50 protein-coding genes and 1 tRNA gene (1 of these 51 only partly in view) are annotated in these 57,363 nt (G+C 65.5%); 19 read left to right on the plus strand and 32 right to left on the minus strand.

Going from position 1 to position 57,363, the window contains the following annotated elements; genetic code table 11:
- Positions 1–45: 45 nt before the first annotated feature.
- From NX778_RS15065 to NX778_RS15075, 3 genes are all read right to left on the minus strand, one after another.
- Positions 46–3,096, minus strand: a complete 3,051-nt coding sequence (locus NX778_RS15065) for a TonB-dependent receptor (protein ID WP_258812582.1) — start codon at positions 3,094–3,096, stop codon at positions 46–48.
- Between the two features lie 340 nt (positions 3,097–3,436).
- Positions 3,437–6,439, minus strand: coding sequence for a TonB-dependent receptor (locus NX778_RS15070; RefSeq protein WP_258812583.1), 3,003 nt, complete (start codon positions 6,437–6,439; stop codon positions 3,437–3,439).
- Positions 6,440–6,924: 485 nt separating this feature from the next.
- Positions 6,925–9,768 (minus strand): TonB-dependent receptor, encoded by a 2,844-nt coding sequence (locus NX778_RS15075; protein WP_258812584.1) that lies wholly within the window; start codon positions 9,766–9,768, stop codon positions 6,925–6,927.
- A 299-nt stretch (positions 9,769–10,067) separates the two neighbouring features.
- On the opposite strand from NX778_RS15075, the gene NX778_RS15080 reads away from it, so the two are divergent.
- Genes NX778_RS15080 through NX778_RS15090 form a run of 3 tightly spaced genes read left to right on the plus strand, consistent with a single transcriptional unit; the run spans position 10,068 to position 13,622 of the window.
- On the plus strand, positions 10,068–11,687 hold the full coding sequence (locus tag NX778_RS15080; RefSeq protein WP_258812585.1) for an NAD(P)/FAD-dependent oxidoreductase: 1,620 nt from the start codon (positions 10,068–10,070) through the stop codon (positions 11,685–11,687).
- A 57-nt stretch (positions 11,688–11,744) separates the two neighbouring features.
- Positions 11,745–12,551: an EamA family transporter gene (locus tag NX778_RS15085; protein WP_258812900.1), complete on the plus strand. Its 807-nt coding sequence runs from the start codon at positions 11,745–11,747 to the stop codon at positions 12,549–12,551.
- Between the two features lie 60 nt (positions 12,552–12,611).
- Positions 12,612–13,622 (plus strand): acetamidase/formamidase family protein, encoded by a 1,011-nt coding sequence (locus NX778_RS15090; protein WP_258812586.1) that lies wholly within the window; start codon positions 12,612–12,614, stop codon positions 13,620–13,622.
- Positions 13,623–13,737: 115 nt separating this feature from the next.
- Here the strand turns inward: NX778_RS15090 and corA are convergent, their stop codons facing one another.
- From corA to glnA, 5 genes are all read right to left on the minus strand, one after another.
- Positions 13,738–14,703, minus strand: coding sequence for a magnesium/cobalt transporter CorA (gene corA / locus NX778_RS15095; protein WP_258812587.1), 966 nt, complete (start codon positions 14,701–14,703; stop codon positions 13,738–13,740).
- Positions 14,704–14,835: 132 nt separating this feature from the next.
- On the minus strand, positions 14,836–16,311 hold the full coding sequence (ntrC, locus tag NX778_RS15100; RefSeq protein WP_258812588.1) for a nitrogen regulation protein NR(I): 1,476 nt from the start codon (positions 16,309–16,311) through the stop codon (positions 14,836–14,838).
- Between the two features lie 57 nt (positions 16,312–16,368).
- On the minus strand, positions 16,369–17,442 hold the full coding sequence (glnL, locus tag NX778_RS15105) for a nitrogen regulation protein NR(II) (RefSeq protein ID WP_258812589.1): 1,074 nt from the start codon (positions 17,440–17,442) through the stop codon (positions 16,369–16,371).
- Positions 17,439–17,954 carry a DUF4124 domain-containing protein gene (locus NX778_RS15110; protein WP_258812590.1) on the minus strand — a complete coding sequence of 172 codons (516 nt, stop codon included), beginning with the start codon at positions 17,952–17,954 and terminating at the stop codon, positions 17,439–17,441. The genes glnL and NX778_RS15110 overlap by 4 nt, the downstream gene beginning before the upstream one ends.
- 118 nt (positions 17,955–18,072) lie before the next feature.
- Positions 18,073–19,488: a type I glutamate--ammonia ligase gene (gene glnA, locus NX778_RS15115; RefSeq protein ID WP_258812591.1), complete on the minus strand. Its 1,416-nt coding sequence runs from the start codon at positions 19,486–19,488 to the stop codon at positions 18,073–18,075.
- 299 nt (positions 19,489–19,787) lie between these two features.
- On the opposite strand from glnA, the gene NX778_RS15120 reads away from it, so the two are divergent.
- Entirely contained in the window at positions 19,788–20,246 is a 459-nt protein-coding gene (locus tag NX778_RS15120) for a rhodanese-like domain-containing protein (RefSeq protein WP_258812592.1), read from the plus strand.
- 191 nt (positions 20,247–20,437) lie between these two features.
- Here NX778_RS15120 and NX778_RS15125 read toward each other — a convergent pair whose 3' ends face one another.
- Positions 20,438–22,393 (minus strand): CocE/NonD family hydrolase, encoded by a 1,956-nt coding sequence (locus NX778_RS15125; RefSeq protein ID WP_258812593.1) that lies wholly within the window; start codon positions 22,391–22,393, stop codon positions 20,438–20,440.
- Between the two features lie 153 nt (positions 22,394–22,546).
- Here NX778_RS15125 and NX778_RS15130 point away from each other — a divergent pair, with 153 nt between their 5' ends.
- On the plus strand, positions 22,547–23,764 hold the full coding sequence (locus NX778_RS15130; protein WP_258812594.1) for an NAD(P)/FAD-dependent oxidoreductase: 1,218 nt from the start codon (positions 22,547–22,549) through the stop codon (positions 23,762–23,764).
- Between the two features lie 34 nt (positions 23,765–23,798).
- Complete coding sequence (locus NX778_RS15135) at positions 23,799–24,605, plus strand: helix-turn-helix domain-containing protein (protein ID WP_258812595.1); 807 nt, start codon at positions 23,799–23,801, stop codon at positions 24,603–24,605.
- A gap of 2 nt (positions 24,606–24,607) precedes the next feature.
- Here NX778_RS15135 and udk read toward each other — a convergent pair whose 3' ends face one another.
- The 11 genes from udk to NX778_RS15185 all read right to left on the minus strand — a co-directional run bounded on the left by udk (position 24,608) and on the right by NX778_RS15185 (position 37,073).
- Complete coding sequence (udk, locus tag NX778_RS15140; protein ID WP_258812596.1) at positions 24,608–25,249, minus strand: uridine kinase; 642 nt, start codon at positions 25,247–25,249, stop codon at positions 24,608–24,610.
- Positions 25,250–25,373: 124 nt separating this feature from the next.
- Complete coding sequence (locus tag NX778_RS24655; RefSeq protein WP_370661337.1) at positions 25,374–25,661, minus strand: antitoxin Xre-like helix-turn-helix domain-containing protein; 288 nt, start codon at positions 25,659–25,661, stop codon at positions 25,374–25,376.
- 72 nt (positions 25,662–25,733) lie between these two features.
- Positions 25,734–26,795, minus strand: coding sequence for a histidinol-phosphate transaminase (gene hisC, locus NX778_RS15145; RefSeq protein WP_258812597.1), 1,062 nt, complete (start codon positions 26,793–26,795; stop codon positions 25,734–25,736).
- A gap of 79 nt (positions 26,796–26,874) precedes the next feature.
- Positions 26,875–27,411: an NADPH-dependent FMN reductase gene (locus NX778_RS15150; RefSeq protein WP_258812598.1), complete on the minus strand. Its 537-nt coding sequence runs from the start codon at positions 27,409–27,411 to the stop codon at positions 26,875–26,877.
- 15 nt (positions 27,412–27,426) lie between these two features.
- On the minus strand, positions 27,427–28,764 hold the full coding sequence (locus NX778_RS15155; protein ID WP_258812599.1) for a TAXI family TRAP transporter solute-binding subunit: 1,338 nt from the start codon (positions 28,762–28,764) through the stop codon (positions 27,427–27,429).
- A 13-nt stretch (positions 28,765–28,777) separates the two neighbouring features.
- Complete coding sequence (locus NX778_RS15160; protein WP_258812600.1) at positions 28,778–32,395, minus strand: transglycosylase domain-containing protein; 3,618 nt, start codon at positions 32,393–32,395, stop codon at positions 28,778–28,780.
- 265 nt (positions 32,396–32,660) lie between these two features.
- Complete coding sequence (locus NX778_RS15165; RefSeq protein ID WP_258812601.1) at positions 32,661–33,446, minus strand: competence/damage-inducible protein A; 786 nt, start codon at positions 33,444–33,446, stop codon at positions 32,661–32,663.
- Positions 33,447–33,512: 66 nt separating this feature from the next.
- The gene (locus NX778_RS15170) at positions 33,513–34,325 is read right to left on the minus strand and encodes an EI24 domain-containing protein (protein WP_258812602.1); all 813 of its coding nucleotides are present in this window, start codon (positions 34,323–34,325) and stop codon (positions 33,513–33,515) included.
- Positions 34,326–34,327: 2 nt separating this feature from the next.
- Positions 34,328–35,323, minus strand: coding sequence for a sterol desaturase family protein (locus tag NX778_RS15175; protein ID WP_258812603.1), 996 nt, complete (start codon positions 35,321–35,323; stop codon positions 34,328–34,330).
- Complete coding sequence (locus tag NX778_RS15180; RefSeq protein WP_258812604.1) at positions 35,320–36,102, minus strand: polysaccharide deacetylase family protein; 783 nt, start codon at positions 36,100–36,102, stop codon at positions 35,320–35,322. The genes NX778_RS15175 and NX778_RS15180 overlap by 4 nt, the downstream gene beginning before the upstream one ends.
- Entirely contained in the window at positions 36,102–37,073 is a 972-nt protein-coding gene (locus NX778_RS15185) for a YVTN family beta-propeller repeat protein (protein WP_258812605.1), read from the minus strand. Before NX778_RS15185 ends, NX778_RS15180 begins: the two co-directional genes overlap by 1 nt.
- A 176-nt stretch (positions 37,074–37,249) precedes the next feature.
- Between NX778_RS15185 and NX778_RS15190 the strand changes: the two genes are divergently transcribed.
- The 3 genes from NX778_RS15190 (at position 37,250) to NX778_RS15200 (ending at position 38,293) form a co-directional block, all read left to right on the plus strand.
- Positions 37,250–37,606 carry an FKBP-type peptidyl-prolyl cis-trans isomerase gene (locus NX778_RS15190; RefSeq protein ID WP_258812606.1) on the plus strand — a complete coding sequence of 119 codons (357 nt, stop codon included), beginning with the start codon at positions 37,250–37,252 and terminating at the stop codon, positions 37,604–37,606.
- 2 nt (positions 37,607–37,608) lie between these two features.
- Positions 37,609–37,818, plus strand: a complete 210-nt coding sequence (locus NX778_RS15195) for a hypothetical protein (RefSeq protein ID WP_258812607.1) — start codon at positions 37,609–37,611, stop codon at positions 37,816–37,818.
- A 220-nt stretch (positions 37,819–38,038) separates the two neighbouring features.
- Positions 38,039–38,293: an acyl-CoA-binding protein gene (locus tag NX778_RS15200; protein ID WP_258812608.1), complete on the plus strand. Its 255-nt coding sequence runs from the start codon at positions 38,039–38,041 to the stop codon at positions 38,291–38,293.
- On the opposite strand, the gene NX778_RS15205 is transcribed toward NX778_RS15200, so the two are convergent.
- The gene (locus NX778_RS15205; RefSeq protein WP_258812609.1) at positions 38,294–38,575 is read right to left on the minus strand and encodes a polyhydroxyalkanoic acid system family protein; all 282 of its coding nucleotides are present in this window, start codon (positions 38,573–38,575) and stop codon (positions 38,294–38,296) included.
- Between the two features lie 127 nt (positions 38,576–38,702).
- Here NX778_RS15205 and NX778_RS15210 point away from each other — a divergent pair, with 127 nt between their 5' ends.
- From NX778_RS15210 to NX778_RS15230, 5 genes are all read left to right on the plus strand, one after another.
- Complete coding sequence (locus NX778_RS15210; protein WP_258812610.1) at positions 38,703–40,196, plus strand: gluzincin family metallopeptidase; 1,494 nt, start codon at positions 38,703–38,705, stop codon at positions 40,194–40,196.
- Positions 40,193–40,474 (plus strand): hypothetical protein, encoded by a 282-nt coding sequence (locus tag NX778_RS15215; RefSeq protein WP_258812611.1) that lies wholly within the window; start codon positions 40,193–40,195, stop codon positions 40,472–40,474. Before NX778_RS15210 ends, NX778_RS15215 begins: the two co-directional genes overlap by 4 nt.
- Positions 40,475–40,702: 228 nt before the next feature.
- On the plus strand, positions 40,703–41,026 hold the full coding sequence (fdxA, locus tag NX778_RS15220) for a ferredoxin FdxA (RefSeq protein ID WP_258812612.1): 324 nt from the start codon (positions 40,703–40,705) through the stop codon (positions 41,024–41,026).
- A 101-nt stretch (positions 41,027–41,127) separates the two neighbouring features.
- Positions 41,128–42,225, plus strand: coding sequence for an NAD(P)/FAD-dependent oxidoreductase (locus NX778_RS15225; protein ID WP_258812613.1), 1,098 nt, complete (start codon positions 41,128–41,130; stop codon positions 42,223–42,225).
- 341 nt (positions 42,226–42,566) lie between these two features.
- A complete protein-coding gene (locus tag NX778_RS15230) occupies positions 42,567–43,802 on the plus strand; it encodes a polyhydroxyalkanoate depolymerase (protein ID WP_258812614.1) in 1,236 nt (411 codons plus the stop codon).
- A 91-nt stretch (positions 43,803–43,893) separates the two neighbouring features.
- Here NX778_RS15230 and NX778_RS15235 read toward each other — a convergent pair whose 3' ends face one another.
- Positions 43,894–44,409 (minus strand): RcnB family protein, encoded by a 516-nt coding sequence (locus NX778_RS15235; RefSeq protein ID WP_258812615.1) that lies wholly within the window; start codon positions 44,407–44,409, stop codon positions 43,894–43,896.
- A 153-nt stretch (positions 44,410–44,562) separates the two neighbouring features.
- On the opposite strand from NX778_RS15235, the gene rsxB reads away from it, so the two are divergent.
- From rsxB to NX778_RS15250, 3 genes are all read left to right on the plus strand, one after another.
- Positions 44,563–45,249 (plus strand): electron transport complex subunit RsxB, encoded by a 687-nt coding sequence (rsxB, locus tag NX778_RS15240; RefSeq protein WP_258812616.1) that lies wholly within the window; start codon positions 44,563–44,565, stop codon positions 45,247–45,249.
- 70 nt (positions 45,250–45,319) lie between these two features.
- A complete protein-coding gene (nth, locus tag NX778_RS15245) occupies positions 45,320–45,985 on the plus strand; it encodes an endonuclease III (protein ID WP_258812617.1) in 666 nt (221 codons plus the stop codon).
- Positions 45,986–46,058: 73 nt separating this feature from the next.
- Positions 46,059–46,571: a GNAT family N-acetyltransferase gene (locus NX778_RS15250; RefSeq protein ID WP_258812618.1), complete on the plus strand. Its 513-nt coding sequence runs from the start codon at positions 46,059–46,061 to the stop codon at positions 46,569–46,571.
- 1 nt (position 46,572) lies between these two features.
- On the opposite strand, the gene NX778_RS15255 is transcribed toward NX778_RS15250, so the two are convergent.
- The 7 genes from NX778_RS15255 to rplU all read right to left on the minus strand — a co-directional run bounded on the left by NX778_RS15255 (position 46,573) and on the right by rplU (position 50,874).
- Complete coding sequence (locus tag NX778_RS15255; protein WP_258812619.1) at positions 46,573–47,013, minus strand: hypothetical protein; 441 nt, start codon at positions 47,011–47,013, stop codon at positions 46,573–46,575.
- A gap of 82 nt (positions 47,014–47,095) precedes the next feature.
- Positions 47,096–47,467 carry a nuclear transport factor 2 family protein gene (locus tag NX778_RS15260; RefSeq protein WP_258812620.1) on the minus strand — a complete coding sequence of 124 codons (372 nt, stop codon included), beginning with the start codon at positions 47,465–47,467 and terminating at the stop codon, positions 47,096–47,098.
- A 39-nt stretch (positions 47,468–47,506) separates the two neighbouring features.
- Entirely contained in the window at positions 47,507–48,625 is a 1,119-nt protein-coding gene (proB, locus tag NX778_RS15265; protein WP_258812621.1) for a glutamate 5-kinase, read from the minus strand.
- Positions 48,622–49,032 (minus strand): hypothetical protein, encoded by a 411-nt coding sequence (locus NX778_RS15270; protein WP_258812622.1) that lies wholly within the window; start codon positions 49,030–49,032, stop codon positions 48,622–48,624. The genes proB and NX778_RS15270 overlap by 4 nt, the downstream gene beginning before the upstream one ends.
- A gap of 4 nt (positions 49,033–49,036) precedes the next feature.
- On the minus strand, positions 49,037–50,149 hold the full coding sequence (gene cgtA / locus NX778_RS15275) for an Obg family GTPase CgtA (RefSeq protein ID WP_258812623.1): 1,113 nt from the start codon (positions 50,147–50,149) through the stop codon (positions 49,037–49,039).
- A 102-nt stretch (positions 50,150–50,251) separates the two neighbouring features.
- The gene (gene rpmA, locus NX778_RS15280; RefSeq protein ID WP_258812624.1) at positions 50,252–50,524 is read right to left on the minus strand and encodes a 50S ribosomal protein L27; all 273 of its coding nucleotides are present in this window, start codon (positions 50,522–50,524) and stop codon (positions 50,252–50,254) included.
- Positions 50,525–50,562: 38 nt separating this feature from the next.
- Positions 50,563–50,874, minus strand: coding sequence for a 50S ribosomal protein L21 (gene rplU, locus NX778_RS15285; protein ID WP_036230184.1), 312 nt, complete (start codon positions 50,872–50,874; stop codon positions 50,563–50,565).
- A 259-nt stretch (positions 50,875–51,133) separates the two neighbouring features.
- Here rplU and ispB point away from each other — a divergent pair, with 259 nt between their 5' ends.
- Positions 51,134–52,120, plus strand: a complete 987-nt coding sequence (ispB, locus tag NX778_RS15290) for an octaprenyl diphosphate synthase (RefSeq protein ID WP_258812625.1) — start codon at positions 51,134–51,136, stop codon at positions 52,118–52,120.
- A 55-nt stretch (positions 52,121–52,175) separates the two neighbouring features.
- Positions 52,176–52,252 (plus strand) — tRNA-Pro (locus tag NX778_RS15295).
- A gap of 59 nt (positions 52,253–52,311) precedes the next feature.
- Here the strand turns inward: NX778_RS15295 and NX778_RS15300 are convergent.
- The 3 genes from NX778_RS15300 to NX778_RS15310 form a co-directional block, all read right to left on the minus strand.
- On the minus strand, positions 52,312–53,478 hold the full coding sequence (locus NX778_RS15300) for a chromate transporter (RefSeq protein WP_258812626.1): 1,167 nt from the start codon (positions 53,476–53,478) through the stop codon (positions 52,312–52,314).
- A gap of 71 nt (positions 53,479–53,549) precedes the next feature.
- On the minus strand, positions 53,550–56,228 hold the full coding sequence (locus NX778_RS15305; RefSeq protein ID WP_441295319.1) for a molybdopterin-dependent oxidoreductase: 2,679 nt from the start codon (positions 56,226–56,228) through the stop codon (positions 53,550–53,552).
- A gap of 19 nt (positions 56,229–56,247) precedes the next feature.
- Positions 56,248–57,363, minus strand: the 3' portion of a protein-coding gene (locus NX778_RS15310) for an NAD(P)/FAD-dependent oxidoreductase (RefSeq protein ID WP_258812628.1). The gene runs 99 nt beyond the window's last position; 1,116 of the gene's 1,215 nt are visible here — the last part of the coding sequence; the start codon falls outside the window, past its right edge — the gene reads right to left on this strand; it ends in the stop codon at positions 56,248–56,250.

Raw genomic sequence — 57,363 nt, forward strand, 5'->3', positions numbered from 1 at the left:
AAAAAAAACCCCGGCAAGCCGGGGTTTTCTCATGCAAGCACCAGATTAGAACTTGTGGTTGTACTCTGCGGTCAGCTTGAAGCTGCGCGGATCTGCGTAGTACAGCACGCCGCCGTAGGTCGACGAACGGTTGGTACCCGAGTTGTACTGCTCCAGGCGCTTGATCATCGGCTGCGAGTTGGTCACGTTGAACGCGTCCAGCTTGATGCTCAGGCCCTTGAAGAAGGTCGGCTTGTACACGATGTTCATGTCCAGCGTCTTGGTCCAGCCGTAACGGCCGAGGCTGCCACGCGGGGTGAACACGTTGGTGGTGTAGTTGCCGGCGCCCAGGCAGTAGTGCTCGGCCGAGTAGTTCGGCGAGCCCGGGTTCGGGTTCGGGTTCTTGCCGATGCAACCCATCGGACGGCCGGACTCGATGTCCAGGTTGCCGCCAACGGTCCACTCGGTGGTCAGGTCATACCAGCCGTAGGCCTTGATCTGGTGGGTACGGTCGTTCGGCAGCAGGCCGTTCGCGCCCTTCATGATCTCCGGGTAGTCCCATGCCATCGTTGCCGACACGTCGGCCTGGCCGGTGTTGGTATCCGACAGGGTCTGGCCTTCGGTGTTGCCCTTGTCGCGGCTCCAGGTGTAGTTCACCTTGCCGTACCAGCCGTTGCGGTACGGGTGCTCCAGGAACAGGTCGAGCGCGGTGTACTTGCGCTCTGCCTTCTCGAAGCCCAGGTCCGCTGCGCTCAGGTGCACACGGGTGTAGTTCGACATCGTGCCGGCGTAGTCGACCAAGAAGTCGTTGTCCGTGCCCGGGTTGAACGAGGCGCAGTTGAAGCCGCCGTAGTTCGACTCGTTGATGTTGTGCGCGGCGGCGTACTTGTCGAACGGACGCTGGTCGCAGAAGTCGTCGATGGTCGACTTCAGGGTACGGTAGGTGAACTTCGCGCCGAAGTTCAGGTCAGGCGACCAGGCACGCTCGAAGCCCAGGGTGATCTCGTCCTGGTAGGACGGCTTCAGGTCGATTGCCGCCAGGGTCTTCGGATCCTTCGCCTGGCCGAACTCGTTGTTGGCCGACAGCGGATTGGTGATCTGGGTCAGGCCGGTCGGCTGGCCGTTGGCGTCGGTACCGGTGTACACGAAGTACTGGGTGGTGTTGAGCGAGCCGTTGGCGCCGCGCAGTGCCACCTGGGTCGGGATCGGCACCGAGTAGCGGCCGGCGCTACCGAAGACCTTGAAGCTGGAGTCGCCGTTCACGTCCCAGACCGCATTCGCGCGCGGCAGATAGCTGTGCTTCTGGTCGATGTACTTGGCGTGGTCCTGGTTGGCGTTGTAGAAACCTTCGTTACGAATGCCGATCGACACCAGGACGTTCTTGGTGGCTTGCCAGCGGTCTTCCAGGTACTGCGCGGTCTGGCCGGCGTAGGCGCTCGAGACGGTCGAGTAGATCGTCTTGCCGACGTAGAAGCCCTTGGCTGCCAGGCCACCGTAGCCGGCGATCGCCGGGATGGTGCCGCCTGCGACCGGGACTGCCTTGGTCGGGTCAGTGTTCAGGCCGTAGGTCCACAGCGCGCCGCCCGCATAGGCATCACCGGCGTTGAGCGATTCGATCTTGTTGTTGTCGATACCGCCGCGCAGGGTGTGCGAGCCGAGCTTGTACTCGAGGTCGAGACGGAAGGACTTGACCTGGTCGTTCGCGCCGCTGAACGGGATGGTGCCGGTCAGGGTCTGGCCGCTGTTGTAGTTCAGGCCAGGGGCCTGCGCTTCCTTCGGTGCGCTGATCAGGGCCAGTGCCGGGTTGTAGCCGGCCGGCTCATAGATGTGCTTGGACTTCATGACACCGTACTGGCCGCTGACGGTGAAGTCCTCGGTCAGGGTACCGGTATAGCGCAGCATCTGGACTTCGGCGCCGTTGGCAGCGTTGTTCTTGGTGTGGATGCTCGACGTCGGGGTGGTGCCGGTGGCGCGCGTCGTGTAGTTGTAGCTGTAGTACGACGTATTGGTGTCCGGCGTGTCACCGAACGAGGTGTACTCGAGGCGGTGGTCGTCGGTGATGTTCCAGTCGAACTTGGTGTAGTAGCGGTCCAGGTTGGTGTGATAGCGGCGGAAGCCGTTCACTGCCAGCGTGGTCGAGGTGCTGCCGCCGATCACGTCGGCGACGTCGGTCTTGGTGCGCTCGCCCGCCACGAACATGAACAGCTTGTCCTTGATGATCGGGCCGCCGACGTAGGCGCCATATTGCTGCTGGGAACGGGTGTTGTCTTCGTTGCGGATGCGCAGCTTGCCGTCGGTGGCGGCCGAGGTGGCCACGCCGATCACCGGGTAGTAGGCATCCTTGGGCTTCGAGCGCCACTTGGCCGGAATGGTCGAGTACAGGGCGCCGGCTTCCCAGTTGTTGGTACCGCTCTTGCCGGTGACGTTCACGACGCCGCCGATCGAACGGCCGAAGTCAACACCGTAGCCGCCGGTCTTGATCTCGGCGGTGGCGATGGCGCCGAACGGCAGCTCGGACGCGCCCAGCTGGGTCAGCGGGTTGGTGACCGGGAAACCGTTGATGTAGTAGGCGTTCTCCGACGGCGAGCCGCCGCCGATCGAGTGGCCGGCCGCATAGGTCGGGTCGCTGCGGGTGGTGTTCGGGGCCAGCTGGATGATCGCGTCGATGTTGTGGGCGACCGGCAGCTTTTCCAGTTCACGGGAGGTGAAGGTGGCGCCGTTGGTGGCGTTGGTGACGTCGATGCGGCTGCGGCGGCCCGACACTTCGACGCGTGCCACGGCTTGCTCGCCGAACACGAATTCCGAACCCTGGCCGGCGATGACGTCGGTATCCGAGGTGCGGCCGTTCAGGCTGCCGCCCTGCAGGGTGGCGCGGTAGTGGCCCGGCAGCAGCGCGGTCGCGGTGAACGCGCCCGATGCGTCAACCTGGACGGTACGCTGCTGGTTGGTGTCGGTGTTGCGGATTTGCACCGAAGTGGCGGCGCCGGGGGCAACCTTGCCGTACACGGTACCAGCCGCGTTCGACTGAGCGTGAGCCGGATGCATCACGGCGGCGGTCATTGCTGCCGTGGAGAAAGCGATCGACAAAGCACGTGCTACTACAGTTTTTCTTAACATGTGATTTCCTATTGTTTTGTTTATCCCGCGGCGGGCAGCACCACCCCGCCCCAGACCAGGTTCATGCTACTTGTTCACCTGTACTGCTCTCTTGGTCCCACTACTTTTTCTTCCTTTCACCCCAGCGGTGAAACATTCATTCTCTTTGCGAAATGTCAAAGAAATTGAATTCGGACATAAAACCATAGCGGGAAACAGAGTGTCAACTTTGCTAATTAATCGTATGCATAGATACAACACATGCTGAGAAGAACAAAATAATATTCGATAGAAACCCCAAAATTTCCCCAAAAAAAAGCCGCCCCGGAGGGCGGCTTCGACACACATCGGAGAGGTCCGATTAGAACGCGTGGTCGTATTGCACCGTGAACTTGACGGTACGCGGCGAGGTGTAGCCGACGAAGGCGCCCGGAGTGCCGTAGGTCGGCGAACGGGTACCGTCGTCGTTGTTGTACAGCTGGTCGATCTGCTGCACGGTCCGCTTGTTGAACACGTTGAACACGTCCGCCTTGAGCGACAGGCCCTTGACAGCGGCCGGACGGAAGGTGAGCGAGGCGTCGAACCGCACGTCCCATGGCAGGCGACCGGCCGAGCCGCCCGGCGACGGCGGGTTGGCGCCGTTCGGGCCGAAGCAGTAGTGGTAAGCCGCGCCGTAGTCGGGGAAGCCGGCGGTCTGCAGGGCGATCGGGTAGGTGCCCAGGCAGGTGATCGGTTCGCCCGACGCCGCCAGGAAGTTGCCACCCAGAATCCACTGCGGCACCACTTCCCAGTAGCCGAAGGCCTTGATCTGGTGCTGGCGGTCGTTCGGCAGCAGGCCGTTCGCGTACTGCATGATCTCGTAGTGGTCCCAGGTCTGGGTCGCCGCGACGTCGGTCTGCGCCACCGCCGACAGGGTCTGGCCCTCGGTATTACCCTTGTTCTTCGACCAGGTGTAGTTCACGCGGCCGTACCAGCCGTTGCGGTACGGGTGCTCGAGGTACAGGTCGAGCGCGGTGTAGGTACGCTTGGGCTTTTCGGTAAAGCCCATGTCGGCCATGGTGAACGAGACCGGGGTCAGGTTCTTGCCGGTGCCCGAGAAGTCGACCAGGAAGTTGTTGGTCCGGCCCGGGTTGATCGAGGCGCAGGCAAAGCCGCTCCAGTTGTCGGTGTTGATGTTGTGGGCCGCCGCGTACTTGTCGAACGGGCGCTCGTCGCACCAGTCGTCGATCGTCGTGCGCAGGGTACGATAGGTGAACTTACCGCCGAAGTTCATATCCGGCGAGTAGGCACGCTCGAAGCCCAGGGTCAGCTCATCCTGGTAGGACGGCTTCAGGTTCTGCGCGGCCACCGTCTGCGCCAGCTTGGGCTGCCCGAACTCGTTGTCCGGGGACACGATCGGGGTCAGCGCGGTCAGGCCGGTCGGCTGGCCGTCGGCGCCTACGCCGGTGTAGGTGTAGTACTGGCGGGTGTAGGTCGAGATCGAGGCGCCACGGATCGCGATGTGGGTCGGGATCTGGATCGAGTAGCGTCCGATCGAGCCGAACACCTTCAGGCTGGCGTCGCCGTAGGTATCCCAGACCGCCGACAGGCGCGGATTGATCTGGTTGTTCATGCTCAGGAAGGATTCGCCGTTACCGTTCTTGTTCTTGTACTGCTCGACGCGAATGCCCGGGGTAACCAGCAGGTCCTTGGTGACTTGCCACTTGTCCTCGATGTATTGCGCCGACTGGTCCGAGAACGCCGAGGTGATGTCGTTGAAGATCTGCTTGCGCACGTAGTAGCCCTGCGCGGCCAGCGGACCGGAACCATTGTTGATGGTGGTGTGGTAGCCGGTCAGCGAGCTGACGCCGTTCGGGTTGCTGGTCTTGTAGTAGGTCCAGGTGAAGCCGCCCGCGGTCTCGTCGCCGGCGCCATACGACGACAGCTTGTTGTCGTCGATACCGGCGCGCAGGGTGTGGTCGCCCAGCTTCCATTCGAGGTCGACGCGGCTCGACTTGACCTTGTCGGACGAATAGGCGGAATTGATGCGCTGGCCGGCGAATGGCTGCGGGTTGGTGTAGTTGATGCCGGGCGCCTGGGCGCTCGGATCCGAGAACGTGACGCCCGGGATCGCCGCGTTGTAGTTCAGGCGGTTGTTGATGTGGTCGGTCTTGTTCTCGCCGTGCAGGATCTGCAGCGTCAGGTTGTCGGTCAGGTTGCCGGTGTAGCGCAGCACATTGGTCTTGGCGCCGATGGTCGGGGTGACGTTGGCCACGCTCTCGAAGTGGCCGCCCGAGCTGACAATGCCGTTACGCGCGAAGGTGCTGTAGTTGAAGCCCGAGTACGCCAGGTCCGATTCCGGCTTGTCGCCGATCGAGGTCCACTCCAGGCGGTGGTTGTCGGTGATGTTCCAGTCGAACTTGGCCAGGTAGCGGGTGGTCTTGTCCTTGCGGTGCAGCCAGCCTGCCGGGTTGTCGCCCTTGCTGTCGGCCGAATCGGCGGTAGCGGCGGTGCCGTCGCGCTTCTTGTTGATCTGCTCGGCCGACACGAACATGAACAGCTTGTCCTGGATGATCGGACCGCCGACGTAGAAGCCGCCGCGGTTTTCCGATTCGGTGGTGGTGTCGTTCTTGGCGAACAGCTTGCCGTCGGTCGGGTAACCGTTGTTGGCGTAGTACACGTTGCGGGCCTTGGCGCGCATGCCCGACGGCTCGGTGCTGGCCTGGACGCCTGCTTCCCAGCGGTTGGTACCGGACTTGGTGGTGATGTTGACCACGCCGCCGATCGAACGGCCGAACTCGGCGCCGAAGCCGCCGGTCAGGATCTGGGCCTGCGAGATCGCGCCGAACGGCAGCTCGGAGGCGCCCAGCTGGGTCAGCGGGTTGGTGACCGGGAAGCCGTTGATGTAGTAGGCGTTCTCGGAAGCGCCGCCGCCGCCAAACGAGGCGCCGGCCGCGTAGCGCGGGTCGGCGCGGGTGGTATTCGGGGCCAGCTGGATGATCGAGTCCACGCTCTGCTGGATCGGCAGCTGGGCCAGCTCCTTGGCGGTGAAAGTCGCGCCGTTGTTGGCGTTGGACACGTCGATGCGGCTGTGGTGGCCGACGATGCGGACCTTGGTCACGCCGGCTTCGGCTTCGCTGATGAAGGATGCGTCCACGCCCTGGCCGACCAGCACATCCACCTCGGTGGTGTTGGCGACGGCGTTATTGCGCATCAGTTCGACTTTGTAGTGACCCGGCGGCAGTGCAGTCGCCGTGTAACGGCCCGACGCATCCGGGGTAACGGTGCGGCGCAGGCCGGTCTCGGTATTGCTGAGCACGATCGAAGCGCCGGCCGCATTGTCCACGCGGCCGAAGATATTACCGGAAGCATTCGACTGGGCCATCGCCGGCTGCACGACTGCAGCCGAGATAGCGGCCACTCCGAAGGCGATCGACAAAGCATGTACCAAAACTGTTTTTCTTAACATTTTAAGTCCTTTAGGTAATGCCCCACCCCGGATGGGATGGGCTTCGCGTCATTGGTTTTTCACCCGTCTATACAGGTCCAATGCGTGCACAAGATGGGAACATAGGAAAAATTAAAGGTCTATTAAGCAATTGTAATCCATGAAAGAAAACAACACTTTGTAAAATTGGCAGCTCCCACCGCCTTGTTTATGAAACATTTGTGTTAGAAAAAATTACAGTCATACAGATATGGATCTTGCATACCTGCAAGTCTCAGCGCGCTCTCCTGCCGCGCGCCAGCCCGCCATTTCAGCGCACCCTCCCCTGATCGAGATGACAACCCACAAAAGAATAGCGGAAAGCTTTCGCTTTCCGCTGTAATGTGTATGCGGGGCACAACGCCCCGCACGGTGGAGCTGGATCAGAACTGGTAGTTCAAGCCCATGCTGAAGAAGCGGCCGACAGCGCCCGACTGGTGCAGCGACGCGTTGTACGCCGTCAGTGCGCCCGAGTTGCCGTAGGTGGCCACGTCGATCGGCGGCTGCTTGTCGAACAGGTTCAGGATCGAACCACGCAGGGTCAGGTTCGGCGACAGCTTGTAGCTCAGGTTCAGGTCGGTGGTGGCGAACGACGAGATCCGGCAGAACTGCGGCGGGGTAACGCTACCGAAGAAGTAGTTGCGGTTGCCCACCACGCTGGCCGCGTGCGAGCAGTCCATCGCGGCCGCTCCCTGCGCCGGGTCCAGCGCCGAGTAGGAATCGACCCAGTTCACGGTCGCGGTCAGCGACATCGGGCCGCGGTCCCAGCCCAGCGTCAGGTTGGCGCGGTTCTTGGGGCTGCCCGTGTCGCCGCCGATCACTGCGGGACCGTGGGTACCGGCCAGTTCGACCGTGGTGCCGGCGTTGGTGATCTGGTAGCTGATCATGTGGGTCAGGACCAGTTCCGCACGGCCGGTGCCGAGGTCGCCGAAGCGATGACGCGCACGCAGGTCCAGCTCGGCGCCAGTGGTCATCGTGCGGCCGGCGTTCACGTAGCCCGAGGTGGCGTAAGCGATGGTGCCGACCGACGGGATGCCCTGCACGGTGCCGCCCTTGCCGTCCGCAATGTCAACCGGGAACGGCTGGTTGCGCACATAGCTCGGCACGAAGCCCGGCAGGCCGCTGGCGGTGTTGATCTGGTTGCGCACGTCGATCTTGTAGTAGTCCAGCGAGGCGTTGATATCGCGGCTCGGCTCCAGGATCGCGCCCAGGGTGTACGACTTCGAGGTCTCCGGCTGCAGGTCCTTGGTGGTCAGCTGCACGAAGGTCGGGGTGTAACCGCAAGCCGACGGCACGTTGCCGGCGGTCTTAGGATTGCCGTCCTTGCACAGGATCGGATCGTCGATGCCGTGGAACGAGAAGAAGGCGCTGGCGGTGCCGACTTCGGCCGCGTTCGGCGCGCGGAAGCCCTTGGCGAAGGTGCCGCGGATCGACAGCATCGGGGTGGCCGTCCACTTGAACTTGGCGCCCGGGGTGAACGAGTTGCCGTAGGTGTCGTAGTGGTCGTAGCGGGCCGAGACGCTGGTTTCCAGGTTCTTGACCGGCGATCCGGCCAGCTCGGCGAAGGCGGCGGTGTCGGTCTCCTTGCCGAAGGCATAGGCCGAGCCGTTGCCGACCACACCCTGCGACAGCAGGCTGGCCGGCGGCGCGTTCAGGTCCTTGTGGGTCCACGACAGGCCGGTCGCGATCGACAGCGGGCCGCCCGGCAGCTGCATCAGCTCGCGGGTGCCGTGCAGTTCGGCGAACTGCAGCTTGGACTCGGTCACGTTGACGAAGCGCGGCGAGATCACGGCCATGTCGGCCGGGCTGTTGCCGCCCAGCGGGTTGAACGGATTGGTGGCGCGGTTCAGGGCCTGGTACAGGGCGTAGCGGTTGACGTAGCCGCTGTAGCGGTCCTTCACCTCGACCTTGGTCAGGCCGCCGGCGGCGCCGATGTCCCAGCCCATCCAGCTGCCGGTCAGGTCGACCGCCAGGCGTTGCGCGGTGGAGGTGTTGTCCTGGGTACGGTCCGGGCCGATGTCGGGGATCTGGCCGTACAGGCGGGCCGGCGCGCCCAGCTTGTTCAGCGGGTAGGTCGCCGGGAACACGGTCGAGCCGTAGATGTTGACGATGTTCGGACCCTGGCCCGGGATCAGCGCGGTGTTGCCGGTGAAGCTGGAGGCCGAGAAGGTGGTCGGCAGTCCGCGCGCGTTGATGCCGGTGCGGCGGAACTGCGAGGCCTTCACCGCCAGCGTCCAGTCCTCGCCGAGCTTCTTGGTGAAGCCGGCCAGCAGGTTGACGTTCTGCGATTCCGGCTGCAGGTTGCTGACGGTGTCGCGCACCCAGCAGCCGCCGGCCATGTACTTGTCATAGTTGCAGCTCGGGTCGAGGAACTGGAAGTTGGCCGGGTTCTTCACGCCGCCGGTGCCGGTCGGGTTGTAGAAGAACGGGCTGCTGCCCGGCGCCAGGAAGCTGTTGAGCGCGCTCGGCACGCCGCGCTGCTGCGAGACGCCGCCCAGGGCGCGCCAGTCGCCGCTGGCCCAGAACTGGCTGTCGCGCTGGTAGACCTTGATCGCGTCCGCGTGGCGGAACTCGGCGCTGACGAAGGCGTTGTAGCCGTCCTCGACGAGGTCGCCGAAGCCGCTGATGATCCCCACCTTGTGGGTCTTGCCGCCGCCGTGCTGCGAGTTGCCCACGTCGGCCTTCACCGAGGTGCCCTTGTAGGTTTTCTTCAGGATCACGTTGACCACGCCGGCCACCGCGTCCGAACCGTAGATGTCCGATGCGCCATCCTTCAGCACCTCGATGCGCTCGACGGCGTCAAACGGGATCGAGGTGATGTCGACGAACTGGCGCTGGGCGTCGTCCGACAGCGGATACGGGGCCATGCGGTGGCCGTCGATCAGCACCAGGGTCAGGCCCACGGTCAGGCCGCGCAGCGACACGCCCGCGGCGCCGTTGGCGAAGGCGCCGGCGAAACCGGTGCCCAGCGTGCCCTGGCCGTTGGCCGACAGCGACGACAGCACTTCGGCCACCGAGGTGTGGCCGCTCTTGGCCAGGTCTTCGGCGGTCAGCACCTGCACCGGCGCCGGGGTTTCCTTGTCCGCACGGCTGATCAGGGAGCCGGTCACGACCACGCGCTGCACTGCCGGCTGGTTGGCGGTGGCATCCTGCGCCATGGCCGGCACTGCCAGCACCGTCAACGCACCGACCACCGCAAGCGGCAGCGATTTCATCTTGCATTGCATGTCTTTCTCCTCAGCGATAGGGGCTCGTCCCCTGTTGTTGTGCACCGCCCGCGCGACGCGCAGGATGGCGTTTTTCGGCGCTTGAACTTGTCTCTTGTCCTACCGAAACACGGCATCAGATCACGCGGTATTTACCCAGTCAACATATGTATTTACGTAATACAACATCTACAAAAAAATACTTGACCACGGGGCAAAAGTGCCGATGTCGCATGGCCCGGGCGCGCACTGCCGCGGCCGCGTGAACCGGGTAAAATAGCGGGTTGAATTGACCCGGCGCCGCGCGCGCCGCTCCCCCCATGCTACGAATCGCCGAACTAAAACTGCCCCTCGACCATCCGGAGTCCGCGCTGCGCGCTGCCTTGCTGGCGCGCCTGGAGGTGCCCGACGACGAGCTGGTCGATTTCACGGTCCACAAGCGCGCCTACGACGCCCGAAAGAAGAGCGCCATCGCGCTGATCTACACGATCGACGCCCAGGTGCGCAACGAAGCGCAGGTGCTGGCGCGCCTGAAGCGCGACCCGCACGTCGGGCCGGCGCCGGACATGGCCTACCGCTTCGTGGCCGGACCCGACGCGATCAAGCCCGGCGCCGAGCGCCCGGTGGTGATCGGCATGGGCCCCTGCGGCCTGTTCGCGGCCCTGATCCTGGCCCAGATGGGCATGCGCCCGATCGTGCTGGAACGCGGCAAGGTGGTGCGCGAGCGCACCGTCGACACCTTCGGCTTCTGGCGCCAGCGCAAGCTGAACACGGAGTCGAACGTGCAGTTCGGCGAAGGCGGGGCCGGCACCTTCTCGGACGGCAAGCTGCACACCCAGGTCAAGGACCCGAAACATTACGGCCGCAAGGTGCTGACCGAGTTCGTCGAAGCCGGCGCGCCGGAAGAGATCATGTACGTCAGCAAGCCGCACATCGGCACCTTCCGCCTCGTCAAGATGGTCGAGCACCTGCGCCAGAAGATCATCGACCTCGGCGGCGAGATCCGTTTCGAAACGCGGGTCGACGACATCCTGGTCGAGGGCGAAGGCGCGGCGCGCGAAGTGCGCGGCGTGGTGCTGGCCAGCGGCGAGACCATCCCGACCCGGCACCTGGTGGTGGCGGTCGGCCACAGTGCGCGCGACACCTTCCAGATGCTGTACGACCGCGGCGTCTACGTCGAGGCCAAGCCGTTCTCGATCGGCTTCCGGGTCGAGCACCCGCAGTCGCTGATCGACGTGTGCCGCTTCGGCCCCAACGCCGGCAACAAGATCCTCGGCGCCGCCGATTACAAGATCGTGCACCACGCCTCCAACGGCCGTTCGGTGTACAGCTTCTGCATGTGCCCGGGCGGCACCGTGGTGGCCGCGTCGTCGGAAGAAGGCCGGGTGGTCACCAACGGCATGAGCCAGTACTCGCGCGCCGAGCGCAACGCCAACAGCGCGATCGTGGTCGGCATCACGCCCGAGGACTATCCCGGCCACCCGCTGGCCGGCATCGATTTCCAGCGCGCGCTGGAGTCGCGCGCCTTCGTGCTGGGCGGCTCGACCTACGACGCGCCGGGCCAGCTGATGGGCGACTTCGTGCGCGGCGTGCCGTCCAAGGAATTCGGCTCGGTGAAGCCGTCGTTCCGCCCGGCCGTGCACCTGACCGACCTCGCCACCTCGCTGCCGGAATACGCGATCAGCGCGCTGCGCGAAGCCTTCGTCGCCTTCGACAAGCAGATCAAGGGTTACTTCCGCGAGGACGCGGTGCTGACCGGGGTCGAGACCCGCACTTCGTCGCCGATCCGCATCAAGCGCGACGACGACACCCTGCAAAGCCTGAACACGCGCGGCCTGTTCCCGGCCGGCGAAGGCGCGGGCTACGCGGGCGGCATCATGTCGGCCGCGATCGACGGCATCAAGGCCGCGGAGGCGGTAGCCCGCTCGATGGCCGCGTAAGCCGTGGCCGGCCAGCAGTCCAATCCATTCCTGCCCGCGCTGGCGATCGCCGCGGCCATGGTGTCGCAGTACGCCGGCGCGGCCTTCGCCAAGCAGCTGTTCCCGCTGGTCGGCAGCGACGGCGTCACCGCGCTGCGCGTGGGCCTGTCGGCGCTGCTGCTGCTCGGCTTCCTGCGGCCCTGGCGCACGCCGCCGGCGTGTGCGGACATCCGGCGCCTGCTGCTGTACGGCGTGACGATCGGCTGCATGAACCTGCTGATCTACCGCGCCTTCGCGCTGATCCCGATCGGCATCGCGGTCGCGATCGAAGTTACCGGCCCGCTGACGCTGGTGCTGCTGTCTTCGCACCGGCCGCGCGATTTCGGCTGGCTCGCCTGCGCGGTGCTCGGCCTGTGGCTGCTGCTGCCGCTGCACGCGAACGCCCCCGCGCTCGACCTCGTGGGCGTGGCCTGTGCCTTCGGCGCGGCGGCCTGCTGGGCGCTGTACATCGTGTTCGGCAAGCGCGCCTCGAACGCCAGCGGCGGCAATGTGGTCGCGTGGGGCATGCTGGCCGCCAGCGTGTTCGTGGTGCCGGTCGGCGCCGCGCATGCCGGGCGCGCGCTGCTGGCGCCGGCGCCGCTGCTGGGCGGCCTCGCGGTGGCGGCGCTGTCCTCGGCCCTGCCCTACACGCTGGAGATGATCGCGCTGCGCCGCTTGCCGCAGAAGGTGTTCGGCATCCTGGTCAGCGCCTCGCCGGCGGTCAGCGCGCTGGCCGGCTTCGTGGTGCTGGGCGAACGCCTCGCGGCGCTCCAGTGGCTCGCGATCGGACTGGTGATCGCCGCTTCCGCCGGCAGCGCATGGAACGCGGGACGGGGCCAGGCGTAGACACCGCTGCCGCCGCTGCGTAGACTAGGCCGTTTGCCAACCTGTCCACGAAAGCTCCGAATGCGCCGCCTGACCGCCCTCGCCTGCCTCGCCTTCGCTTCTTCCGCTTCCCTCGCCACCGACTACAGCCTGCCCGCCACGCCGTCGACGGTCGCGTGGGGCTACTACTCGGGCATGGCCAAGCCGGTGCTGACCGTGCGCTCGGGCGACACGGTGCGCATGCAGACCCTGTCGACCTGCGGCTCGCCCGAGCGCCTGATTGCGCGCGGCGTCAAGGCGGAGCAGATCCCGCCGTACACGCAGGCGATCTACGAGCAGGTGAAGGACAAGGGACCGGGTGGCCACATCCTCACCGGCCCGGTGGCGATCGCGGAAGCGGAACCGGGCGACGTGCTGGAGGTGCAGATCCTGAAGGTCGAACTGGACGCGGACTTCGCCTGCAACGGCTTCGGCGTCGGCAAGGGCTTCCTGCCGATGGACTATCCGTACAGCGGCTCCAAGATCATCCCGCTCGACCGCAAGAAGATGATCGGCCACTTCGGCCCGGGAATCGAGATCCCGCTGCGGCCCTTCTTCGGCAGCATGGGCGTGGCGCCCGCCGGCGGCAAGATCGACAGCGCGCCGCCCTTCGTCCACGCGGGTAACCTCGACAACAAGGAGCTGGTGGAAGGCACCACGCTGTACATTCCGGTCGCGGCCAAGGGAGCTCTGTTCGAGGCTGGCGACGGCCACGCGGCGCAGGGCAACGGCGAAGTGGACATCACGGCGCTGGAGACCTATTTGACCGGCACCTTCCGCTTCATCGTGCACAAGGACCGGCGCCTCGTGTGGCCGCGCGCGGAGACGCCGACGCATTACATCTCGATGGGCTTTTCAAAGGACCTGAAGGAAGCGACCGAGCTGGCGCTGAAGGACATGATCGCCTTCCTGGTGCAGGAGAAGCACCTCTCGCGTGACGACGCCTACATGCTGGCCAGCGTGGCGGTGGATATGGAGATCACCCAGCTGGTCGACGGCAACGTGGGCGTGCACGCGATGTGCCCGAAGAAGATCTTCATTACCAAGAACTAAAGCTACCGTCGTCCCCGCGCAGGCGGGGACCCATAGACCGCGTGACAGGGCGCTCAGCATGGATTCCCGCCTGCGCGGGAATGACGGTTCCGCTTCTTGTGGGGAAGTTCGGGCCCTACAGCCAGCCGGACTTGCGGAAGCGGTAGTAGAGGTAGCCGCACACCGCCACCATGACCAGCACCGCGATCGGGTAGCCGTACTTCCAGTGCAGCTCCGGCATGTCCTGGAAATTCATGCCCCACAACCCAGCGAAGGCGGTAAATACGGCGAAGATTGCCGCCCATGAGGCCAGCCGCTTGTTGACCTCGCCCTCGCTGATGGTGACCAGCGACAGGTTGACCTGGATCGCGGTGGCGATGGTGTCGCGGATGGTGTCGAGGCGGCCGTTGATGCGCAAGAGATGGTCCTCGACGTCGCGGAAGTAGTCCTGCACCTTGAGCGCCAGCGCCGGCACGCGCCCGCCGTGCAGCCGCCCGGTCGCTTCCAGCAGCGGCGTGACCGCGTGGCGCAGCCGCAGCGATTTGCGCTTGAGGTCATACAGCTGCTCGACCGCTTTGCGCTGTGCCCCGCCGCGGAAAATGCGCTCCTCGATTTCGTCCAGCTCCTCCTCCAGCTTTTCGATGACCGGGAAGTAGCGGTCGACCACCGCATCCATCAGCGCGTACAGCACGAAGCCGGCGCCTTTCTTGAGCAGCTGCGGCTCGCGCTCGGCGCGCGCGCGCACGTCGAGGAAACCCTGTTCGGTATCGCGCCGCACCGACAGCACATAGTTCGGGCCGAGGAACACCATGACCTCGCCGGTGCACAGCTGGCCGTCGCGTTGCTCGACGGTGTGCATCACGGCGAACAGGGAGTCGCCGTATTCCTCCATCTTGGGACGCTGGTGGCCGCGCATCGCGTCCTCGACGGCCAGTTCGTGCAGGCCGAATTCGTGCTGCATCTGGACCAGCTCGACCTCCTGCGGATCGCGCAGCGCGACCCAGACGAAGCAGCCGGCCCTGGCCAGGTAATCGCTGATGTTCTCGACCGGGATGTCGGCGAGTTTTTTTCCTTCCTGGTAGGCGACGCAGTTGATCAGCATGTGGGGACGGCAAAGACAATGATGGTGGTAGAGCTTACACCATCTGAGCGGCCTGTATCGTCACCATAGGAACGAACGTCGTTCCCGCCCGCGCGGGAACGACGATCTCTCTTAGCAAACGCTTGTGGCTGACTACTCGTCGCGCGCGCCGTCGATCCCCAGTTCTGCGATCTTGCGCGTGATCGTATTGCGCCCGATCCCCAACCGCTGCGCCGCATCGTTCTTGCGCCCGTGCGTGAACTTCAGCGCCGCCTTGATCAGCGCCGTTTCGAACTGCCGCCCCAGCACGTCCATCAGCTCGTGGCTGCCCGCGCTCAGCATGCTCGCGGCCTGCAGTTCCAGCAGTCCCGCCCAGCCGTCCGCCGCCGGCGGCGCCGTCATCGGGATATGCGCCGGCTCCGCCGCCAGCATCGCCGCGGCCGCCGTGCCCGGCGCCACCGATGCCGGCGCGGTTTCGCGCGACAGGTCGCGCGGCAGGTCCTTCACCTCGACCATCTGGCCGGGCGCCATCACGGTGATCCAGTTGCACAGGTTTTCAAGCTGGCGCACATTGCCCGGCAGGTCGAGCCGCGACAGGAAGGCCACCGCCTCGTCCGACAGCCGCTTGGGCTCCACCCCAAGCTGGTGCGCGCTCTGCACCAGGAAGTGGCGCGCCAGCAGCGGAATGTCCTCGCGCCGCTCACGCAGCGCCGGCAGGCGCAGGCGGATCACGTTCAGGCGATGGTACAAGTCTTCGCGGAACAGGCCGTCGCGCACGCGCTGCTCCAGGTTCTGGTGGGTGGCCGCGATCACGCGCACATTGGCCTTCACCGGCTGGTGCCCGCCGACCCGGTAGAAGTGGCCGTCCGACAGCACGCGCAACAGGCGGGTCTGCAGGTCGAACGGCATGTCGCCGATCTCGTCGAGGAACAGGGTGCCGCCTTCGGCCTGTTCGAAGCGGCCGCGCCGCATCGCCTGCGCTCCGGTGAAGGCGCCGCGCTCGTGGCCGAACAGTTCCGATTCCAGCAGGTCCTTCGGGATCGCCGCCGTGTTCAGCGCGATGAAAGGCTCGCTCGCACGCGGGCTATGCTTGTGCAGCGCGCGCGCCACCAGCTCCTTGCCGCTGCCCGATTCGCCGGTGATCAGCACCGTCACATTCGACTGCGACAGCCGCCCGATCGCGCGGAACACTTCCTGCATCGCCGGCGCATGACCGAGGATCTCGGGCGTCTCGGTCGGCGCGCTTTCCACGCTGGCTTCCTCGCGCAGGCTCTCCTCCAGCGCGCGCCGGATCAGCGCCACCGCCTGGTCGATGTCGAAGGGCTTGGCCAGGTAGTCGAAGGCGCCGCCCTGGAACGACGCGACCGCCGAGTCGAGGTCGGAGAACGCAGTGATCACGATGACTGGCAGGCCCGGATGGCGCGTCTTGACCGCCTGCAGCAGGTCGAGCCCCGATTCGCCCGGCATGCGGATATCCGACACCAGCACCTGTGGCGTGTCGCGCTCGAACGCGGCCAGGGCCTCGCGCGCGCTGGAGAAGCTGCGCGTCTCGAGCCCGTCGCGCGCCAGCGCCTTTTCCAGCACCCAGCGGATCGATGCGTCGTCGTCGACAATCCAGATTGGTTTCATGTGTTCGTGCTTCCCGCGTTGTGGTTCGACTTGAGCCCGCGGCCCGCACGCCCCCGCTTATGGAAGCGGCAGCAGGATGCGGAAATCCGTGAGCCCAGGCCGGCTCTCGCACTCGATCACGCCAAGGTGCTGCTGCACGAAAGTCTGCGCCAGCGTGAGTCCGAGCCCGCTGCCGCCCGCCCTGCCCGACACCAGCGGGTAGAACATGCGGTCGCGGATCTCGGGTGCGATGCCCGGTCCATTGTCAATGATATGCAAGTCTAATGCCAGCCCGTAGCGGACCTTGGCCAGGGTGACCTGGCGCGCCACGCGGGTGCGCAAAATGATCTCGGCGTCGCCCTGCGCGATGCGATCAAGCAGGGCCTGGGCCGCGTTGTGGGCGATGTTGAGCACAGTCTGGATCAGCTGCTCGCGGTCGCCGCGGAATTCGGGAATCGAGGCGTCGTAGTCGCGCCGGATGGTGAGCCCGACCGGGAATTCGGCCTGGATCAGGCTGCGCACCCGCTCGCACACCTCGTGGATGTTGACGTCCCCGACGATGTGCGGGCGCCGGTGCGGCGCCAGCAGGCGGTCGACCAGCACCTGCAGCCGGTCCGCCTCCTTGATGATGACCTGGGTGTACTCGGACAGGTCGGCCGCGTGCGCCGGCGGCAGCTCGCGTTCCAGCAGCTGGGCCGCGCCGCGGATGCCGCCCAGCGGATTCTTGATCTCGTGCGCCAGGTTACGGATCAGTTCCTTGTTGGCCTGGCTCTGGTCGAGCATGCGCTCCTCGCGGTCGAGCTTGAGCTGCTGGACGTTCTCGCGCAGCTCGACCACCACCTGGCCCTCGCCGGCGGCGGTGACGATGCTGTGCACATGCAGCGGCTCGCGCCCGTGGCGGCGCAGGGTCAGGTCCTGGCGGCGGTCGGACCAGCGCTGTGCCAGCGCCTCGGCGCACAGCTCGGCCAGTTCGCCGCCGTTGTCGAACAGCGCGGCCAGGGTCGAACGCCCGAGCTGCTTGACCGAGGTTTCGAGCAGGTTCTCGGCGGCCGGGTTCGCGTACAGGACGCTGCCGGCGGCGTCGACCACCAGCACGCTCGACGCCAGGAGCTCAAGGCCGGCGTAGCGCGCCGGGAGGGCAGATGCGGTCATTTGATGGTGGCCATCTCGCGCTTGAGCGCTTCGATATTCTGTTCGCTGCGGGCGATGTCGTCGCGCATCTGGGCCACGCGGGCCTGGTATTTGGCGTAGTTCTTTTCGCCGCCGACGCGTTCCGGCTCGCCGTTGTTGAAGGTGCGCTTGAGCTCATCGAGCTTGCCCTGTTCGCTGCGCAGCTCGTCGGCGAGGATGGCGCGGCGGTCGTCGTCGCGCGCGCGCTGCTCGGCCGGGGCGACCTTCGGGAAGCTGGCCGGGGCGACATTGGCGGCCGATGGCGCGCTGCCCTGGCGCGTGGCGGGCGCCGTGCGGTGCTGTGGCGGCGCGGCGATAAAGCCGGGCAGGTCGAGCGGCTTGCAGCCCGTTTTGGCGGTGTCGGTCAGCTCCACCCTGCCCTGCGCGTCGACGCATTTGTAGACCGTCGACTGCGCCTGGGCGTGAACGAGCGCCCCCAGCACCAGCAGCGGCGCGGCACGCAGGGAACGGCGGATCACAGTTGTCTTTCGCATCGTTGAGTAGCACGCAAAACCGTGCGGAATTCGGACCAGCCGACTATACCGCATCCACGAAAAAAAACGGGGAAAGCCCGCTTGGCTTCCCCCGTTTTCGCGTCGCTCCTGGCGCAGATTACGACGAATAGTACATATCGAACTCGACCGGGTGCGTGGTCATGCGCATGCGCTGCACTTCCTGCATCTTCAGTTCGATGTAGGCGTCGATCATCGAATCGCTGAACACGCCGCCGCGGGTCAGGAACTCGCGGTCCTTGTTCAGTGCGTCCAGTGCCTCTTCCAGCGACGAGCAGACGGTCGGGATCAGCTTGTCCTCTTCCGGCGGCAGGTGGTACAGGTCCTTGGTCGCGGCTTCGCCCGGGTGGATCTTGTTCTGGATGCCGTCCAGGCCTGCCATCAGCAGCGCGGCGAAGCACAGGTAGACGTTGGCCAGCGGGTCCGGGAAGCGGGTCTCGATGCGGCGGCCTTTCGGGTTCGCCACGTGCGGGATGCGGATCGACGCCGAACGGTTGCGGGCCGAGTAGGCCAGCTTGACCGGGGCTTCGTAGCCCGGCACCAGGCGCTTGTACGAGTTGGTGCCCGGGTTGGTGATCGCGTTCAGGGCGCGGGCGTGCTTGATGATGCCGCCGATGTAGAACAGCGCGTTTTCCGACAGGCCGGCATAGCCGTCGCCTGCGAACAGGTTCTTGCCGTCTTTCCAGATCGACTGGTGCACGTGCATGCCCGAGCCGTTGTCGCCGACGACCGGCTTCGGCATGAAGGTGGCGGTCTTGCCGTAGCTGTGGGCCACGTTCCAGATCACGTACTTCAGGTTCTGGGTCCAGTCGGCGCGCTCGACCAGGGTCGAGAACTTGGTGCCCAGCTCATTCTGGCCGGCGCCGGCCACTTCGTGGTGGTGCACTTCGACCGGGATGCCCATGGCTTCGAGGATCAGGCTCATTTCCGAGCGCATGTCCTGGAAGCTGTCGACCGGCGGAACCGGGAAATAGCCGCCCTTGACGGTCGGACGGTGGCCGCTGTTGCCGCCTTCGATTTCCTTGTCGGTAGCCCACGACGACTCGTCCGAGTCGATCTTGACGAAGCAGCCCGACATGTCGATCTTCCAGCGCACGCTGTCGAAGATGAAGAATTCCGGCTCCGGGCCGAAGTAGGCGGTGTCGCCGATGCCCGACGACTTCAGGTAAGCCTCGGCGCGCTTGGCGATCGAGCGCGGGTCACGGTCGTAGCCCTTGCCGTCCGACGGTTCGATCACGTCGCACTGCATGAACAGGGTGGTCTCTTCCATGAACGGGTCGATGTTGGCGGTGTTCGGGTCCGGCATCAGGAGCATGTCCGATGCTTCGATGCCCTTCCAGCCGGCGATCGACGAACCGTCGAAGGCGTGGCCCGACTCGAATTTGTCGAGGTCGAAGTGAGACACGGGCACGGTCACGTGCTGTTCTTTGCCACGGGTATCCGCGAAGCGGAAATCAATGAACTTCACTTCATTGTCTTTAACCAACTGCATTACGTCTGCGGCGGTCTTTGCCATTCGTATCTCTCCTAGTTGAAAACGGGTGTCGACCTCGATGGGCCTTGCGGTGCGACGGTGACGGTTGATTCAAAGCAGGTTCCGTGCCAGCCGCGCTGTATGTCCAAATGAACAATCTGTCTTTGGGAACCGTGCAGTTTACCCATAAAATCGATCGGTCTGCCGGCAAAGTGCGTTTCGTGCGTCAGCTTGGTGCATGCACCATTTTGGTGCATTTTGAGCAAGGAGCACCGTCGTGGTGCGCGATGCACCGCTTTGCAGCGAAAGCCGGCCAATTCAATTCCTGGAGGATAGAACAGATGAGCACGACTGAAGAGATCCTCGCCGAGGCGCGGAGCCGCGCGCCCGGGCAGCCCTACGCCGGGGCGGTGACGCCGGCGGAAGCGTTCAAGCTGCTGCAGTCCGATCCCAGGGTCAAGCTGGTTGACGTACGCACCACTGCGGAACGCGACTGGGTCGGGCGGCCGGCACTGCCGGAGGGGCAGCACGCGGCGGTGCAGTGGAGCCTGTATCCCGGTGGTGCGCCGAATCCCGACTTTGCCAGCCAGCTGGCCAGCGTGGCCGGGCGCGACGATGTGCTGTTGTTCCTGTGCCGTTCGGGAGTGCGCTCAAGGAACGCGGCGCGCGTTGCGACTGAGATCGGCTATCCGAATGCCTTCGATATCCTGGAAGGCTTCGAAGGTGATCGAGATGCCGAGGGGCACCGCAAGACGGTAAGTGGCTGGTGCAAGGCTGGCCTGCCCTGGGTCGGCGCCTGAAATACGACCGTCGGCACCACCTGGGGTCAGGTCGTCCAATGAATCAAGTTTGCGAAACAGGAACTCTTTTGCGACGGCGCCCTGGTTGGGATGCAATCTTGAGTCATTGGACGACCTGACCCCGAACCGCTCGTCGTCCCGGGCCTGCGCCGGGACGACGAGTTTTTGCTGCGTTTCTTATGCTGCAGGTTTTAATGCTGCGGCATCACCAGCACTTCCAGCCCCGATGGCGTCTGCGCCGCGTGGTAGACGCGCTGGGTCGCTTTCCTGAAGTCCTCCGCCTTGGCCTTCGGGATCGAGACGAAGGTCTGCGGATTCAAATCCACCAGCGGGAACCATGAACTCTGCACTTGCACCATGATGCGGTGGCCGCGGCGGAAGGTGTGGTTCACGTTGCCGATGTCGTAGCCGATCTCCTCCACCTTCCCGGGCGTGAACGGCTCGGGCTTCTCGAAGCTGTGGCGGAATTTGCCGCGCAGCGGATTGCCGCGCACCAGCTGCTGGTAGCCGCCCATTTCCAGTGACGGCGGCGGCACGTCGCGGCCGCGCGTGCGCTCCTCGCCGCCCGGGTAATCCTGCGGATACACGTCGATCAGCTTCACCACCCAGTCGGCGTCGGTGCCGGTGGTCGACACGAACAGCTTCGGCTTCACCGGGCCAGCGACGGTCACGTCCTCTTCCAGCACATCGCTCTGGTACACCAGCACGTCCGGACGCTTGGCCGCAAAGCGCTGGTCCGACACCATGAACTCCTGCGGCACGCCAGTGGTCGGGTAGCCGACGTAAGGCACCGGATGCTTCGGATCCGACACGTACTCGTCGTAAGCGCCGCCGCCGGCCGGCTGCTGCCATGACAGCTTGCCGTCCGCGCCGAAATACAGCGTGCGCGCCTTGGCCTGCACCGGTGGCCATGCGCTGTACTGGCGCCAGACGTTGGTGCCGGTCTCGAAGGCATTCACTTCGGCGATCTGCTTCGCCGGCTTCACGCCCTTCAGGTGCTCCTCGAAGAAGGGGAACTGGAGCTGCGTGCGGAAGTACTGCGAGGTCGCGCTGTCGAAGTTCACATAGCCCAGGCTCTTGCCGTCGCCGCGCGCCCAGCCGCCATGCACCCACGGCCCCATCACCAGGCCGCTGAAGGTCGCCGGGTTGTTCTTCTTGACCGCGTTGTAGATGCCGAACGGGCCTTGCGGATCCTCGGCGTCGAACCAGCCGCCCACGGTCAGCACCGCCGCCTTCACGTTCTTCATGTGCGCCGCCACGTTGCGCGACTGCCAGAACTGGTCATAGGTGTCGTGCTCGATGGTCGGCACCAGCAGCGTGCGCTGCTTGTCGGTCATCGTGGCGAGGATGTCCTGCATGGTCAGCTTCTGCAGGAAGAAGTCGTAGGCGTCGGTGGTGCCGTACTCGAAGCGCGACCAGGTCTTCGGCAGCGGCGTCGGATTCTCGGCCACCGTGAACGAGGCGTAAAAGCCGAAGTTCGCGGCCAGCATGAAGGCGCCGCCGTGGTAGGAGTCGTCGCCCATGAACAGGTCGGTCACCGGCGCCTGCGGGGAGGCGGCCTTGATCGCCGGGTGCGAGTCGATGATGCTGGCCGCGGTGTAGAAGCCCGGGTAGCTGATGCCGTAGATGCCGACCTTGCCGTTGTTGTTGGGGACGTGCTTGAGCAGCCACTCGACGGTGTCGTACATGTCCTGGCTCTCGATGCCCTCGCCTTTTTGCAGGTTCGCGTTCACGGCCGGCGTCGCCTCGATCCACTTCCCTTCCGACATGTAGCGGCCGCGCACGTCCTGCTGCACGAAGATGTAGCCGGCGTCCTCGAATTCCTTCGACGGTCCCAGCGAGGGCGGATACCAGTCTTCGCCGTAGCGCAGTTCGCCTTCCGCGTGCACGCCGGCGCTGTAGGGCGTGCGGCTCATCAGGAAGGGATAGGGCTTGCTGCTGTCCTTCGGCACGTAGACCACGGTGAACAGGCGCGTGCCGTCGCGCATCGGGATGCGGTATTCGTACTTGGTATAGCGCTCGCGCACGCCCGGCTTGGCCGGGGCGGCGGCATCGGCGTGGCTGGCTTCGAACCCGAGCGCGTGGGTGGCGCCGGCGCCGAAAGCCAGGGTAAGGCTGACGGCGAGAATGGGGAGCAGGCGGGGCATCGTTTCCTCTGGTTGGGAGCAAAACGGCCAGTTTAAATCCAATCGGCAATAAATGGTGTATTGGCAACATCGAAAAGTCGTCGGATTTTTACAAGCGGCGGGCGGGCCTGCGTCGCTACGATGCGCTCACTGAAACCGCCACTGGAGGTCACCATGTTTGACGTTGTCATCGTCGGCGCGCGCTGCGCCGGCGCCGGCCTGGCCTTGCTGCTGGCGCGCCGCGGCATGCGGGTCGCCCTGCTCGACCGCGACGAGTTCCCGAGCGATACCCTGTCCGGCCACTACCTGCACCAGTCCGCGGTCGCGCGGCTGGCCGGCTGGGGCCTGCGCGCCGGCCTCGACCAGCTGGGTTGCCCTGCCCTGCCTTCGATGCTGCTCGACCTCGATGGCGTCGAGCTGGCCGGATCCGCGCTGCCGGTGAATGGCGAGCACCTGGCCTACTGCCCACGGCGCTACGCCTTCGACGCGTGGCTGCTCGAAGAGGCGCGCGCGGCGGGAGCGGAGATCCACACCGGCGTGCGCGTCGACGGCTTGCTGTACGAGGACGAGCGCGTCGCCGGCGTGGCCGCGCGCAGCCGCGCGGGCACGCGGATGGAATGGCCGGCGCGGCTGGTGGTCGGCGCCGACGGCATGCAGTCCACGGTGGCGCGGCTGGCCGGCGCGCGCATGGCCGACCTGCGGCCTTCGTATGCCTGCGCCTACTACGCCTATTGGGAAGGGCTGGACCTGGGCCGCGCGGAACTCTACCTGCGCGGCGACGGCGTGCGCCGCTTCGCGGTGGCGGTGCCGACCAACGATGGCGCCACCACCGTCTGCGTGGCCTGGCCGGCCGAGGAGCACGAGCGCCTGCGCGGCGACCTCGATGGCGCCTACCACGCCGCTCTGCGCGCCCTGCCGCTGGGCGACAAGCTGGATGGCGCGCGCAGGCTGGACCGGCTGCAGGGCTGCATCAAGAACCCCAACTTCGTGCGCCAGTCGGCGGGCCCGGGCTGGGCGCTGGTCGGCGATGCCGGCTACCACAAGGACCCGATCACCGCGCAGGGCATGGCCGACGCGCTGCGCGACGCCGAACTGCTGGCCGATGCGATCGCGCTGGCCGACGGCAGCGCGCTGGACCCCGCCAGCAGCACCTACGAGGCGGCGCGCAACCGCATGCTCGGCCCCCTGTTCGACTACACCTGCGCCCTCGCCCAGCTGCGCAGCCCGCCGCCGGAGATGCGCGCGCTGGCGCAGGCCATGCAGCACCAGCCGCAGGCGCTGGCGCGCTTCTTCGGCATCATGGCCGGCTCGTTCGAACTGCCGGCCTTCTTCGATCCGGCACACGTGGCTGCGATCATGGACGGCAGCCTGGAAACGGCGGGCGCCCCGTGAAAACGTCTACAATTGGTCGATGAAGGGAGGCGACATGCAGGTGCGACGCTACATGCCGGGACAGCAGTTCGACGACGCGGTCGAGGCATACACGCTGCTCGAGATGGACCAGCACACGGTGGCGCAGCCGCTGCGCATGCTGCCGCCGCTGTCGATCTCCCTGTGCCTGCACTACGGCGGCCAAGTTGTCGCCGGCTACCGCAGCGAACTGGCGACCGTCGGCAGCGCGCTGACCGGCATGCACACGGCCCCGCGCACCTACGCCACGCATGGCAAGGTCGGGATCGTGCTGGTGACCTTTCGCGCCGGCGCCATCGGCCAGTTCTTCCGCCTCGACGCCGACGAACTGCTGCACCTGAACGTCGACCTGGCGGACCTGCTGCCGGCGGGCGAACGCGAACGTATCGAAGAAGCGCTGGCCGGGGCGCCGGACGACGGCGCGCGCGTGGCGCAGGTCGAGCGCTTCCTCGCGCGCATCCGCACCGGCATGCAGGCAGACCAGCTGGCGCGGCGCGCGGCGGCCATGATCGCGCAGCGCGGCGGCGAGGTGTCGATCGCGCGCCTGGCGGCCGCCCACCACCTCAGCGAGCGCCAGCTCGAACGCCGCTTCACGCGCGCGATCGGCATCACGCCAAAAAAATATGCGCGGCTGGCGCGCTTTCATCGCATGGTGGGGCAGATCGGCAAGGCCGGCTCGATCGCCGAGCTGGCCGCGGAGTGCGGCTACTACGACCAGAGCCACCTGGTGAAGGACTGCCGCCAGTTCAGCGGCGGCGTGGCCGAGCTGCTGCCGCACAGCGGCGTCACGGACCTGATCTTCGGCGAGACGTCCAGCCGCTAAGATCAGGGCCGCTCCAGCTTACCGATGACGCTCGCCACCTTGGTGGTGATGACATCGACTGCCGGACCATTTGCGCCGTGGGGCAAGATGACATCGGCATGGCGCTTGGTCGGCTCGATGAATTGCTTGTGCATCGGGCGCACCGTTTCCAGGTATTGGCCGACGATGCTCTCCACCGTGCGGCCGCGTTCCACGATATCCCTTTGCATCCGGCGGATGAAGCGGACGTCGGGTGCGGTGTCGACAAAAATCTTCAGCGACATCATTTTGCGCAAGTCGGCGTCATACAAGGCGAACAGGCCTTCGATCACGATGACCGGGGCCGGCTTGACCGGAATGGTCTTGTCGGAGCGGTTGTCGATCGTAAAATCGTACTCCGGCATCTCGATCGTTTCGCCATTGCGCAAGGCGCGCACGTGCTGCACCAGCAGCGGCCAGTCGAAAGCCTGCGGATGGTCGTAGTTCTGCTTCCGGCGCACTTCAGGACTGAGGTCCGACTGGTCGCGGTAGTAATCGTCCTGCATCACGACCGAGACCATATCGGTTCCGAACGATGCCAGTACCTGCTGGGTCACCGTTGACTTGCCACTGCCACTTCCGCCAGCGACGCCAATGACAAACGGAAGGGTGGTAATCGTATTCATCCCGATATGATACCGGAGCAGCGGCTAAACTGAGCAGACGCCGGCGCCCGCCATGTCATCCGCCCGGCAGCCGGGAGTGTCGCTTGCGATTCGCCAGAGCTTCACGCATACGCTCCCGTTTGCATCATCGAGAGCAAGCGCGACACCATCTCCTGCCCCTCGATCGTGACCATGTAATCGGCCGGGCGTTTGCCTTGCGCGTTACGGTGGCCTGGGCGATCCCGAACATTCGAAAAAACCGGTCCTGCGGAATGCCGAGGTCGGCAGCGAATGCTTTCAATTCGATAGCACCCACGCCAGCACGGATGAGCTCGATGCGATCGTTTGGCGAGGATTCATACAGGGCACGAAAATCGCGCAACTTCAGCCGTTTGTCCCGGCGCTTTAGCACCGATTCTTTTGACCTCTTCATGCCGCGCCTCCAACGAGCCAGTGCTCATATGAGCAGGGATGCCAGGCCAAATGAGCATCTCTTGCAAGCCGCTTACTGCCCGAGGATCGCCGCCAACGCACTGCACAGCTGCCCGCATTCCTCGTCGGTGCCGATGCTGATGCGCAGGTGGTTCTCGGTTTCCGGCGCCTTCAGGTGGCGGACCAGGATCGCGCGTTCACGCAGTGCCTGCGCCAGCTCGTCCGCACGGCGCGACGGATGGCGCACGAACAGGAAGTTGGTGGCCGACGGCAGCACCTCGAAGCCGAGCGCGCGCAAGCCTTCCGCCAGATGCTCGCGCGTCGCGATCAGTTGCAGGCGCTTTTCCTGGAAATAGTCCTCGTCTTCCAGCGACGCCACCGCGCCGGCGATGGCGAGCCGGCCGAGCGGATAGGAATTGAAACTGTCCTTGACCCGTTCCAAGCCCTCGATCAGATGGCGCTGGCCGAACGCGCAGCCGACGCGCAAGCCGGCCAACGCGCGCGACTTCGAGAAGGTGTGCACTACCAGCAGGTTCGGATACTTGCGGACCAGCGAGACCGCGGACTGCGCGCCAAAGTCGACATAGGCCTCGTCGACCAGCACCACGCGGTCCGGCTGCGCGCGCAGGATCTGTTCCACCTCGTCCAGCGACAGTGCGATACCGGTGGGCGCATTCGGATTGGCGAACACGACGCCGCCGCACGGACCGGTGTAATTGGCCGGATCGATGCGCATGCCTTCGTCCAGCGGCACGAGATTGGCCTGGATGCCGTACAGGCGGCAGTACACCTTGTAGAAGCTGTAGCTGACGGTCGGCATCAGGATCGGCGCATCCTGCATGAAGAAGGCGTTGAACGCGTGGGCCAGGACCTCGTCGGAGCCGTTACCGACAAACACCTCGTTGGGCGCCACGTCATGATAGGCGGCGAGCGCCTGCGTCAGCCGGGTGGACTGCGGATCGGGATACAGGCGCAGCCGCTCGTCGGCTTCGGCCTGCAGCGCCAGAATCACCTTGGGTGACGGCGGATACGGGTTTTCGTTGGTGTTCAGCTTGATCAGGCGCTCGATCCGCGGCTGCTCGCCGGGAACATAGGGCGTCAGCTTGCCGAGGTGAGGACTCCAGAATGTGGACATTGGGGCGCAGAATGGTTGAAGAATCGGAGGAATCTTCAACTATAACAGCGTTGGCACGTCCCTCGCTGAGCGTAGATGCTTACGGCTTTCGTCCCTGCACATGCTGTACGACACAATCAAGCGCTTCAGTGATCGCCGTACGAAACGCAGGCTTCTCTTCAATCGCGCTCTGCTCAATCCCTGAACCGATGACCGGTATGCGAATGCACGCACCAGGAATCAGGTCTGCTGCCATGGTGCGCAAGGTCTCCTTCAATGCCTCATCCGCGTGGTGGGACTGATAGGAAGGATTGAAGACCGCAACCGGCTTATAGGCGAAGCCGGGATGGCTCACGAGCCAATCCAGCGTGTTCTTGATCGTCCCGGTGACGCCGTGCGCATATTCCGGACTGGCTATCAGGATCGCGTCTGCCCCGGTAATCAGGTCGCGCAATTCCTGCACACCTTGTGGCGGATTGGCATCCAGATCAGGATTGAAAAGCGGCCAGCTTTTATGTCCCTCGTACACCTGAACATTGACGCTTTGTGGAGCAAGTGCCTGCGCTGCCAGAAGAAGTGCTGAACTCCAGGAGTTTGCTCTTTGACTTCCCGATAATGCCAGTAGCTGTAACTGCATGTGATAAGACGATCTTCAGGCGCCGGCGGCGGCGCGCACGCGCTGTCGCACGAAGTTGATGTGGCTGCGCAGCTCGTACAGCTGGTCGGCGAAGGCCAGAGGCACCGAGGTCTGGTTGACGCGCCGCTCGATGTCGTCGAGACGGCGCAGCAGGTTGGGCAGCACGGCCTCCTCGCCGCGGTGCGCCTCGAGCTCCTGCTCCACCGCGCGCAGCTGCCCATACCAGCGGTACACGCGCGAACGGATGCGCCACACGTACACCGGCGGCACCACCTTCGACAGCGGGATCAGCAGCGCCAGCAACGGCACCAGCACCACCCACATGCGCTCGAACAGGTTGGCCAGCCAGAAGCGCATGTAGCGCTGCAGGAATGGCGGGCCGTCGCGATAGAAGCGCGCCGCCTCGTGCGCCACAGGGATCTCGCTGTAGCGCGGCGTCGGGAACTGGCCCTGCTGCTGGAACCAGCCGGCGCCGCCGTGGATGTCGGTGGCGGCTTGCACGAACAGGTCGATCAGGGCCGGATGCAGGTCGTCGCGCGCGACCAGGGTGGCGGTCGGCGCGATCAGCTGGTAGTCGCGCGCCGGGATGTCGCGCCCGAGGTCGACGATCCCGCGCGGCAGCACCACGTGGGTCAGGAACGGCAGGCGTCGCGTGTAGGCCTCGGCCTGGGTGAAGTCGAACAGCTTGATGCCGGGCGTCTGCAGCAGCATCTGGATCAGCGGCGCTTCGGGCGCGGAGCTGAACACGAGGCCGTCGATGCTGCCGTCCAGCAGCGCCATCGTGGCCGGGGTGTTTTCCAGCGCGCTGATCTTCAGTTCGTTCGGCTCGACGCCGTTCACGTCCAGCACCTGCTTGAACAGGCGCGGCACGCCGGTGCCTTCCGGGCCGAGGTTGATGCGCAGGCCGCGCAGCTGGGTGAGATTGTCGACCTTGACCGAGTCGCGCAGGAACAGCCACACCGGCTCGGTGAACAGGCTGCCCAATGAGACCAGGCCGCGGTGCTGGGCCTGGGTCTCGTTGGTCGAGCCGCTTTGCACGAAGGCGATGTCGACCTTGCCGTCGACCAGGCGCTGCAGGTTGTCCTGCGAGCCGAGCGAGGGCACCAGCGTGACCTTGATGTCGTTCTTCGCCAGCGCCTTGGCGTACTGGCGGCCGAACTCTTCGTAGGCGCTGTTTTCCTGGCCGGTGGCCAGCACCACCTTGCGCGGCGGCGCGGGGTCGACCAGCAGCCAGGCCGCGACGCAGGCGATGATCACCAGCGCCACGGTCGGACCGAGGGCCACCAGCAGGTCGCGCAGCGACAGCGTGCTGAATTTGCGCACGTTGCTGATCACGCGCCGCATCGGCTGCATCGGCGCGCGCTAATCAAAACAACACATTCTTCGGTGCTTCCGGCGGATTGGCCGGAGGCTTGGCAGGCTGCTCGGCCTCGGAACCCTGGCGGGTGCGCGGGACGCGTTTGGGCGCGGTTCCGTTGGCCGGCTTGGCCGCGGCCTTCGCGGCCGCGCTGTCGGCCAGCGGGTGCTCCGCCTCGGCGCGCGCGGCGGCATGTTTCGGTGCTTCGCCCGACGGCTTCTTCGCGGCTTCCACCGGCGCAGCCGCTGGATGCTTGAGCGGCACCGTCACGTCGGCGGCAGCGGCCTTTGCCGCCGGTGCCGCTGCAGGCGCTGCCTTCGCCGCCGTGTCAGCCGGCGACGCAGACTGTGCCGCGGCCTCCGCCGTCACCGGCGCTTTCGGCGGCGCCACCACCGACAGCACCACATTGGCGTGCTGCGGCTCGATCATCGGCATCAGGCTCGGCGCCAGCGACACCAGCAGTTGCACCGGCAGCGCGCTGGTGAAGTCGTAGTTCTCCGACTCCGGCCCGTGCACATAGGCGATCATGGTGCCGAAGAAGCGCTCGCCGATGTTGAAGACGAAGGTCGCGGTGCGGTTCACGTAGCGCGACTCGATCAGGCGGCCGCCCGGCGCGAACACGTCGAAGCGCTGGTCGCCGGTGCCGGTCTTGCCGCCCACCGCGATCACGCTGCCGTCGGCCAGCTTGAACGCTTCCTTGGCGCGGCGCGCGGTGCCGTCCGATACCACGCCACGGATCGCGTCGAGCGTGGCGCGCGCGACGTCGGCCGACAGCACGCGTTCGCCGGCGCCTTGCGGCGCGTGCCCGACCAGCGTTTCATACGGCGTGCCGGCCGCGAAATGCATCGAATCGATGCGCTCCACCGGCTTCCTCACGCCGCCGTTGACCAGGATGCCCATCAGTTCGGCCAGCGCGGCCGGCCGGTCGGCCGAGGCGCCCAGCGTGGTCGCGTACGACGGCACCAGCGAGTCGAACGGGTAGCCCATCTTCTTCCACTGGGCGTGGATCTTGAGGAAGGCCTCGACTTCGATCAGGCCCGCGATGCGCTTGTCCTGCGCGTGCTTGCGGTGGGTCTTGAACAGCCAGGCATAGACTTCCTGGCGCTCCTTGACCGAAGCCTTGACCAGTTCGTCCCAGCCGGCCTTCGGATGGGTCGCCATATAACGCACCAGCCACAGTTCGAGCGGGTGGACCGAGGCCACGTAGCCGCGGTCGGCCAGCGACATGTTCTCCGGGTCGTAGGTTTCGTACATCTTGGCCAGCTTGTCCTGCTCGACCTCGTTCTTGTCCGGCACATTGGAATTGATGAAGGCGCCGAACTGCTGCAGCGTGCCTTCCGGATGGATGGTGCGGTACACCGCCGCCAGCCGCGAGGGCTTCGGATGCATGCCGGACAGGAGGATCTGCTCGTCCTCGGCCGCGGTGTGGCCCTTGTACTTGTTCCAGAACTTGGCGAGGAAGACCTGGCCCTCGCGGTCGGCGAAGCGCGCCAGGTATTCGGCGCGGCGCGGATCGTCGGCATCGGCCAGCAGCTGCGCGGAGGAGCCGGGCAGCTGGAACATGTAGTAGCGCACGACGTCGCGCATCAGGCGGATGAACAGCAGGTTGGTCGAGTTCTGCAGGCCCTGGCGCACGGTCAGGATGCGGCTGTCGTCCAGCTTGCTGAAGTTGTGGAACACGTGCAGGCCACCGCCGGTGAAGAAGGCTTCGCCCGGGCTGCCCGAATACTTGCGCTCCATCGCGGCGTTGAGCATCGGCGGCAGCGAGCGGTCGGCGTTCGGCGGCAAGGTGCGGAAGTAGTCGATCGCCCACTGCGTCAGGTGGTCGCGCGGGTCGACGTGGATCTTGGCCAGCTGCTCCTTGTCCAGCGGCTCCAGGCGCTCGTGCAGCTGGTCGAAGATGTCGAAATAGGTCACCAGGGTGCGCAGCTTGGAGGTCGAGCCGAGGTCGAGCTTGGCGCCCTCGTTGATGTCGAGCGGCTGGTCGAAGTTATCGGTCTGCACGCGCAGGTAGTTGGCGTCCTTGCCGCGCTCCATCAGGGTGAAGCTGTACACCACTTTGGCCGGGTCGCCGGCGCCGAGCATGCCCTTGCCGGTGAGGCCGGCATCAAGCGCCGCTTCCGCCGTCGACAGCTTGCGCAGCGCCGCCGTCACCGCTTTCTGCGCATCGGAATCGAGCGTGGTCTTGACCGACAGGTCGAGGCGGTCGACGTTGTACAGGCGCGGATCGCCCAGCAGGCCCGCCAGGTGGGTGCGCACCGCGTTGGCGGCCTTGCGCGAGACGAAGGCATTGGCCGGCATCGGCGCCACGCCGCTGGCCTGCGAGGGATGCAGTTTGATCTTGAGCGCGGCGTCGCGGATCTGCGGCGAGATCACGCCGGCCTGCGCCAGCACGCGCAGGTGGGCGTCGGTCAGGGTTTCGAGATCGTTCTGGCCGGCGCCAAGATAATAGGCCGGACGGCGCTGGGCGATGAACAGCGACAGCGCTTCCTTGTAGGCCGCCACGGCGTCCAGCGACCAGCGCGGCGACAGCAGTTCGCGGTTGACCGCGGCGAAGTCGCGGCCGTACCAGACCCACATGCCGTCGCCGATGCCGTTCACTTCGCCGTAGCCGACCTTGGCCGACAGCGGCACCGTGTTCAGGTATTCGAGCACGATGCGGCGGCGCGCGTCGGTGGTGTCCTCGCCGCCCTGGTAGGCGCGCAGGGTGGCCGAGGCCATCTGGCGCAGCTTGTCGCCCAGCGAGGCCGTGCGCCCTTCCGACGAGTGGCGGTATTTTTCGATCTGGGTGGCCAGCGTGCTGCCGCCGGCCACGCGTCCGCCGCCGCCCAGGCCGACGGAGTGGACGATCTTGTCGAACACCGCTTTCGAAAAACGGTCCCACTCGACCGCCGGATTGCGCTTCGGGTAGTCGGTATTGAGCAGCTCGCGGTTCTCGATGAACAGCAGGCTGCGCACCAGCAGCGGCGGCGCGTCGTTGAAGTGGCTGTAGATGCGCTCCGGGTAGCGCGCCTGGAACAGCATCTGGCCGTTGCGGTCGAGGATGTCGAGGCCGACGCGGGTCTTTTCCGGATAGATGGCGAACAGGCCCATGTCGGCCAGCTCCACCATCTGGGGCGAGATGCGCGCCTGGGCCTCGATCGCGTAGTGGTGCAGCTTGAGCTTGCCGAGATAGTCGGGCAGGTTGGCGTAGCCGAGCCGTTCGTCGTAGGGGCTGCCGGACGGGAAGCGGATCGCCTTGCTGGGGCCGGCCTCGACCCGGTAGCTCAGCTTCGTGGCCAGCTCGGAAAAGAAACGCGCCTGCAACGCCGAGCTGCGCATCTCCTGCCACACCAGCAGGCCGAAAATCAGCAGCAACAGCAGGAAGCCGGCCAGCACATAGCGGCCGAAGCGGGTCGGCTTCTTGCGCTCGGGCTTGGGCGGCGTGGGCTCGGGCGGCGGCGCCTCGGCGCCACCGGGAATCACCGACAGCTCGGGCTGGGGATATTTTTCTTGCGGAACCCCTTGCGCGGCGACGCCGGCCGCGGCCATGGCGGGCATGGGCTGGGGGAAGCCGAAGCGTGGGCGGAACAAGCGCGCAGCGCGCTCGACCATGCTGGGCCGTTCTGAACGGCGGTTACTTTCCATGATGGCTCAACCGGTGTGAATCAATATCCCTGCGAAGCTGTCATCGACTGCTCGCCGTTCATGCTCTGTTGACCGGTTCGACTGATCGATGACGCGCTAAGTTTCGCTGTGGCGGCAGTGTCGCGCGAGGCGACAATCTGCATGCCACTCGACACCATTCCACCACACCAATACGACATGCACGAAACACTCTTCAACAAAATTGCTGTTGATGTTTAATTTTCGCAAAAAAACAACGGCAGCGTAAGGTGTACGGCATGTGCGCCTACAAAGGTCGGTATTCCGCACCTACACGGTCGAGTTCATCACACATCGCGCCGAACGCCCGTTCGACTTGTTCGGGACTGCCCTTCACCCCCAGCTCGATGTGGCGGCGGGTGTTGGCGTCGCCCACGCTGGGCAGGCTGAACACGCGCACGCCGGGATAGCTGGCCTGAAGTCCTTCCATCAGCGGCGTCAGCGCGGCCTCGGCCTGTTCGTAGACGATCACGGCCAGCTCGGCGCGCGCCTCCTGGTGGAACAGGTCGGCGTAGCAGGTGTCCAGCACCCAGGCGATCATCGGCCACGCCATCACCGGGAAGCCCGGCACGAAATGGTGGCGCTCGACCGAGAAGCCGGCGATGCGGTTGTAGGGATTCGGGATCAGGCGCGCGCCCTGCGGGAACTCCGCCATCTTCAGGCGCTGCAGGTTTTCGGGCGCATGCAGGTCGGCCTCGCGCCCCGCTTCGCGCGCGGTTTCGCGGATGCGCTCCTCGATATGCGCGCGGCCCTCCGGATGCATCACCAGCGGCACGCCCAGCGCGGCGGCGGCGCACTGGCGCGTGTGGTCGTCCGGGGTGGCGCCGATGCCGCCGCAGGAGAACACGATATCGCTGCCGTCGAAGGTGCGGCGCAGGGTGGCCGTGATGCGCGCGCGGTCGTCGCCGATGAACTCGGCCCAGCCCAGCTGCAGGCCGCGCTCGGCGAGCAGTTCGACCACCTTGGGAAAGTGCTGGTCACGGCGGCGGCCGGAAAGGATTTCGTCGCCGATGATGATCAGGCCGATTGCCATGCGCGCTCCTGGACATTGTTCATGCGTCCAGTGTGCCACGAAACGCGGTGGCCGGCTGGCCCCGAATTAAGGCAGCGCGGGCGCTTCCTCGCGCAGCCGCGCCAGCGCTTCCAGGCAGTAATACTGGAACCACAGGCCGGTGAAAATGAAGATCACGATGTAGAGCCAGATCGACAGCACCGCCAGCACCGGGAACAGCACCACCGAGGCCACCGCGCCGCCGACCCAGGCGATGCCCGGCAGCGCGCCGGCGAAGCCCGACAGCGTGCCGATCGCCAGCAGCGCGCCGCGGTGGCGCCGCAGCAGCGCATGGCGCTCCTCAAGGCTGGCGTGCGCGGCCAGCGCGTCGTAGCTCATCACCTTGGCGGTCAGCCAGCCCCACAGCAGCGCCTGGACCACCAGCGCCAGCGGCGGGAAGGCCAGCAGCGGCAGCGAGACCAGCCACAGCACGGCGAACACGAGGATCGCGAACACGCTCACCAGCAGGCTGCCGATCATATTGCCGCCTTCCTTGCGTTCCAGCGTGGGGAACTGGCGCTGGCCGACGTGGCGCGCGATCGAGGGCATCGCCACCACGCCCATGAACACCAGCGACGTGATGATCATCAGCGGCAGGAGCAGCAGCATCGCGGCCAGCGGCACCACCATCGCCTTCAGCGCGGCCAGGCCGAGGAAGGCCAGCACGCTGCCGGAGATGCCGAAGGCGCCGTACTCGGCGAACATGCCGTGCAGCCAGTCGAGCAGCGGCTGCATGAAGGTGTACAGCAGGCCGAACCACAAGGCCACCGACAGCAGCAGCGGCAGCAGCGACAGCAGCATGATCTTGCCGCTGAACTGGGACCGGAAGGCGCGCCCCCAGGCGCGTGCGATCGCCCCCACCCTCAGGCCTTCCTGCGCCGCGAGAACTCGACCATGCGCACCAGGCCCAGCCACTGCTGGCGCCAGAAGCCGCGGCCATAGTCGCGGCCCGGCACGGTGTGGCCGGCGGCGTCCTGGCGCGGCAGCTGGTCGCGCACGCCGGTGTGGGCGAATTCATTGCTGAAGCGCGCGGTGCGGAACAGCATGTCCCACCACGGCAGCAGGATGCCGAAATTGCAGCCGCCCAGCGAGCCCTGCCCCTTCGATTCGTGGCCGATGCCGATCGCGTGGTGCAGGCGGTGGAAGCGCGGCGACACCAGCAGCCGCTCGCCCAGCCAGCCGAAATGGATGCGCACGTTGGCGTGCTGCAGGCTCTGGATCATGCGCGACACCGACACCAGCAGCACGAACTGGGCCGGCGCCACGCCGATCGCGAGCGCGATGATGGCGGTGTAGGTGTCGTTCAGCAGGTCGTCGAGCAGGTGGTTGCGATCGTCGGTCCACAGGTTCATATTGCGCTGGCTGTGGTGCAGGCTGTGCAGGCCCCACCACCAGCGCAGCTTGTGCTGGCCGCGGTGGAACCAGTAGCCGAAAAAGTCCAGCACCACAAGGTAGAGCAGGAAGCTGACCGTCGGCGACATGCCGGGCACCAGCTGCTCCAGGTTGAAGGGGTGCACGCCTTCCAGCCGCAGCATGCCCGCGATGTGGTCCATCAGCGGGTCGAGCGTGAAGAACACGGCTACCGAGAACAGGCCGGCGCGGCGGATCACGGTGTAGATGAAGTCGTTCCAGCGGGCGCGCCGGTCGTCGAACTGGTGCACCGGGATCATCGATTCGAGCGGGCGCAGCACCATGAACAGCAGCGCCAGCTCGCACAGGCCGGCGAGGAACCACTCGACGCCGTCGTAGGCGTCCTCGGTCCATTCGCCCAGGCCGGTCACGAACAGGACAGGCTCGACCACGGACTGGAACAGCCAGCCCTGGACCATGCCGAACCAATCGAGGAAATGCTGGATCATTTTGTCGCGTGTTCCTGGTAAGCGGGATGTTCTCTCATGGTAGCGAAACAGAAGCCTTTCTGCTCGAGGCCGTCGATCAGCGGCTCGAGGTCAGCCGGCGCCCACGGGTCCTTGCGCGACCAGATGCCCAGGTGCGCCATGAAGATGTCGCCATCCTTGAGATGATCGAGGGCGCGCTTGAGCAGCACCGTGTTCGGGAAGGCGTCGGACGAGGTCTCGTCGCCCGAGAAGCCGGCCTTGGCCCAGCCGACGTGGGCGTAGCCGCAGGATGCGGCGGCCGCCAGCACATTCGGCGACGTGTGGCCGCCGGGCGCGCGGAACAGCGGATCGAGGTGGCGGCCGGTGAGCTCGGCGAAGCGAGTATCGACGCGCTTGAGCTCATCGCAATACTCGGCCGCGGTCCAGGTCAGCTTGTGGCCGCCGTTGGCGCCGAACTGCGGCTTGACCACCATCTTGCCGCCGGGCAGGTCGCGCTGCCAGTAGACGTGGTCGAAGGTATGGGTGCCGAAGGCGTGGCCGTCGGCCACCAGCGATTTCCAGAACGGCGCCCAGGACGGATCCAGCGACCAGTCGCCGTTCACCGTCTTTTCATTCGCCAGGAAGAAGGTGGCCTTGATGTGGTGGCGACGCAGCGTGTTGGCGATGAACTGCGCCTGCGACTGGCTGCCGGTATCGAAGCTCAGGTAGATCGTGCCGCGGCAAGCCGCCGGGGCGGCCGCCAGCGCTACATTGCCTGAGGCCGCCAGCAGAACGGCGGCGACCGCGCGCCGCGCCTGCATCACTGCCTCGGCGCCGCGTTGGCGAAGAACACGCCGTGCGGCGACCGGCCCACAGGGATCAGCTTGGTCACCTTGCGGGTGGCGACGTCGATCACGGCGACCTTCTTAATCCAGCGCAGCGTGGCCCACAGGGTCTTGCCGTCGGAGGTCAGCTCCATGCAGTCGGGGCCGCCCGGCACATTGATCTGGCCGACGTTTTCCAGCGTGACGGTATCGATGATGTTGATCGAGTTCGACACGCGGTTCGAGACGAACATGTGGCGCTTGTCGCCCAGCGAACGGAAGTTGTGGGCGCCGTCGCCGGTCTTGATGCGCTTGACCGACTTCTGGGTACGCCAGTCGATTACCTCGACGTAGTCCGAACCCATGATGCCGACCATCAGGTACTTGTTATCCGGGGTCATGACGATCCCCGCCGGCAGTTTGCCGACCGACATGGTCCACTTGACGGTCTGCGTGTTCAGGTCGATCGCGCTGATCTGGTCGCTGCCCTGCTGGGTGATGAAGGCCAGCGTGCTGTCGGCGTTGAAGGCGATGTGGCTGGGCAGGCGCGGCAGCGCGATGCGCTTGGCCAGCGTCAGGTTGGCGCCGTCGTACTTGTAGACGTCCACGCGGTCCAGGCGCAGCGCGGCCGCCACGAACCATTTCTGGTTGGGCGAGAAGCCGATCTGGTAGGGATCGAGCACGTCGGTCAGCTTGCGCTGGATCTTGCCGGTGACAGGATCAAGGAAGATCAGCTCGTTGCCGACCGAACTGGCGACGATCAGGGACTTGTTGTCCGGGGTAGCCATCAAGTGGTGCGGCTCCTTGCCGACCGCAAAAGTGCCCTTGTCGGCGCCGGAGGCCTCGTCCAGCAGCTGCACGGTGGCGTCGCGCGAATTCAGGACCACGACGACATTTGCCTGGGCGGCCGGGATGGCGGCAATCAGGCACAAACTGGAAAGGACAAGCTTACGGAAACTGCGCAGCATAAAAAGATTCGTTGGCCCGAGGGATCAGAGTACATATTCTACGTGGAAATCGCGGACTGCGAGGGGGCCGGGCCGCAATTCTCCGCTTCGTCACAACAGAATGAAAAAAGCGTCAATGGACCCCTTGCAGGTCATGCACTACAATCGTCGTTCAATCTCAGCATCGAAGGAAAATCATGTCCCTTACCACCACCAATTCCGGCCTGCAGTATGAAGACACCGTCGTCGGCTCCGGCGCCGAGGCCAAGGCGGGCCAGTACGTCACCGTGCACTACACCGGCTGGCTGCGCAATGACGACGGCACCCCGGGCGCCAAATTCGATTCGAGCAAGGACCGTAACGACCCATTCGAGTTCCCGCTGGGCGCGGGCCACGTCATCAAGGGCTGGGACGAAGGCGTGCAGGGCATGAAGGTGGGCGGTTCGCGCCGCCTGGTCATCCCGGCCAGCCTGGGCTACGGCGCGCGCGGCGCCGGCGGCGTCATCCCGCCGAACGCCACCCTGATCTTCGACGTCGAGCTGCTGGGCGTCTGACCATGCGCGCCTTGTTCAAGCTGGGCGTGGCCGTTGCCGTCGCACCGATGCTGCATGGCTGCATGGTGATGACAGTGGGCGGCGCGGTGGTCGGCGGCGCGGTGACCGTGGCCTCGACCGCGGTGGATGCCGGCGTTGCGGTCGGCAAGGGCGCCTACAATGTGGCGACCTATCCGTTTTCCAGCAGCGACAAGGACGGCGAGAAGAAATAACAGCAAGTCAAAGTCAAATGGGGTTCCCGCGTGCGCGGGAACGACGGACAGTTTGTTTGCATAAGCTGACAGCTAGCAAAATTAGATACCGTCGTTCCCGCGAACGCGGGAACCCCATTTTGCGTGCAGACCGCAAATCGAGCGTTTCCTCTAATTTCATCCGCCAAGCGCTCCCCCTGGGCTAAGATGCAACTCTTTGCCCGACCACCCAGGAGCACTTATGAGTTTGCAGGACCAGTTCGCCCAGGCACAAATCGATTCGAAGAACCTGTCCGAACGCCCCGACAACATGACCCTGCTGAAGATCTACGCCCTGTACAAGCAGGCGGCAAACGGTGACGTCAGCGGCGAGCGCCCCGGCTTCACCGACATGATCGGCCGCGCCAAATTCGACGCCTGGGACCAGCTCAAGGGCACCAGCCAGGAAGACGCCATGCAGCAGTACGTCGACCTGATCGAAGAACTGAAAGGCTGATCAAGCCGCGCCAAACACCTTGCGCATATTCTGCGTCACCTTCGCCTCGATTGCCGAGGCGAAGGGCATCGCGAACAGCCCCAGCTTGATGCGCATCGCCGCCCGCTGATCGTCCAGCGTCAGCGCACCCTCCACGCCGCTGCGCGTGAACCGCAGCACGTCGCCGTCCCAGCGGCAACCCAGTCCGTATTCGCCTGCCAGCTTGTCCGCCACCTGCTGCGCCGCCGCGCGCGCCGCGTCCTTGCCCAGCGTGTGTTCCTGGACGATATGGATGTCCGCCATCGGCCCTGCCCTTCCTGTTCGCAAACGAAAAGCTGCAATGATGCCAGCCCCGTTGAGCGCTATCAATGCCAGATTTGTAAGGCGGCGGAGTATTTCCTATCGAACCACCGATCTGGAGGACCCGCATATGGAAGCACGCGCCCCGCAGCCGCACGATAATATCCCCGCCGAACATGAGCAGCCGCCGGTCGGCTTCGTCCCCACCCCGAGCGCGGCCTACCGGCGCCACCGCAAGGCCGCCAAGCTGCTCGACCAGCCCGGCCCGCCGCAAGCCCAGCCGACCGCCGACGTGCCCCTGCCCTATGCCTTCGGCGCGCGGGTGCTGATGTGGAAGCAGGATCCGTCCGTCACCGAACTCGGCACGCGCAAGGCTTTCTTGCCCGGCATCGTGCTGGCCGGCCCGCGCGACGCCCGCATCGTCTCGGGCGACGGCATCCCGCCGGTCAGCCCGAATGCCTTCGGCGATTTCGTCACCCAGCCGGACACGCCGCAGTTCGACGCCGTCCACACCTTCGCCGTGGTGCGCCAGACCCTGACCATGTACCAGCGCGCCCTGTCCTCCGCCGGCGCCGCCATGCCCCTGCCCTGGCAGTGGAACAGCAGCGCCGACACCACGCCGCTGCAGGTCTTCCCCTACGGCCTGCCGAACGTGATGAACGCTTTCTACAGCCGCTCGCAGGCCTGCCTCAGGTTCGGCGACTTCGTCCCCTCCGGCCAGCCGGACCGTATCTACACCTGCCGTTCCCTCGACATCGTGTCGCACGAAACCGGGCATGCGGTGCTGGACGGCCTCAAGCCGCTGTGGCTGATGTCCGACAATCCGCCGCAGACCGGCGGCCTGCACGAATCCTTCGGCGACCTGACCGCGATCTTCCTGGCCCTGTCCCAGCTCGACCAGTGCGAGGCGGTGATCGCGCAGACCAAGGCCAAGCTGCACGACAAGACCTTTTTATCCGACATCGCCGAACAGTTCGGCCTGGCCCTGGGCAGCACCACGGGCCTGCGCAACGCCGACAACGACCTGACCTTGTCGCAGGCCGGCACCGAGGTGCACGCGATCTCGCAGGTGTTCACCGGCGCGGTGTACGACATCCTGGCCGAGCTGTTCGCCTTCGAGCGCGCCCCAGCGCTGGAGGACGACGCCGCCGTGCTGCACCGGGTGGCCGCCTACCTGCGCGGCGTGGTGCTGCGCGCCCTGATCGCCGCGCCCGACAACGCCGCCAGCTACGCCGACGTGGCGAACGAGATGCTGCGCATCGTGGCCCAGGACGGCAAGCCGATCGACTATGCCAACCGCATCCGCAACGCCTTCGTCCTGCGCGAAGTGCTGGAATCGCCCGTGCCCCTGACCGAAGACCATGAACCATCGCTGCGCCTGTCGGCCAAGGTACGGGACGCGGCCGGCGCGGTGCAGGACCGGCGCGCCTGCTGCGGCACCATGAACCTGGCCGAGTATTACAAGCTCGAACACGTGCTCGATGCCGAAACCCAGGCGCTGGCGCGCTGGTGCGCCGAACATGGCCGCAGCGCCGCGGCCGGCGCGGACGCCCCAGCGGCCCAGTCCCGCCCCGGCCCCTTCGACGGCAGCCTGCCCGCCCCCGGCGGCAAGGATCCGGCGTGAAGATCCGGGCCACGGCGCGTGGCGGCCTGGCGGACGGCGCGAGCTGCTTCGAACTGGACACCGCCTGCGCCGCCAACGGTGCGGCCCTCGAATCCCTGCTGCGGCGCATCGATTTCTTCGGCGCCGCCCCCACCTGTGGCGTCGGCGCCGACATCCCGCGCTGGGACATCACGGTCGACGACGGCGCCCGTTGCCGCACCGTGAGCGTGCTGGAGGACGGCGCCTCGGGCGGCCCCGGCTGGCAACAACTGCTGCGACACTTGCGCAACGGCGCCTGAGCAACCCTGCTCCCCCGACCGCGTTAAATAGGGAAAAACCCCACGAAAAACAGATATTTCGTCATCAACAATGCGGAAGAGTCCTCATTTACTTATGTGTATTGTGTATAAGGCTGAATTGTGAGAACGGCGGAATTGCCCTAAAATACAGTGCTTTGCAAAAGAAGATAGCCGGGCCGCACTCGCTGCGACAAACGCCGGCGGCACCTCACCTCTGATAGGACTGTTATGACCCACGTTGTCACCGAATCGTGCATCCGCTGCCGTTACACTGACTGCGTCGATGTATGCCCGGTAGATTGTTTCCGGGAAGGCCCGAATTTCCTCGCGATTGACCCGGACGAATGCATCGACTGCGCCGTCTGCGTGGCCGAGTGCCCGGTGAACGCCATTTTCGCCGAGGAAGACGTGCCGTCGGACCAGCAGCAATTCATCAAGCTGAACGTCGAACTGGCGCGCGGATGGCCGTCGATCACCAAGACCAAGGCTGCCCTGCCCGACGCGGACGAGTGGAAAGACGTCAAGGACAAGCTGAACCAGCTGGCGCGCTGAGCCTGCCACCGGCGCCGGCGCCCCGGCACCCGCAGTGTGCATGACCCCGCCGCCGCGCGGCGCAAGCTGCCGCACCAATTCACACAACAGGAAGTAAGAGCATGACAATCAGTGCCACCCACGATGCGGGCAGCATCGCCCCCAACAGCTCGTTTGCCGGCGCCATCGATGCCGACGCCGTGATCATCGGCGCGGGTCCGGTCGGCCTGTTCCAGGTGTTCGAACTCGGCCTGCTCGAAATCAAGGCCCACGTGATCGACTCGCTGCCGGCCGTCGGCGGCCAATGCGTCGAACTGTATCCGGACAAGCCGATCTACGACATCCCGGCGGTGCCGGTCTGCACCGGCCAGGAGCTGACCGACAACCTGCTCAAGCAGATCGAACCGTTCGACCCGACCTTCCACCTCGGCCAGGAAGTGACCACCGTGCAGCGCCGCGAAGACGGCCGCTTCAACGTCGAGACCTCGATCGGCACCCGCTTCATCACCAAGACCATCTTCATCGCGGCCGGCGTCGGCTCGTTCCAGGCGCGCACCATCAAGGTGGACGGCATCGACAAGTTCGACAACAGCCAGCTGTTCTACCGCGTCAAGGATCCGGCACTGTTCGAAGGCAAGAACCTGGTGATCTGCGGCGGCGGCGACTCCGCGCTGGACTGGGCCCTGAACTTCGTCGGCAAGGCCGAATCCGTCGTGCTGGTGCACCGCCGCGAGGACTTCCGCGCCGCCCCGGCATCGGTGGCCAAGATGAAGGCCCTGTGCGACGAATACGAAATGCAGCTGATCACCGGCCAGGTCACCGGCTTCGACGAAAAGGACGGCGCGCTGTCCGAAGTGAAGGTCACCGGCGCCGACGGCGTCACCCGCCGCGTGCCGCTGGACATGCTGCTGGTGTTCTTCGGCCTGTCGCCGAAGCTCGGCCCGATCGCCGAGTGGGGCCTGGACATCGAGCGCCGCCAGCTGAAGGTCATGGACACCGAAAAGTTCGAGACCAACGTGCCGGGCATCTTCGCGGTGGGCGACATCAACACCTACCCGGGCAAGAAAAAGCTGATCCTGTCGGGCTTCCACGAAGCCGCGCTGGCCGCTTTCGGCGCCGCGCCCTACATCTTCCCGGACAAGAAGATCCACATGCAGTACACCACCACCTCGCCGAAGCTGCACAAGATCCTCGGCGTCGAAACCCCGGTGTTCGACTGAGTGCCGGCTTTTCCGCACAGCACAATGCCTCGCTTCTGCGAGGCATTTTTTTTTGCGTTGCCAGTTCGCTTATTGCCAGGCCGGCAGCGTGCCATCGCCCTGTCCCAGTGCGTTCCGTAAGTTGCGCGCCACGCCGACAGCCGGGTGCGGCGCTTTTCCTTTTTGTGTGGCGCACTGCACCAACGGTGGTCGCCAAATGGTGGTACAACAGCTGTCAGGAGGCACGAATTTTTCCCGAAGGATCAGGAGATTTTCCCAACCGAAATCAAATAACCCTATAATTGATCTAGATAAGTTCGCGCAAAAAAACCACGCGCGCAGTTCATACCGAAGGATTATTTATGCTTTACCAACTGCACGAGATGCAACGTTCCTTCTTGACGCCGTTGATGCAGTGGGCTGACGCTTCGTCCAAGCTGTTTTCGAATCCGGTCTCGCCTTTCGCACATACGCCGTTCTCGCAGAGGATCGCTGCAGGGTACGAACTGATGTACCGCCTCGGCAAGGAATACGACAAGCCGGCATTCGGCATCGACACCACCACCATCAATGGCGAACAGGTCGGCATCATGGAGCGCACCGTCGCGACCAAGCCCTTCTGCAAGCTGCTGCACTTCAAGAAAGACCTGGGTGACGCCAAGTTCAAGGCCCTCAAGCAGCCCAAGGTGCTGCTGGTGGCGCCGCTGTCCGGCCACCACGCCACGCTGCTGCGCGACACCGTACGCGGCCTGCTGCCGGAGCATGACGTCTACATCACCGACTGGACCGACGCCCGCATGGTGCCGCTGTCGGACGGACCGTTCCACCTGGACGACTACATCTACTACGTGCAGGACTTCATGCGCCAGCTGGCGCCGGACCTGCACGTGATCTCGGTGTGCCAGCCGACCGTGCCGGTGCTGGCCGCGATCTCGCTCATGGCCAGCAACAACGATCCGAAGCTGCCCAAGACCATGACCATGATGGGCGGCCCGATCGACCCACGCAAATCGCCGACGGCGGTGAACGACCTGGCCGTCGAAAAGCCCTACTCGTGGTTCGAGAACACCGTGATCTACTCGGTGCCGGGAAATTACCCGGGCTTCGGACGCAAGGTCTACCCGGGCTTCCTGCAGCATGCCGGCTTCATCGCGATGAACCCGGGCCGCCATGCGCAAAGCCATCGCGAGTTCTACCAGCACCTGGTGCGCGGCGACGACAGCTCGGCGGAAAGCCACCGCCAGTTCTACGACGAGTACAACGCCGTGCTGGACATGCCGGCCGAGTACTACCTGGACACCATCAAGACCGTGTTCCAGGAACACCGCCTGCCGAAAGGCACGTGGGAGGTCGGCGGCCAGCTGGTGCGCCCGCAGGACATCAAGACGGTGGCGCTGTTCACCGTCGAGGGCGAGCTCGACGACATTTCCGGCACCGGCCAGACCCAGGCCGCGCACGAGCTGTGCAGCGGTATTCCGGCGGAGATGCACCAGGACTTCGTGGCGCCGAAGTGCGGCCACTACGGCATCTTCTCGGGACGCCGCTGGCGCGAGCAGGTCTGCCCGCGGATTGGGGCCTTCATCAAGAAGTACTCCTGATCGAAATGAAAAATGCCGCAGACACTGCGGCATTTTTTTCACCCACCGTCGTCCCGGCGAAGGCCGGGATGACGGTCTTGGGGTCACGGGTTCACTGCCCCGACACCGCCTGCACAATCAAGCCCGTCCCAGCCGCTACCAGCACATAATCCGCCCCCACCTGCACCCAATGCTCGCCGCGCCCTGGCGCCCTGAGGTGATGCGAGCGCCAGTTGTCGACCACGTACTGGTGATTCCGGTAGCGCCCCGGCAAATGCCCGCCACGCCGCAAGTCATGGTCCGGCCCATAGCCGTCATAACCCGAATTGAAATCCGAGGTGCGTCCCCAGTTGCCCTGCGTGCGATCGCCCCGGTAGCGGTCATCGCGGCGGTCGTTCCGATACCGGTCATCGCGCCGGTCGCCTTGGTAACGGCTGTCGCGCCGTTCATCCCGATACCGGTTGTCGCGCCGGTCGTCCTGCTGATACCGCTCGTCGCCACGGTCATCACGCTGCACATAGCCGTTGCGGTCATTGCGGTCCTGGTAGCTGCGATCCTGCGCCAGTGCCGGAATCGTCGCGGACAGTGCCGCCGCCAGCAGTGCCGGAACGAAAATCTTCTTGTTCATGATGCCCTCCCCATGTCGGTAAGCTCGTGTTGTTTCAGTAGACCATCGAACGCCCTCCCAATCTGTTCGATGGAACACTTACTCCTGATAAGGTGACTTCGCCCCGGCAGCGCTTTTGACGGATAATGATGTCTTTCACATCCTTGTTTCGCCGTGACCAAGACGCTCGCCGACCAGATCGAAGACCTGCTGCCGCAGACCCAGTGCACCAAATGCGGCTACGCGGCCTGCCGCCCCTACGCGGAAGCGATCGCATCCGGCGAGGCCGGCATCAACCAGTGTCCGCCGGGCGGAATGGAAGGCGTGCGCCGGCTGTCGGCCCTGACTGGCCGGCCGGTCATCCCGATCAACCCCGTCAACGGCATCGAGCGCCCGCGCCCGGTCGCCTTCATCGACGAAGCGCTGTGCATCGGCTGCACCCTGTGCATCCAGGCCTGCCCGGTCGACGCGATCCTCGGCGCCGCCAAGCAGATGCACACCATCCTGCCCAGCCTGTGCACCGGCTGCGACCTGTGCGTGGCTCCCTGCCCGGTCGATTGCATCAGCATGATTCCGATCACCGGCGAACTGACCGGCTGGGCCGCGTGGTCGCAACAAGATGCCGACGCCGCGCGCGCGCGCCACGACTTCCGCAGCGAGCGCCTGAAACGCGAGAAGGACGAAAATGAGGCGCGCCTGGCCGCCAAGGCCATCGAGAAAATGCGCGCCGTGACGGCCGAAGAAAGCAACACGCCGGAAGAGCTGGCCGAAAAAGAGCGCAAGCGCGCCATCATCGCCGCCGCGATGGAACGCGCCCGCCAACGCGCCGCCGGAAGCCCGCCACCCGAGAAAAAGGACTGAACGTCGTTCCCGCGCAGGCGGGAACCCCATTTCGCGAGAGCAGCCGCGCAGATAAAAAGAATCCCGCCGCATGAACCCCGCCAAACGCCTCGAAATCTTCCGCCGCTTCCACGAAGCGAACCCGCACCCCACCACCGAACTGGAATACACGACCCCGTTCGAGCTGCTGATCGCGGTGCTGCTGTCCGCGCAATCCACCGACGTCGGCGTGAACAAGGCGACGCGCCGCCTGTACCCGGTAGCGAACACGCCGCAGAAGATCCTCGACCTCGGCATCGACGAACTGAAAAGCTATATCTCCACCATCGGCCTGTACAACACCAAGGCCAAGAACGTGATGGCGACCTGCCAGATCCTGGTCGACCAGTACGGCGGCGAAGTGCCGGAGTCGCGCGAAGCGCTGGAAGCGCTGCCAGGCGTTGGCCGCAAGACCGCCAACGTGGTGCTCAATACCGCCTTCGGCCAGCCGACCATGGCCGTCGATACGCACATCTTCCGCGTCTCCAACCGCACCAGGATCGCACCGGGCAAGAACGTCGACGAGGTCGAACAGAAGCTGCTGAAATTCGTGCCGAAGGAATACCTGCACGACGCCCACCACTGGCTGATCCTGCACGGCCGCTACACCTGCGTCGCGCGCACGCCGAAGTGCTGGAACTGCCTGATCGCCGACCTGTGTGAATACAAACAGAAGACGCCACCGCCGCCCGGCCTCCTGCCCGACATGCCGTACTGAGCGCTGGCGCCGGCTGCCGCGTTCATGTACGATCAGAAAGATTGGCCGCTAATTCAACCGAAAGTCGACATCGATGGGCGCACTGGGAATTTGCACGCTGGGCAGGGAAAACTGGGCTCAATTCAAGGCATTGCGCCTGAAAGCAATCGAAAGCGCGCCGTTCGCGCTGTGGCCGACATTCCAGGAAGAGAGCGCGCTGACGGCGGACCAGGTGCAGGCGCGCATCGAGCCGGGCCCTTACCAGATCGTGTTCGGCGCCTTCGACGGCGGCAAGCTGGTCGGCATCGCCGGCCTGCGCCGTGAAAAGCTGGAACAAATCTCGCACCGCGGCACCGTATGGGGCGTGGCGGTCGACCCGCAGCGGCGCAAGGAAGGCATCGGCAAGAAGGTGCTGCAGCGCCTGATCACCCACGCGCGCGATGAAGGCCTGCTGCAGATCCAGCTCGCCGTCGCGGTCGAGAACAAAGGCGCGCAAGCGCTGTACCGCTCACTCGGTTTCCAGTCCTTCGGCATCGAGCCGCGCGCGATGCGCGTGGGCGAGCACTTCTACGACGAAGAGCACATGGTGCTGCGGCTGGACGTGTGAGCTAAAAAAGCCCAAGCTTTTTTAGCATGCCAGGCAAAAACTGAGCGAGGAATACTGAGGTCACTACCCAGAAGAGGAGCCAGTTCTTCGCTTGCGCGATTTCCGTCCTCAATTCCTGCCGCACGCCGTTGATCGCAATCGTTAGCCTGGCTTCCACCCCGCTGATCTCCGTGCGGAGTTTGTTCTCGGAACTGTTGATCTCTGTACGCAGCTTGTTCTCGGTACCATTGATCTCGGTACGCAGCCTGTACTCTACACCCTCAATCTCGGCCCTCGTTTCGGCAACCTTCACCAGGATCTCGCCTTTTGCTTCTGCCAGATCCAGTTTGCTGGCGCACTGCGACCTCATCAAACCGACGTCATGTTCCAGCGTAAGAAGACGCTTCCCCGTGTGCTCCGACGATGCCTCCAGATTGGCGACACGCTCGTCCAGTTCGTTCATGGGCTCTCCTCCGTCATAAGTGGAGTTGACTGTCCCAGTATATCGCCACCCGGGAGCACCCGGTTCAACGCCCCTCACATCATCAAGCGGAACTAATTATCGTGGTCGCGCCCGCCGCGAATGATGCGCGCGCGATACGCCCATCCTTCACCTCATACACGCACAGCATCTCCAGCGTGCCGACACCTTCCGGGAAGTTGCGCGTGATGAGTTCGAGGTCGGTGACGAAACCGCCCATCACGGTGCGCGACAGCAGCCTGGCGTGCAGGTCCGGTTCGGCGAAGCGGATGGTATAGCGGGCACGCAGGTCCTCGTGCCCTTTGGCGATGCGCTCGCCGTGCAGCGTGAACTGCTCGGCGTCCGGCGCATAGGCGCGCATCAGCGCATCGAGGTCCTTGGCGTTGAAAGCGTCGAGCTGGGCCTGCACCACGGCGAGCGGGGAAGTACTGGTCATGGTTCGTTTACCGTCTGGTTGATAAAGGAACCAAACAGTTTATAACAAAACCAGGTTATCCCTGTGAATCAGCTCCGGTCCCTCGACGTAGCCGAGGATGGCCTCGATCTCGCTCGACGAGTGGCGCATGATCCGGCGCACTTCGCTGCCGGTGTAGTTGGTGAGGCCGCGCGCGATCGCCTTCCCGCTCTCGTCGAGGCAGGTGATCACTTCGCCGCGCCGGAACTTGCCATTCACCGCGATCACGCCGATCGGCAGCAGCGACTTGCCTTCCTGTGTCAGCTTCTGCACCGCGCCGGCGTCCAGCACCACTTCGCCCGAAGTATGCAGGTGATCGACCATCCACTGGCGGCGTGCGGTCAGGCGCGCCGTCGGCGCCGTCAGCTGGGTGCCGATCGGCTCGCCCTGTGCCAGACGCACCAGCGCGTCCTCCTCGCGGCCCCAGGCGATCACGGTATGTGCGCCGGAACGCGCCGCGCGCTTGGCCGCCAGCACCTTGGTCAGCATGCCGCCGCGCCCGATGCTGCTGCCGGCGCCGCCCGCCATCGCCTCCAGCGACTCGTCGCCGGCCTGCGCTTCCTCGATCAGGTAGGCCGCCGGGTCCTTGCGCGGATCGGCCGAATACAGCCCGCGCTGGTCGGTCAGGATCACCAGCGCGTCGGCCTCGATCAGGTTGGCCACCAGCGCGCCCAGCGTGTCGTTGTCGCCGAACTTGATCTCGTCGGTGACCACGGTGTCGTTTTCGTTGATGATCGGGACCACGCCCAGGCGCAGCAGCGTGGTGAGGGTGGAGCGCGCGTTGAGGTAGCGCTCGCGGTCGGCCAGGTCGGCGTGGGTGAGCAGCACCTGCGCGGTGCCGATGCCGTGCGCGCGGAAGCTGGTTTCGTAGATCTGCGCGAGGCCCATCTGGCCGACCGCCGCGCAGGCCTGCAGCTCGTGGATGTCGGTCGGGCGGGCGCTGAACTGCAGCCGCAGCATGCCCTCGGCGATCGCGCCGGACGAGACCAGCACGACTTCCTTGCCGAGCGCGCGCAGCGAAGCGATTTGCGCGGCCCAGCGCGCGATGGCGGAATGATCGAGGCCCCTGCCCTCGTTGGTGACGAGCGAGGAACCGACTTTGACGATGATGCGTGAAGCTTGCTGGATGACTGATTTCATGGAGACGCGATTTTCCCACGCGGGCGCAACGCCAACAGGGAAAGTCCCGCCAGCAGTTCGACTCCGCACACGGCCAATAATAACCCGGACGGCAGCCCGATCGCGAATGCCGCGACCAGCCGACCGGCAGGTTGAGCGAGGAGGAACAACGCGGTAACGTCGCCGAGCACCGCCGGGGCATCGGGTGCCGACGCCTTCAGTGCGAGATACGCGGTAGCCAGTCGGATACCCACGTAGATGGCGTAGAACTGGCTGTAGCCGTTCACGCCGACCAGGAACAGGCCCATGCCCGCGGCGAAGCGGTCAGGGTCGAGCATGGCCGCGAGCGCGGCCAGCGAGGATGCGATCGCGACCAGCTTGAGCAGCTGGCCGCGCAGCGCGGCACGAGACAGGATCACGGCCGCCACCTGCTTAGTCTTCGAGGATCTTGAAGCGCGGATCGTCCGGGTCGATCGACAGGATGCCCTGCGCCTCCTCGATCATCTGCGTCTCTTGCGCGCGGTGCTCCAGCGCGCGCGTCTCTTCAAGGTACTTGTAGATCGCGTTGACCAGGTCCTGGCAGCCTTCGCGGTTGAGCGCCGAAATCTCGAACACGGGGCCCTTCCACTGCATGCGCTTGATGAAGTCCTTCACGCGCTTGGCGCGTTCGTCTTCCGGCACCATGTCCAGCTTGTTCAGCACCAGCCAGCGCGGCTTGTTGACCAGCTCTTCGTCGTACTTCTGCAGCTCCTTGACCAGCGCCTTGGCTTCCTTCACCGGATCGACGGTCGCCTCGAACGGCGCCAGGTCGACGATGTGCAGCAGCAGGCCGGTGCGCGACAGGTGGCGCAGGAACTGGTGGCCCAGCCCGGCGCCTTCGGCCGCGCCTTCGATCAGGCCCGGGATGTCGGCGATCACGAAGCTCTTCTCGTGCGACACGCGCACCACGCCCAGGTTCGGGTGCAGCGTCGTGAACGGGTAGTCGGCGATCTTCGGGCGCGCGTTGGACACGGCCGTGATGAAGGTCGACTTGCCGGCGTTCGGCATGCCCAGCAGGCCGACGTCGGCCAGCACCTTCAGTTCCAGGCGCAGCTCGCGGCGCTCGCCGGCCTTGCCGTCGGTCTTCTGGCGCGGCGCGCGGTTGGTCGAGGTCTTGAAGTGGATGTTGCCCCAGCCGCCCTCGCCGCCCTTGGCCAGCAGCTCGGTCTGGCCGTGCTCGGTCAGGTCGGCGATCACCTCGCCGTTGACGTTGTCGACGATCAGGGTGCCGACCGGCATGCGCAGGTACACGTCCTCGGCGCCCTTGCCATAGCAGTCCGAGCCGCGGCCGGATTCGCCGTTGCGGGCGTGGTGGGTCTTCGAGTAGCGGAAGTCGACCAGGGTGTTGATGTTGCGGTCCGCCACGACAAAGATCGAGCCGCCCTTGCCGCCGTCGCCGCCGTCCGGTCCGCCAAACGGCCGGAACTTCTCGCGCCGGAACGACGCGCAGCCGTTGCCACCGTCGCCGGCAATGACTTCAATTCTTGCTTCGTCAATAAACTTCATGTGGTGACCGCCAAAAAAACTAAAGGCCCTGCGTGAGGGCAGAGCCTTGGATCAAAAGGCTTCCGCCTTTCAACATTGCGCTGCCGGGCAGCGCCTGCGTGCTTACGCCGCGACTGCTTCGTCGGCAATGACGGTCACGTACTGCTTCGAACCGACGCCTTGCTTGACGAATTTCACGGTGCCATTGACCAGCGCGAACAGGGTGTGATCCTTGCCCATGCCGACGTTGGTGCCCGGACGCACGGTGGTGCCGCGCTGGCGCACGATGATGCTGCCTGCGTTGATAGCCTGGCCGCCGTACATCTTCACGCCAAGGCGTTTGCTTTCTGAGTCACGGCCGTTGCGAGTAGTACCGCCGCCTTTTTTGTGTGCCATTTAGATGCTCCTTTGAATGACTGGGGGACCGGCGGCGATTAGCCGTTGATCGCAACCACTTGGATTTCGGTGTAGTTCTGGCGATGGCCCTGACGCTTCTGGTAGTGCTTACGACGGCGCATCTTGAAGATGCGAACCTTGTCGTGACGACCGTGCGACACAACAGTCACGCGAACCGAAGCACCTTCCACCAGCGGAGCACCAAACTTGATGCTCTCGCCCTCGCCTACTGCGAGAACCTGGTCGATAGTGAGTTCGGAACCAATGTCTGCCGGTATCTGTTCTACTTTGAGTTTTTCGCCAGCGACAACTTTATACTGCTTGCCACCGGTTTTTATGACCGCGTACATGATTTGAAACCTCATCAATTGTTTGAAAGAATCCCTCGGCGACGCGCGTCGAGACGTGGGCACATCCGGGGGAACACACGATTATACATGGAACCACCTGCCGGGTCAAAAGCACGCTTCTCCCGGGAAATGGCGTGGCTAAGAGGCAACGAAACGGGTGGGTCCCCGCGTCCGCCGGGGCGACGGCGACTCAGGACGGCTCCCCCTTGCATGTCGTATAATCGCGCCACTTAACGCTAACGATTCTTGCAGGTTTGCCTTGTCAGCCGCCACTCCCGCCCAACAAAACAATATCACCCACGCCATCGCCACCGACATGGAGGCCGTCAACCGGGTGATCCGCCAGCGCCTGCACTCGGAAGTGAGCCTGGTGAACCAGATTGCCGAATACATCATCAGCGCGGGCGGCAAGCGCATCCGTCCGGTGCTGGTGCTGCTGCTGGCAAACGCCTACGGCTACCAGGGAACTGCGCACCATGAGCTGGCGGCGGTGGTCGAATTCATCCACACCGCTACCCTGCTGCACGACGACGTGGTCGATGAATCGTCGATGCGGCGCGGACGCCAGACCGCCAACGCCATGTTCGGCAATGCGGCCTCGGTGCTGGTCGGCGACTTCCTGTATTCGCGCTCGTTCCAGATGATGGTCAGCCTGGACAATATGCGCGTGATGCAGATCCTGTCCGACGCCACCAACGTGATCGCGGAAGGCGAAGTCCTGCAGTTGCTGAACATGCACGACCCCGACGTCACCCAGGAGAGCTACCTGAAGGTGATCCGCTCCAAGACCGCCAAGCTGTTCGAAGCCGCGGCCGAACTGGGCGCGCTGGTGGCCGGCGCCACCGACGCGCAGATCGCGGCAGCCGGTGAATACGGCCGCTCGCTCGGCACCGCCTTCCAGCTGATCGACGACGTGCTCGATTACGCCGGCGACGCCGCCGAAATCGGCAAAAACGTGGGCGACGATCTGCGCGAAGGCAAGCCCACGCTGCCGCTGATTTACCTGATGGAGCGCGGCACGCCGCAGCAACGCGAACTGATCCGCTCGTGCATCGAGAACGGCGACGAGCAGCACTTCGACGCCGTGCTGGCCGCCGTCACCTCAAGCGGCGCGCTCGATTACACGCGCCGCGAAGCCATCGTCGCCGCCGAGCGCGCGGCCGCCGCGATCGCCGACCTGCCGGAGAGCGAATACAAGCAAAGCCTGCTCCAACTCTGCAGTTTTGCAGTTGACAGGAACCACTAGAGCCACTATAGTTATGCCTTCCCGAGATGACGGCCCAGCCGGAATCTCAAACAGTCGGGGTGTAGCTTAGCCCGGTAGAGCGCTACGTTCGGGACGTAGAGGCCGGAGGTTCGAATCCTCTCACCCCGACCACGAATTCTGAAGCCAGACCAATCGCAAGATGGTCTGGCTTTTTCGTTATGCGCTCTCCGTCAGGAATGCATGAGCGGATAGAGTACCAGCCCGATCGCGGCGGCGGCGGCGATGATCAGCGGCTCCTTGACCTTCTTGAAGCGCCACAGCAGCAGCGCGGCCGCCACGGCGATCAGCACCGTCGGCAGGTCGCTGATCGAGCGCTTTGCCAGCACCACCACGGAGCCGCTGATGGCGCCGATCGCCGCCGCCGTGATGCCGTCGACGAATGCCGCCACACCCGGCAGCTTCCCGTACTTCTTGAAATACGGCGCCGGGATCACGGTGAACAGGTAGCACGGGATGAAGGTCGCGAGCGCGGCCACCGTCGCACCAGGCAGGCCGGCGATCAGGTAGCCGACGAAGCCCACCGTGATGACCACCGGCCCGGGCGTGATCATGGCCACCGCGACCGCATCGACAAACTGCTTGTCGTTGAGCCAGTGGTGCTCGGTCACCACGCCGCCATACAGGAAAGGCACGATGGCCAGGCCGGAACCGAACACGAAGGCGCCGGCCTTGGCGAAGAAGACGGCGAGCTGGCTCAATAGCGGCAGGTCCTGCCCGCCAAGCATGCTGGCAGGCGCGCCGTAGTCGAGGGCCGCGATGCCCAGCGCGCGTCCGCTGAACCATTTGGGCGGTGCGCGCAGCAGCCACACCAGCACCCCGGCGGCGATGAACAGCCAGGCCACTTCCGATTCGGTGACGATGGTGACCGCCGCCAGGCCGAGGCACAAGGCCCACAACAGCTTGTCCTTTCCGAGCGTTTTTTCGGTCAGCTTTTTGGCGCTGATCGCGATCACGCCGATAACGGCCGCGCCGACGCCGTAGAACACAGCCTGCATCCACGCCAGGCCACCGAAGCGCACGTAGGCCCAGCCCAGCGCCACCACCATCAGGAAGGACGGCAGCACGAAGGCGATGCCGGCCAGGGTGGCGCCACGCAGCCGGTAGTGAACGTAGCCGAGGTAGATGCCGAGTTGTGCCGCCAGCGGCCCGGGCGCCAGCTGCGCCAGCGCCAGGCCTTCCTTGAAGTCATCCACCGTGATCCAGCGGCGCGATTCGACCAGGTCGCGCTGCATATAGCCCACCAGCGCGACTGGTCCGCCGAAGCCCGACGCGCCCAGGCGCAGCATGTACAGGACAAGCTGCCACAAGGTGTAGGTCGGCTGTGCCTGCTCCGTCATATGCGGTTCTCCTTGTTGGAATGAGCTCTATGTGCTGGTAGCTCATCTTACAAGAAACGCCGCCGTCAATTCTATTGCGTCACGTGTGTCTCCGCCAGCAGCTTGCGGATCTCGGGAACGCAGGAGCCGCAGTTGCCGCCGGCCTTGACGCACGCCGTGACGGCGGCGACGTCGGGCAGGTTTTTCTCGCGGATCGCGATCCGGATGGTTTCGCGGCCCACGCCGAAGCACGAGCACACGGTCGGCCCAGCCGGCGCACCACCTTCGCGCGCGCGGCCGGCGAGCAGGCTGGCGCGGTCGCCCGCGTCCAGCTTCTCCGGCGCGAACAAGCCGCCAAGCCACTCGCGCGCCGGCAGGTCCGGCAGGCGCGACACGAACAGGCAGGATTCCAGCCGTCCGTCGACGATGTGCGCGGCGCGGAACATTCCGCTGCCCTGGTCCTCGTATTCGAGCCAGTCGGCGTCCTCGTCGCTCACCTCCAGCAGCTTGCGCGCCCAGCCGGCGGCGCGTGCGATGTGCGAGCGCCCCGCCACTTCATAGCGATGGTGGGTGCCGCCTTCGATGCGGGTCCAGTTGGCCGCGTCGTCCAGCGCGAGTTCGCTGCGGCTCAGGATGAAGCCGTGCCACGCGACCGCGAACGGCTGCACGCATACCGGCGTGTGCTTGAATTCCGGCTCGCCCGACACGGGATCGACCACCGGGTTGACCAATGCTCCCACCCGCGCATGCGATGCGGTCTGGCCGTTCCAATGGATCGGCACGAACACGCTACCGCGCGCGATGCCGCCGCCGTGCTGCACGCGCGCCACCATTTCGCCCCAACGGCTGCTCACGCGCGCCAGTTCGCCTTCGCGCACGCCGCTCGCCAGCGCGTCCTGCGGATGCATGTCGACGAAGGGCTCCGGCACGTGGTTCGACAGGCGCGGCGCCTTGCCGGTGCGCGTCATGGTGTGCCACTGGTCGCGCACGCGGCCGGTGTTAAGCGCCAGCGGGTAGTCCTGGTCCGTCGCGTTGGCGGGCGCGCGCGGAACAATCGGCACGAAGCGCGCTTTGCCGTCGGCGTAGGCGAAGCGCCCGTCGCCAAACAGGCGGGTGCTGCCCTCGCCTTTGCTCATCACCGGCCACTGGACCGGCTCCAGCTCGTCGTATTCACGGCGGCTCATTCCAGCCAGGCCGTCGAGGCGGAACATGCGCTCGCCCTCATTGCGCCATGCGGACAGGCGCGCGTGCTCGTCGAAGATCGCATGCGCGCTGGCGAAATCGAAACCGTCGAAGCCCATGCGCTGCGCCACCTCGCACAGCACCTGCCAGTCGGCGCGCGCGGCTCCGGGCGCCGGCAGGAAGGCGCGCTGGCGCGAGATGCGGCGCTCGGAATTGGTGACGGTGCCGTCCTTCTCGCCCCAGGCCAGCGCCGGCAGCAGCACGTCGGCGAAGTCGTTGGTGTCGGTGTTCGCGACGACATCGGAGACTACCACCAGCTCGCAGCGGTCGAGCGCGCGGCGCACCTGGTCCGCATCCGGCAGGCTGACCACCGGATTGGTCGCAATGATCCACACAGCCTTCACGCGGCCCTCTTCCACCGCGCGGAACAGGTCGACGGCCTTCAGCCCGGGCTTGCTGGCGATGCGCGGCGCGCCCCAGAAGCTTTGCACCGCATCGCGCTGCGCAGGCTTGTCCAGGTCCATGTGCGCGGCCAGCATATTGGCCAGGCCGCCGACCTCGCGCCCACCCATCGCGTTCGGCTGGCCAGTGAGCGAGAACGGCCCCATGCCGGGGCGGCCGATGCGGCCGGTCAGCAGATGGCAGTTGATGATGCCGTTGACCTTGTCGGTGCCGGCGGACGACTGGTTCACGCCTTGCGAATAGGCGGTCACCACTTTCTCGCTCGAAGCAAACAGTTCGAAGAATTCCAGCAGCAGCGCCGGATCGACCCGGCAGGCGCGCGCCACGGCCACCGGATCGGCGCAATCGGCGGCGACCTTCAGCGCGGCATCCAGGCCGTCCGTGTGGCGTTCGACGAAACCGGGATCCGCCGCCCCGCTGCGCGCAAGGTAGGCCAGCAAGCCGTTGAACAGCCAGGTGTCGGTGCCCGGCTTGAGCGGCAGGTGCAGGTCCGCCAGCTCCACGGTCGCGGTGCGGCGCGGGTCGATCACCACCACCTTCATCTGCGGCCGCTCGGCCTTGGCCGCCAGGATGCGCTGGTACAGCGTCGGGTGGCACCAGGCCGCGTTCGAGCCCACCAGCACCACCAGGTCGGCCAGCTCGAAATCCTCGTAGCAGCCGGGGACGATGTCCTCGCCGAACGCGCGCTTGTGCCCGGCCACGCTGGACGACATGCACAGGCGCGAATTGGTGTCGATGTTGGCGCTGCCGATGAAGCCTTTCATCAGCTTGTTGGCGACGTAGTAGTCCTCGGTCAGCATCTGGCCCGAGACGTACAGGGCCACCGCGTCCGGCCCGTGCTCGTCGATGATGCGCCGGAAACCGCCCGCCACGCGGCCGAGCGCCTCGTCCCAGTCCGTGTCGCGCAGCTCGCCCTGTTCGCGTATGGCGGGCTGCAGCAGGCGGCCGCGCAGGTCGACCGTCTCGCCGAGCGCGGCGCCTTTCACGCACAGGCGCCCGAGACTGGCCGGGTGGGCCGCGTCGCCGGCGACGGCGAGGGTGCCGTCCGGCTGCGGGGTTGCGGTCACGCCGCAGCCGACGCCGCAGTAGGGACAAGTGGTGCGCACCGCCAGTGCAGGCATGGACATCTTCAAAACGAACTCCTTCTCAGGCCGCCTCTGCGCACAGGCCCGGCCCGAACAACAACTGCTGGCGCATCCGCGAAATGTCGGCGCGCTGCTGGATCAAATCGAAATACCACGGTCCGTCCTGCACGTCGCCGTACAGCACCGCACCGGCCAGCCGGTTGCCGCTGACGACCAGGCGCTTGTAGACGCCGGCCCCGCGGTCGCGCAGCACCAGGTCCTCGCTGCCTTCGCCGCCGACAATGTCGCCGGCCGAGAACAGGTCGATGCCGGTGACCTTCAGCCGCGTCGCCGTGGCCTGCTGCACGTAGCGCCGGTGCCCGGCGCCGGCCAGGTGGGCCGCGCACACGCGCGCCTGGTCCCAGATCGGCGCTACCAGCCCGAAAGTGGCGCGGCGGTGCTGCACGCATTCGCCGACGGCGTAGACGCGCGGGTCGTAAGTCTGCAGCGTGTCGTCCACCACGATGGCGCGCTCGCAATGCAGGCCGGCGGACTGCGCCAGCGTGATGTTCGGGCGTACGCCGGCGGCCATCACCACCAGGTCGGCCGGGATCTCGCCGCCGTCGGCGAAGCGCACCGCTTCCGCGCGCGCCTCGCCGAGGATCGCGTCGGTCTGCTTGCCGAGCAGGATGCGCATGCCCTTCGCCTCCAGCGATTCCCTGAGCAGGGCGCCGGCCTGGCGGTCGAGCTGCTGGTTCATCAGGCTGTCGGTCACGTGCACCACCGTCACCTCCATGCCGCGCCGCTGCAGGCCGTTGGCGGCTTCCAGCCCGAGCAGGCCGCCGCCGATCACCACCGCGCGGCCGCCGCGGCGCGCCGCCGCCAGCATCAGGTCGACGTCGTCGAGGTCGCGAAAGCCGATCACGCCCGGCAGCTGGTGGCCCGGCACCGGCAGGATGAAAGGCCGCGAGCCGGTCGCCAGCAGCAGGCGGTCATAGCGCACCTGCTCTCCGGACGCGGCATGCACGGTGCGGCGCGAGCGGTCGATGCGGGTCACCGGGTCGCCCGCGTGCAGCGTGATGCCCTGCTCGCGATACCATTCACGCGTGTGCAGCATGATGTCGCCCACCGTCTTTTCGCCCGCCAGTACGGGCGAAAGCAGGATGCGGTTGTAGTTCCCGCGCGGCTCGGCGCCGAA

The organism is Massilia terrae (assembly GCF_024753145.1).
Classification (GTDB): domain Bacteria; phylum Pseudomonadota; class Gammaproteobacteria; order Burkholderiales; family Burkholderiaceae_D; genus Telluria; species Telluria terrae.

Coding starts and splice junctions, on each gene's coding strand:
- NX778_RS15065 (WP_258812582.1), bottom strand. CDS start 3,096: ATGTTAAGAAAAACTGTAGTAGCACGTGCTTTGTCGATCGCTTTCTCC.
- NX778_RS15070 (WP_258812583.1), bottom strand. CDS start 6,439: ATGGCCCAGTCGAATGCTTCCGGTAATATCTTCGGCCGCGTGGACAAT.
- NX778_RS15075 (WP_258812584.1), bottom strand. CDS start 9,768: ATGCAATGCAAGATGAAATCGCTGCCGCTTGCGGTGGTCGGTGCGTTG.
- NX778_RS15080 (WP_258812585.1), top strand. CDS start 10,068: ATGCTACGAATCGCCGAACTAAAACTGCCCCTCGACCATCCGGAGTCC.
- NX778_RS15085 (WP_258812900.1), top strand. CDS start 11,745: ATGGTGTCGCAGTACGCCGGCGCGGCCTTCGCCAAGCAGCTGTTCCCG.
- NX778_RS15090 (WP_258812586.1), top strand. CDS start 12,612: ATGCGCCGCCTGACCGCCCTCGCCTGCCTCGCCTTCGCTTCTTCCGCT.
- corA (WP_258812587.1), bottom strand. CDS start 14,703: ATGCTGATCAACTGCGTCGCCTACCAGGAAGGAAAAAAACTCGCCGAC.
- ntrC (WP_258812588.1), bottom strand. CDS start 16,311: ATGAAACCAATCTGGATTGTCGACGACGACGCATCGATCCGCTGGGTG.
- glnL (WP_258812589.1), bottom strand. CDS start 17,442: ATGACCGCATCTGCCCTCCCGGCGCGCTACGCCGGCCTTGAGCTCCTG.
- NX778_RS15110 (WP_258812590.1), bottom strand. CDS start 17,954: ATGCGAAAGACAACTGTGATCCGCCGTTCCCTGCGTGCCGCGCCGCTG.
- glnA (WP_258812591.1), bottom strand. CDS start 19,488: ATGGCAAAGACCGCCGCAGACGTAATGCAGTTGGTTAAAGACAATGAA.
- NX778_RS15120 (WP_258812592.1), top strand. CDS start 19,788: ATGAGCACGACTGAAGAGATCCTCGCCGAGGCGCGGAGCCGCGCGCCC.
- NX778_RS15125 (WP_258812593.1), bottom strand. CDS start 22,393: ATGCCCCGCCTGCTCCCCATTCTCGCCGTCAGCCTTACCCTGGCTTTC.
- NX778_RS15130 (WP_258812594.1), top strand. CDS start 22,547: ATGTTTGACGTTGTCATCGTCGGCGCGCGCTGCGCCGGCGCCGGCCTG.
- NX778_RS15135 (WP_258812595.1), top strand. CDS start 23,799: ATGCAGGTGCGACGCTACATGCCGGGACAGCAGTTCGACGACGCGGTC.
- udk (WP_258812596.1), bottom strand. CDS start 25,249: ATGAATACGATTACCACCCTTCCGTTTGTCATTGGCGTCGCTGGCGGA.
- NX778_RS24655 (WP_370661337.1), bottom strand. CDS start 25,661: ATGAAGAGGTCAAAAGAATCGGTGCTAAAGCGCCGGGACAAACGGCTG.
- hisC (WP_258812597.1), bottom strand. CDS start 26,795: ATGTCCACATTCTGGAGTCCTCACCTCGGCAAGCTGACGCCCTATGTT.
- NX778_RS15150 (WP_258812598.1), bottom strand. CDS start 27,411: ATGCAGTTACAGCTACTGGCATTATCGGGAAGTCAAAGAGCAAACTCC.
- NX778_RS15155 (WP_258812599.1), bottom strand. CDS start 28,764: ATGCAGCCGATGCGGCGCGTGATCAGCAACGTGCGCAAATTCAGCACG.
- NX778_RS15160 (WP_258812600.1), bottom strand. CDS start 32,395: ATGGAAAGTAACCGCCGTTCAGAACGGCCCAGCATGGTCGAGCGCGCT.
- NX778_RS15165 (WP_258812601.1), bottom strand. CDS start 33,446: ATGGCAATCGGCCTGATCATCATCGGCGACGAAATCCTTTCCGGCCGC.
- NX778_RS15175 (WP_258812603.1), bottom strand. CDS start 35,323: ATGATCCAGCATTTCCTCGATTGGTTCGGCATGGTCCAGGGCTGGCTG.
- NX778_RS15180 (WP_258812604.1), bottom strand. CDS start 36,102: ATGCAGGCGCGGCGCGCGGTCGCCGCCGTTCTGCTGGCGGCCTCAGGC.
- NX778_RS15185 (WP_258812605.1), bottom strand. CDS start 37,073: ATGCTGCGCAGTTTCCGTAAGCTTGTCCTTTCCAGTTTGTGCCTGATT.
- NX778_RS15190 (WP_258812606.1), top strand. CDS start 37,250: ATGTCCCTTACCACCACCAATTCCGGCCTGCAGTATGAAGACACCGTC.
- NX778_RS15195 (WP_258812607.1), top strand. CDS start 37,609: ATGCGCGCCTTGTTCAAGCTGGGCGTGGCCGTTGCCGTCGCACCGATG.
- NX778_RS15200 (WP_258812608.1), top strand. CDS start 38,039: ATGAGTTTGCAGGACCAGTTCGCCCAGGCACAAATCGATTCGAAGAAC.
- NX778_RS15205 (WP_258812609.1), bottom strand. CDS start 38,575: ATGGCGGACATCCATATCGTCCAGGAACACACGCTGGGCAAGGACGCG.
- NX778_RS15210 (WP_258812610.1), top strand. CDS start 38,703: ATGGAAGCACGCGCCCCGCAGCCGCACGATAATATCCCCGCCGAACAT.
- fdxA (WP_258812612.1), top strand. CDS start 40,703: ATGACCCACGTTGTCACCGAATCGTGCATCCGCTGCCGTTACACTGAC.
- NX778_RS15225 (WP_258812613.1), top strand. CDS start 41,128: ATGACAATCAGTGCCACCCACGATGCGGGCAGCATCGCCCCCAACAGC.
- NX778_RS15230 (WP_258812614.1), top strand. CDS start 42,567: ATGCTTTACCAACTGCACGAGATGCAACGTTCCTTCTTGACGCCGTTG.
- NX778_RS15235 (WP_258812615.1), bottom strand. CDS start 44,409: ATGAACAAGAAGATTTTCGTTCCGGCACTGCTGGCGGCGGCACTGTCC.
- nth (WP_258812617.1), top strand. CDS start 45,320: ATGAACCCCGCCAAACGCCTCGAAATCTTCCGCCGCTTCCACGAAGCG.
- NX778_RS15250 (WP_258812618.1), top strand. CDS start 46,059: ATGGGCGCACTGGGAATTTGCACGCTGGGCAGGGAAAACTGGGCTCAA.
- NX778_RS15255 (WP_258812619.1), bottom strand. CDS start 47,013: ATGAACGAACTGGACGAGCGTGTCGCCAATCTGGAGGCATCGTCGGAG.
- NX778_RS15260 (WP_258812620.1), bottom strand. CDS start 47,467: ATGACCAGTACTTCCCCGCTCGCCGTGGTGCAGGCCCAGCTCGACGCT.
- proB (WP_258812621.1), bottom strand. CDS start 48,625: ATGAAATCAGTCATCCAGCAAGCTTCACGCATCATCGTCAAAGTCGGT.
- cgtA (WP_258812623.1), bottom strand. CDS start 50,149: ATGAAGTTTATTGACGAAGCAAGAATTGAAGTCATTGCCGGCGACGGT.
- rpmA (WP_258812624.1), bottom strand. CDS start 50,524: ATGGCACACAAAAAAGGCGGCGGTACTACTCGCAACGGCCGTGACTCA.
- rplU (WP_036230184.1), bottom strand. CDS start 50,874: ATGTACGCGGTCATAAAAACCGGTGGCAAGCAGTATAAAGTTGTCGCT.
- NX778_RS15300 (WP_258812626.1), bottom strand. CDS start 53,478: ATGACGGAGCAGGCACAGCCGACCTACACCTTGTGGCAGCTTGTCCTG.
- NX778_RS15305 (WP_441295319.1), bottom strand. CDS start 56,228: ATGTCCATGCCTGCACTGGCGGTGCGCACCACTTGTCCCTACTGCGGC.